The sequence below is a fragment of the uncultured Cytophaga sp. genome (assembly GCF_937863595.1).
Classification (GTDB): Bacteria; Bacteroidota; Bacteroidia; order Cytophagales; family Cytophagaceae; genus Cytophaga.
Genome location: NZ_CALMGQ010000093.1, coordinates 1 through 43,460, shown reverse-complemented (window position 1 = coordinate 43,460; position 43,460 = coordinate 1). Strand labels below are relative to the sequence as shown.

Here is a 43,460-nt window from a genome sequence, read left to right as displayed (position 1 = left end):
TATATCTTTAAAACCGCTGCTTAAGTGGTCCAACTTTTAGACGGAAAGAGCAGAAACATATACCCCTGTTGATGATATTATAAAAAGTAGTAGTAATGAATATAAACCCAACAATCGATGGAGATCAAAATTTAATCGAAAAAAACGAGCATTCCATTTTATGGATAGATTATTTTTTAGTTGACTTATTTTTTTAGGGAGCCATATTACGAACCCAGAAAAAAGTAAGTATATAAAAATTAGTACAGCCGTCCCATTAATTTTTTTTCCAAAATCACCCATTAAAATATTTCGATGCACGTCTAATACAATTTTAAAAAAAGCAATAGACGTCTCATTTTTATTTCCCAAGTTTTTATGTGTCACTGCATCATAATATGCTGAAGTGCCATCTATATTTCGAGTGGCTGAACTAATTAAAACCGATCGGGTACTGTCTTTAAATAGCGTGATGGATGTTGCTTTGCTATATCTATTTTCAAATGCATCCATCATATTATCAAGGTTGCTTTTCGATGTGTTAGTAACGCTAGTATTATAAATGCTTGCATTATTTATTACATTTTCAATTTGCGTTTTAAATGCATATATACTTCCAGAAAAGGATGTTGTAAAAATTACGATTGAAGACAAAAGTCCGAGCCACAAATGTGACACGGACGAAAAATAGCGAAACCAGCTTTCAGAATTTCTTTTTTTACGAATAAATTTTGACATTTTATTAATGTTCAGATTTGCCTATATTATATTCGTTGTATAGTTGTTTATACCTATTAAATTGTTTTTCTGAAAATATTTTTTTGAACATATCTTCTCTGCTCATGTTTAGCTCGTTGTAATATTTTATATATACGTCTGGTTGCCCGTGATAATTATCGTGTTGATTTATGAGTTCTGTATAAAAAGCTTCATTTGTAATGTCAAATTGTACAGCCTGCGTACTATCAAGATCGAGCATATTTTTTATTTGCCTCATATTGTATTTTTCCCTTCCTTCACGTTCTATTTTCATTTCAGTTAAATACAGATCAAATTGTGTATCATCTAAAATGTTTTTAATTTCATTGTCTTGATCAATATATATCTGCTCTAAGTTATTTAATGCTTTCTCCCTATTATTTCTATTTTCTTCAAAATTTGCATGCGCTTTTTGCATATAGGAATCTGTGATTGCATCAAACTTATTAATTTGTTCATCTGTAAGGCTAAGCTTTGATTTTACAAGTGTGTAATTGAAGCGTCCTTCTTTTTTTGTACATGCGAATAATGACAAACTGAAAAATATAATATAAACGGCTTTTTTAATATTCATAGTTGTATCGTTTAAATGAAGCCTTCAGGAATAAAATTCCTGAAGGCTATTAGGTGAAATTTTAAAAAAGCATATTAATAAATACCTTCTAAGGCTAGGTTTGCACCATCCAATTTTAAACCTCTTGTAAAGGCATCTGGACTGCTTGATGTTGGGTCAAATTCATATACATAGGCTTCTCCTCCAATTGGACTGATTGCTATGTAGAATTTTCCGTTGTATACGATACCATTTTCATAACTGAATAATTGTGACATAGGAATATTCAATTTTACAGCTGTTTTGTTGTACACATCAATTCGCAACACAGACCAAGAATTTGCAGTGTAATAATCTCCTGCATCTTCTATATGTATTGGCATATAGCCGATGCCGTTACCTGCGTAAAACCAGCCACCAGTACCAATATTACTACTTAGACCAAGCGCTTCTGATACATTAAAATCATACGAATTGTCGTATGTACCATTTTTTAAACGCGTGATCACGGTTTTGTCTCCAGCAGATAAATCAAAACTATTTGCTGACATAAACCAGTTAGATTGATAAACATCCCCAATTTCATCCACATGCATTGATGGCGCACGGTAGCCACCTGTATGTCCTGAACCTTTATCTGTTAAGGTAATTGATCCATTTGTAAAAGAAGGGTAATCAAATACGAGTGTTTCTAAACCTGTTTGTTTTGGAACGCGCAATGGAGGTATCGTTGTTGGATCAAACATATCCATGTGCATTAAACCGAAATATACTTTATTACCAGAAATAACAGGGGCATCAACTCGCATTGGATGATAGCCGATTGTTGCACCTAATTTAGCATTTTCACTTTGCGGAATATTAAACTGTGTTAGATTTGAAATATTCATACCTGGTATTGATATGGATGCCAAACGTAAGGTACATGTTTGGTCGATTACTGCATTGTTCTCATCTTTAACAGGAACTACCACTACGTTATAAACCAATAAGGTATGATCATCTGCTAATTTAAAACGCGGTTTGTTTGTACCAACAGCTAATCCTGCATTGATTTCTTTCAAAATAGTATAACCACCTGATTGATTTGGTTGTAATTGAGAAATCAATCCCGTACCATAATCAAGAGAATACAGATAATCACCAGCAGCAACGATACGTGCAGCTTGATCTGCTTCTAACTGTGTACCATTATCAATAAAAGATACATTTCCAGTGAGTAATTGTTTTGATTGGGCTAGGTAGTAAGCACCATCGATTGTGCCTAAAAAACTGAATATACCTGTTCTAGAAATTCCTGTAACAGGTGCTGGATCAGGATCTGATTTTTTTTTACATGAACTTGTTAATGCTAATACAAATATGTATGATAGAATTAACAATGGTATCCTTAACTTCGTTTTCATAGTTTATTTATTTATTTATTTACTTATTTATTCTTCTTTTCTAATCTGTAAACACATTTCACATATACAGCTCTACCCGGTTTTTGAACAGCAAAATTATCGAATACTTGTTCGTTCAATATATTGTTCAAATCCATACTTAATGTTAATTTGTCTTTGGGAAATGTGTATCCTACACCACAACTGTGAATCAATTGTACAGGAATTATATCTTTGTTGTATTTTCCAATACTTTCTGAAAATCGAAAAAAGGATCCTACATAATTAAAATTCCAATAGATAAATGTTTTTGCATTTTGTTGAAAAATATTACGAATGGTAGCTTGTACATTTGTATTCATTTGTAAAAATGGTGTGTTTGGTAATCGCTCGTTATAGACAATATTTTCGTTCCCTAGTTGATCTGTATTAGATTTAATAATTGGCTGCAAATAGGATAGTGTTTGTGTAAATGAGAGTGTTTTTTTATGCGCAAATTTTAATCCACCATCAAAACCTTTCATTAATACATTATTAAAGTTTGTGTATACAAAAGAACCTGCATCATATTGCCATTGCTGTATAAGGTCGGTAACATCTCTGTAAAAAAAGTTCCCTGTAATGACAATGTTGTTTGTCTTTTTTTGAAATAAGGATAGTTTATATCCAAGATTAATATTTGTGCTTTTTTCAGGTTTGAGATCTGTTGTGCTTACAATCATTATGCCGTCTCCTAATACTTCATCCGGTTCAGGCAAACGATATGCTTTTTCTAGCGACGCAGATAATAATAGATAGGGTGTTATATTATATGCTGTTGCAATACCATACCCAATGCCCGAAGCATCTGTGTGAACAGTGGAGTAATTTGTAACTCCCATAGTTGTTGCTGACGTTTTAATGCCAGCACTATATGAAAAATATTTAGAAAAAAGTGACGTGGTTAAACGATTGTTAAACCATTTGCTCTCGTAAACAAGTCCTAATGTTTGTTTAGAAAACAATTGTGGAGCCCAATATCCTTCCGTTTTATGTGTAATAAGTGGATCTAAATTAACTCTATTTACGTTTGTGTTTATTATATTTAATCCGAGTTTATGATTGTTATTTATTCTAAACGAAAGATTTACACGATTAAGAAAAACCTTTTCTGTTAATGTATTTAAAGTGAATGATTGTTCTCCTCCCAATGTGCGAACACCTTCTATATTTCCGTCCCAATTATAAATGTAAATAGATGTATCAACACGAGAACGCGTTAAAAATGTATATCCGCTAAATAAGGTAATGTCCAGTCCGTGTACTAGTAGATTTGTTTTTTTGTACGTTAAGTAGGGCATGTATACCTGTTGAGAATACGTTGCTTTTCCATACACAACCTTCATTGTAGTTCCGTGTTGTATATCTTTATTCATGCCAGAAACCAATAGGCCCAAGTATAATTGATCTGCAAACTTAGTATGAGAGAAGCCAACATCCGCTTTGATTGCTTGCGAGCTAAATGCATCATGAAAACGTTTTACTTTTTGTCCTCGATTTACGGTAAATGTATTTGGATCTGTTGTATATATGTCGTTTCCCCAAACGGTATAATTATTTTTTGTATTGTTATAAAACATCGCCAATTTGACGGAGAACCCTGAAGACGAATCTCTGAAATTACCAAATAAAGAAGCCCGATGCGTATTGAAAGAACCATAAGAATAGGATAGATCTAGCCCGTTTTGTGTTTGTTTTTTTGAAATTAAATTAATGGCACCACCCAATGCATCACTTCCAAGTTCAACAGGAACAACACCTTTATAGATATCTATTCTATCAATAAGCGAGATTGGAATTGTGTTGATTGAGTAGGAGCTGCCAAAATAATCCATTGGTATTCCGTCAAGGAAAAAACGTACCGATTTTCCACCCAAACCATTTAATGCATACGTTGAACGCGAACCAAGTCCCCCTTCTTGTCTAACTTTAACACCTGCTGCTTGGTCTAATATTCTATTTAACTCTATAGATTGGCTCTGGAATTTTTTTGTCTCAATGGATATTGCTGCATATCCTTCTTCATCTTTTTTTATTATTTGATTGCTTACAATTTCAACTTCTGTGTCGTTTAGTTCTTTTAATATGAAATCTATACGTATTGAATCTTGATGAATGTTTATTGTAATGTTTTTTTCTAGTGTCGAATAGCCTAATGTATAAGCAATTATTGTAATTGAATCTGCTCTTATTTTTATATTGCTAAGTATATAATTCCCTTCATTATCAGTATATTGATCTGATGTTGGGTTTATTATGTGTACTAATGTCATGGGTATAGGAATACCCGTGTTTGTTTGTACTGTTCCATAAATTGTTAATTTATGATCTTGTGCAAAAATTTGTTGTTGATTGATAATCAGCAGAAAAGCCGATATAAACTGAAATAACCTCATTTTGAATTGCATGATCCAGAAAAGATTTTTATCTTTATTAAGATTAATTCTAAATAGAATGCAAATCTATCTAAACTTTGGGAAAAGAAAAGACGTGAAAGGGTTTAAATATAACGCAAACGGAATTAAATGGAATCTATATTAAGCGGATCTATTTATGGCAATGAAGAGATCATTAAAACATATACAGAAAACTTCAGACTACAAAACTTGTCTGAAGATGTAGAAGTGGTAAATGTTAATGGTATTAGTGGTACATCAACCTCAATACAATTAGATGGTTTATTTATAGAAATTCGAAGTGTCACGACTTCTCATGATTATGAAGTTCATGTTGCGCATGACTTTCCATTTTTTAAGTTGCATTTTGAAATTGAGGGTTCAAACCATTACATTCCTGATAATGATAATAGTATTGAAATTTTAATTCAAGATGGTCAGTATAATTTTTTTTATTTTCCTCAAGTAACAGGGATGTTATATTTTAAAGCTAAGAAACGTAAGACGCTTGAGATTCAGTTTACGGAAGATTATTTTGAACGTGTCATCGGTGATAATTTCAAAGAATTATTTGCGAAGCTAGGAAATGCTATTTCTGCTAAAAAACCATTTATTCTGTGGGAGAAAAGTAGAAGTATTTCATTTGAACTAAAAAGTAGTATTAAAGATATTATTGAATGTTCGTATAAGGGAAATATTAAAAAGGCCTATCTTGAAGCAAAAGTGTTGGAATTACTGATTGTACTATTGGCAACATCAGCTAAAGAAATTGTGGAACCCAAAAGATCTACTATTTCTTTAGCCGAGCACGAACAATTGATTTATGTTGAAAGATATATTCAAGAGAATTATAACCGTACCATTACTATTTCTCAGTTGGCTTTGATTGCTGGATTAAATACATCTAAACTGAAGCAAGATTTCAAAGCGATGTATTCGACCACAATTTTTAAATATATAACAGATCTTCGTATGGAAAAAGCCAAACAAAACTTAATCGATGGAAGAGGAAATATTACGGAGATTTCTTTCGAGGTCGGATATAAGAATCCTCAGCATTTTACAGTAGCATTTAAAAAGAAATTTGGGATTTTGCCTAAAGATATTCAAAATAAGGGAGTCATATAATAATTGATATTTCCTCATGAGTTAGTATGGCATCTTAACTAAATGTTGTTGATGACTTTAATAATCCAATAATTACCAATAATTCCAAACTGTCAACAGAATAAATTGCGTTGATCTACAAATGTCTTTAATTACAGAATTTTCTAAATGTGGTAACATACCACTAAAATAGTCTGGTAGAATTATCTTGTAGCCTATATGAAATATAGCTTATAGAATAACTATACTTAATTTAATCGGACACCAATGGTAAAATATAAAACGAAAAAAAAAAGAAATATGTTATTTTTCATTGTTGTAGCTATTTATAGTAACTACTTGTAAACATTGAATACAAAGCACTATAGGACACATATGAATCAAAATATTAGATGAAGTTGGTATGAAGCATATAAACATATAACAGATTATTACCACACAACTACTCAACTTAATATATAGAAGTATACCACTAAAAAAATATATTAGTTAACACGTGTTAATTAATTAAAATTAATTGCAATTAATTAATTAAATATGAAGATTACTTTTGCTTTACAATATTTAATTGTTTTAATTTATAGCGTAATGTTTTTTAATAATATTCTTTAGAAATTATAGACGTATAATTCAACATTATCAACAAATTGGATTGACGACCATGGTGAAATCCTTGTAACAAATGTCTCACAATTTTTAATGAGTTCAAGGAATTTTAAAAGCACCATGGTAGCCATTCCTACTTGCTAGTAAATCACTCTAATCTTCACAGCCCATAAGGAGTAATCATTCAGTTATACTAAGTAAAAATATCTACTAAATAGATAGGGTATTTTTTAAAACTTCCTTCCCTAAAGTAGCTTATTAATAAATCTAAAGGAAAATATTTTCCCCAATCAATATAGATCTACATGTTGTAACATTCAATTTTGTTAACATAAGATAATAAATTTAATCACATGTTAGAATTAAATATTTTGCAATTATATTGCTTATAGTTAGAATAATTTTTTGAATGAAATTTTAAGGATTAATAACATAATTATAAAGTATAAAATGAATAAGCATCCATTTTTAAATAAGAAATCCCTATCAATATTTTTATTACTGGTAATATTAATTACTGTCATAATAGTATCCATAGGTCAATACAATAAAAAAATCAACAGGCATCACGTATCTTCAAGTGAAGATACTGTGGACGTTGTTGCAACTTACGCAGTAGATTTAAATGAAGAGAGTGGTAATTATGAAGAGGATTATGAAAGAGAAGAAGAAATAAGCACCTATTCACTTGCCTCCTTATGGGATAAGCCAGAAGAAGATAAGAAAAACATAGAAGACGTAATGCTGTACGTAATAGACAATATTTTATATACGACTAGCGAAGGAAATTTCGAGGACACACGATGGAGCCTTTCATATATTACGAGTCTGGGTACTCGAAGGGATGATGAACTGAGTAAATCGGAAATTGATTTAATAAGATATAATGACTCTTTAAAAATAAACAATTATATAAAAATCAGAGAAGTAATAGATACAGATCCTAACAAACTAAAACCAATTTTTAATTCATATAAACAGGTGTTTTATAGTTTGATGCCTAAAAGAATGTATGTAAAAACGGATTTAGAAAACATTGTTAATATATTAGTTTTAAGTTACAAAGATTTAAATGCGAATAACAAAGAAGAAAAATGTAGTAATCTATATGATTTTTTAAATGAACACTACTATTATAATTTAAATGAAGAGATAATGAAAGAATATATTTCAGATACATATAGAAGTGAATATAAAAAAATATATTATGCCGATGGTTCAAGGGTAAAAAATCGAGACTTATATTGTATATATAGTTTTTGGGCTAGACGTTATCATGAAAAAAACATAAAAGATGTGTACGATATACTAATTGAAATTCAAAACCACTATTCAGAATAAAATTAAAAAAATGGTATTCTTAAGGGTACCTTCCTATAAATCGTTAAGCGCAGCATTGTTATTAAAAACCCGCCTTAATATAACTCCAGCCTTCGTGCTGACGAAGAATCAAATGCGCTATGGCAGATGGAACAATACGAGCAAAGGCTAGGACAGAAGAAGTACTAAGATTTCTATGATTTAACGTATTCTTACACACTACAAATTGAATACCCTTATCATGTAAGCCAGCAAGTGTATTCTGATACAAGGTCTCCGACAAGAGCAAATCAATCCCTGCTCCATTCATCACCAATTCAACTTCAATAGCCTCAAAAGCATTCAATATGTTATTCAGCTGACTAATAGTCGCTTTTTGAACTGCTATATCATTATTAGAAAGTTGAATAACTACTTTATACATAATCACTTTTTTTACACGCTAAATATTATACTTTCTTTAGTATCTACACACCGTATATTTATTTATTTATTTATTTATTTATGATTACTTATCACTAATCTCTTTTCATACTTTGTACTAAGTACTCAGTACTTTCTTCTACTTCTTCTTTCTTTTCTCCGTCACCGTTTCCCCACCAATTCCCCAATTATCTGTATTGATTTCATCAATCACTACAACAGTTGTTTGTGGATTCTTATTCAATACTTTCACCAATAAATCGGTAACACCTTGTATCAATTCTGCTTTTTGTGCTGCAGTAACACCTTCATCGGTAATCTTTATATTCACGTAAGGCATACTATTATAATTTAAATGTATTGTTCACTGTATTTCTACCGGATCATTGTTCACTTTCCATTAATTCTATCTCGAATTCTAATTATTCTTTTGTGCTACGTAATCAATACTCTATACGTATTAATTCTTCTGACTACTGTACACGTTATCTATAAAGTTAAAATCGTAAACTCAACCCTTCGATTCAACTTCTTCGTTTCCTCCGTTGTATTACTAGCAACTGGTTTTGACCCTCCAAAACCACTTGCAGTGATGCGATTTTGTTTGATTCCTTTTACAATTAAATAATTTTTAACTGCATTAGCACGATCAATAGATAATTGTTGATTTGCTTCCGGATTACCTACGTTATCTGTATGACCATCAATTTCTATTGTCATCGCCGGATTATCAATTAGGATGGTATACAACTTATCCAACTCAACAAAAGACTCGTCTCGTAATACAGCTTTGCTCATATCAAAGAAAATATTATTCAATTTAATTGTTTGACCAATTTTAATGGGAGCTAAAAACAGATCTTGCGTAATCTCTTTGTATTCGTCAATTGTTGTTAAATCAATATTATTTGAAATAGGAATTAAGTTTGTGCCATGTGCACTAAAACTATATTGTACACCGTAAGGTAAGGTAATTCTATAGGCTCCCGTTAATGGATCCGATACAGCTTGACCAATTTCTTTCCCTGTAAGTAAGGATTGGTAAGTGATACGGGCAGATACGGGTTCATTGGTATTTGCATTAAGCACCTTTCCACGAATCAAAACTACAGGATTGGGTCTATCTACATTCGCTAATTTTATGCGTACAATATCACTTTCACCGTAGCCTCCTTTATCGCTAACCATATACGCATATTCCCCTTTAGCATCCATAGTATAATACGCATCCCAACCATTCGTATTTACATTGCCCCCCAGGTTGATGGGTATAGACCATTTTTTCCAAGTATCATCCAAACGTTTAGTCATCCAAATATCCCGATCACCATAACCACCAGGTCGATTAGAAGAGTAGTATAGGGTTGCATTGTCAGAAGCTAAAAATGGAGTAGATTCTGTATACTTTTTAGAATTGATAGTTTTTAGATACATCGGTGCAGACCAATGATTCGGACCTATCTTGAAGCACACATATAAATCATTCAATTTACTGCGTGGAAGTTTTAGGTTGCCATCTGCATCATAATCTGAATTTTCTTGTTGTGGTTGGTATTTAGAAAATGCTAAGAGAATTGTTTTCCCATCGGCACACATCCAAAAAGAAGAGTAACTACCCAAGCTCATGGCTTCGTATTTATCAATGTTCATTTGCTCTGGCTCACTCCAACCTATTTTTGTTTTCAATACATAGGAAAAGCCACTGCCCGTATATTCCCCATCTACATATGCCCCGCGTATATAGGCAATATTACCATCCGTACTGATACTTTCTATACTGTTATATCGCCGAACATTAAAAGGATCCGACATACGTTTAGATCTCGTCCAATTTCCATTTGAATCCAATTCAGAAAACCAGATATCTTCCGCATCAGAATAATATTTAGACTTTGTATTAGAAGGATGCCCTTCAATAACATAATACAATACCTTACCATCTGGCGATATAATGGGACCTATATCATCAAATTCGGTATTCACATTAGGACCTAAATTAACTCTGCTAGAATCTTGTGCAAAAACATACGAACAAACGATTGTTGAAATAAGTACTAGGAGAGCCTTCTTCATAATTCTGTTAAATATTAATGCAATGAGTTCTCAATTCTCTTTAAGCTACTTAATTTTAAATTATAATCCCCAGTTTTAAGCTTTAAATTTCTTTACCATTAATGCAGCAATATGTCCGCCGAATCCAAACGTATTACTTATAGCAACGTTGATTTCTTTTTTTATTGCCTGATTTAATACAAGATTTAATTTGTCATATCCATCAGCAATCTCTGTCGTGTTGATGGTATGAGGTACAATGTCATGTTGTACAGCTTGAATACAGACGATAGCTTCAATAGCACCTGCAGCACCAAGTAAGTGTCCGGTCATAGATTTAGATGCACTGATTGAAGCATTTGAATGGTCGCCAAACAAACGTTGTATCGCTTTCAATTCACTTTGGTCACCTATTGGAGTAGAGGTTGCATGTGGGTTGATGTAATCCACATCGGATGCTTCAATTCCGGCATCTTCCAACGTTAATTTCATTCCCATATACGCACCATCCCCATCCGGGTGCGAACCCGTTAAATGATAGGCGTCTGCACACATACCACCACCAATTACTTCACATAAAATAGTAGCGCCACGTTTCACAGCATGTTCGTATTCTTCCAGAATAAGAGCACCTGCGCCTTCACCCATTACAAATCCGTCTCTTTTCGGATCAAAAGGACGAGAAGCAGATTCAGGATGTTCGTTTTGGGTAGACAATGCTTTCAACGCGCCAAAACCACCAATCAAACTTTCATTAATAGGAGCGTCTGAACCACCAGTAATAATCATGTCTGCTTTGTTCCATCGAATATAATTAAAAGCATCGATTACAGAAGTAGTAGAAGACGCGCACGCAGATACAGTTGTATAATTAATACCACGCAAACCATGTTTGATGGATATAACGCCAGATGCAATATCTACTAATATTTTAGGTACAAAATAAGGATTGAATCGGGGAGTACCATCACCTTTGGCGTACTCCATAATTTGTTCTTGTGTGGTTAAAATACCACCATTTCCTGAACCCCAAATAACACCAATTCGATCTCTATTTAATGTATTGAAATCTATATTTGCATGTTGTATGGCTTCATTAACAGTGATCAATGCATATTGTGTAAACAAATCATATTTTCGCGCTTCCCCTTTTTCAAAATAATTTAGGGGGTTGTAATTTTTAATTTCACAGGCAAATTTTGTTTTAAATTTTTCTGTATTAAAATAAGTAATCGGTGCAGAACCGCTTTTGCCAGCTATTAAATTATTCCAAAATTCTTCTACTGTATTTCCAATGGGTGTAAGTGCTCCAATACCTGTAACTACGACTCTTCTCATGAATGTTATTGTAAATGAAATAATTGGTAAAAATAATGGAAACTTCGGGAATAGTAATCCACAAAGACATATAATTGAATCCTAAGAACGGTTTTTAATACCATCTAAATAGTGTATTTTAAGGTAAAATTTGAATAAAAATGGAAAAAATACACGCAACTACCGTCGTAGCAATTAGACATAATGGACAAATATCTATTGGTGCAGATGGCCAAGCGACATTAGGCCATACAGTAGTAAAAGACCATGTAAAAAAGGTTCGTAAATTAATGGATGGCAAAGTATTGTGCGGCTTTGCAGGCTCTACTGCAGATGCGTTTACATTGTTGGAACGTTTTGATGAAAAACTAACCATGTATCATGGCAATATGAAACGTGCTGCAATTGAATTGGCCAAAGATTGGAGAACGGATCGCTATTTACGTAAATTAGAAGCAATGATGATTGTGGTAAATAAGGACGATTTACTTCTAATTTCTGGTACGGGAGATGTAATTGAACCAGACAACGACATCTTATCTATTGGTTCAGGAAGTATGTATGCACAATCTGCTGCGGCAGCTTTAAAAAAACATGCTACACATTTATCTGCCCCAGAAATGGTTAAGGAAAGCCTTTCAATTGCAGCGGATATTTGTATTTACACGAATCATAATTTCATTATAGAAACAGTGTCCGAATGATTACGATATACCACAACCCACGTTGCCAAAAAAGCAGAACAGCATTGGCTCATTTAGAAGCCAAAAGCGAAAAGATAAAAGTGGTTGAATATTTAAAAAATACTCCATCAGAAAAAGAATTAAAAGAGCTGTTGAGTTTATTAAAACTTAAACCCATAGATATCGTTAGAAAGAAAGAATCTATATATATTGAAAAGTATAAAAACGGAAACTATACAGATTCAGAGTGGATTAAAATATTGGTTGAAAATCCAGTTTTGATAGAACGTCCAATTGTTGTAAAAGACAATAGTGCATGTATCGCCCGCGATGAAACGACCGTAAATAAATTATAACCTACCTATATTTTTATGATTCGAAGTATTAGTTTAATAATTGTTTTTATAAGCATCACTTATTTTTCCTACGGTCAATCAGACAAACCAGTTCGAAGAAAATTTAATATAGGCACCTTCGTTGGTATTGGCGGAGCATCGTTTGCACCTATACCAACATTTGATATTCGATATAGAGGTACTAGCTTAAGATTAGCGCCTGGCTATAAGTACAACGGTCTAGGTATTACTCAGGAGTTATTCCCATTATCCAAGTCGTTTTATAATGTATTTTGGCTTGCTTCTGTATATTATGTAAAAGGTACAGAAAAGAAATTTGCCTATGCTACAACAGACTATACATCCATTTCAGCATTAATAGGATTGAAGTATTATATGGGTACACGTTTTTTCTCTGAGTTGCAATTGGGTGTAGAAACAAGAAGTAAAACAACTCCAGGATATGCATCCAGTTCTACGGTATCACCGTATTTTGAGTTTGGTTTCGGAATTAATTTATTTAGGAATTACCCTAAAAAGATTGAACAAATTAATATGTACGAATAGATGAATTTTTTAGCACATATTTATTTATCGGGAAGTGACCAACAATCAATGATAGGTAACTTTATTGCTGATTCTGTAAAAGGAAAAGAAATCCTAATCTATAGTTCAGAGATACAAGAAGGAATAAAGTTTCATCGTTTTATTGATACCTATACCGATACCCATCCCACTATTTTAGAAGCAAAAAAAATAATTGCGCCCTATTTTGGCAAATACAATGCAGTTGTAATTGATATTTATATGGATCACTTTTTAGCGAAAGACTGGAATCATTTTTCTAATGTCCCTTTAGAAGCGTTTTCCCAATCAGTATATGCAATTCTTGATACAAATAAATCCATACTTCCAGATCGATTGCAAGAAATCTTACCCTATATGACGAAGCAAGATTGGCTTTCTAATTATGCATATTTCCATGGTATGGAACAGGTATTTAAAGGAATGTCCAGAAGAGCAGCTTTTGTATCGCACATGGAAGATGCAACAGAAGTATTAAAAAAACATTATGCTGAATTTCAAGAATGTTTTAACGACTTCTTCCCATCATTGGTTGAAGCTGCTGGAAACTATAAAAACACACATTAAAAATTAATACAGATACAAAATGAAGAAGCCTCCTGTTAATTGCGGGAGGCTTCTTCATTTTACTTAATAGAATGTGTTAGGCTTCATTTAATGAACGCAAATCCACCGGCACTAGTCTTGATACACCTTGCTCAACCATGGTAATACCGTAGATGATATCCGTACTAGCCATTGTTCTCTTATTGTGTGTTACAATAATGAACTGAGATTCACCTGAAAACTCACGAATGATGTTATTGAATTTATCAATGTTTGCATCATCCAAAGGTGCATCAACCTCATCAAATATACAGAACGGTGCTGGCTTGATCAAGTAGATTGCAAATAGGAGAGAGATTGCTGTCAATGTTTTCTCGCCACCTGATAATTGATTGATGGATAACGGACGTTTACCCTTAGGCTTCGCCATTATCTCAATTGCAGAATCCAATGGATTTTCAGGATCAACCAATTTTAAATCACAGGTATCTTCATCCGTAAACAAGGAACGGAATACACGAATAAAATTATCTCTAATCTTTTCGAACGCATCTAAGAATGTTGCTTTAGCTACAGCATCAATTTCGCCAATCGTTTGCATCAAAGATTCTTTTGATTTAGCTAAATCTTCTTTTTGCGTTGTGATAAACACATGGCGTTCTTTAATCTCTTGATACGCCTCCATAGCCATAGGATTGATAGGTCCTAGTTTATCCAGACTATTTTTTATTTTAATAACTTTTTCTTTTAATTCATTTTCAGATAAGAGTACCTCTTCGAAATCTTGATTTGCAAGAATCGCATCTAAATCTAAATTAAATTCCACATTCAATCGTTCTTTGATAGAACTCAATCCAAGTTTTGTTTCCGTAACACGGTTTTGTAATGCCAATAAAGCTGCATCACAATCTTCACGCATACGACGAACTTCTTTCACTTCTTTTTCAACTTCATCAATACGTACACGAGTACTGTAGTAATCTTTCTCTGCTTCATGTACGCCCAATTCTATGCTTTCTTTTTCTTTATAGAAGTTGATCAATTCATCTTCGCTTACATCGGCACTGTCAACCATCTGACGAATTTCTCCGTTAGCTATTTCTAACTCTTCATGGTTTTTAGTAATGCGTTCTTTGCTTTGATCAAACGTAGTTTGTTTGTAACCAATTTCTTGTTCCAAACTATTTACTCTGTTTTGCTGCTGATGAAAACCAATGTTTTCTTGGTTGTAAACAGCCGATTTATTACTTAACTGTGTAGTATGTAAACTCAACTCATCGTTTAATAAATTTAAACGCTCTTCATAACTTTCAAGTTCTTCTTTACCTGTTTGAGCAAGAGGGGTATTTATTTCAATTTCTTCTTGAATCTTAGCAATTTTATCTAATACATCTTCTTTACGAAGGCTGTTATCAGAAAGCATTGCAGCCAGCTGTTCTTGCTTCGTTTTTAAAGTAATATATTCACTATTGATTAAATTGATTTCTCTACGAACTTCTTCAATTTCAGATTTCTTCGTATTTTCTTTCAATAAATAGAATTGCTTTAACTTCGAATCTAATATCAAACGAATGTCTTCAATTTCGTCTGTAATTTGTTTGATATCTACTTCAAGCTTTTCCATATTCTTAGCTCTACCAATTCGCTTGCCTTCAAACAAACCAACAGAACCACCAGAAATGCTGTATTTACGCTTCGCTAGCTTACCATTTTGTGTAATAAATACAGATTGTGGATCATTCGGAATAATGTCTTGGTTACCTGTGATAATATATACACCATCTAAAATATATTGAATTAAACCTTTGTATTTGGTGTCGTATTCAACAATATCCAATGCCGCAATGCACCCTTCAAATGTATTCTTTGGTGAAGATTGAAAATTATTAAAACGGGCTTGTACAAAGAAATTGGCTTTTCCTTTTGCAGCATCGCTTAATAAATTTACTGCTTGTATTGCTTGTGCTTCGTTCTCTACTACATAGTAGTTCATGAACGATTCCAAGTAATTTTCAATACACAAACGATACGATTCATCGCAGGTTAATATATCTGAAAGGAGAGGAGTGTCTTTTCCCCAAGATGCATTCTTCTTCAAAAATTTAATTGCATCCGGGAAACCTTCCAAGTTCTCAACCATTGATTTTGTTAAATTAAATTCATTTTGTTTTGAATCTAATTTACGGTTCGCCTTAGTTAATTGATCGCGTATTTGTTCTATCTCTTTTTCAAGTAAAACAACTTCTTCTTGTATGCGTAACTCTTCAGCTTGAATGGATTCTAATTCTGCTAATTTAAAATCAAGGTTACGTTTTACTTCAGCAGCTTTAGTTTCGAATTCAGAAATGTTTGCCGAATGAGTAGACGTATCGCTCGCAGTTTTTTCTAATTCTTGTTTTAATGCAGATAATTGTATCGCTAAAATTTCGAGGTGTTTCGTTGCTTGATATACCGCCTCTTGCTTATGTTTGTATGCATTGCTCGCATTCGCAACTTCGTCTTGAACAACTTTATTTTTTTCTTTTTGCTCTTCGTATTCTTGTTTTAATTTCTCAACTTTTAATGAGATTTCTTCAAAAATCTTTTCTGCAGATTCTTTTTCCTGCGTAAGACTTTCTAAACTAAAAGAAGCTCTATCGTTGCTTTGCTTATCTAATTCAATTTGATCTGTTAATGATTTACTTTTATCATTTAAAAAACGAAGACGTTCATTTTTTATTTTCTTATCACTTTCAAATGAACGTATTAAATTCACATGTTCATTCAACGTTTTTTGTCTGTCGGCTAATAATTTTTCTTTATTAACCATCTCTAACTTTATACGCTCAACATCACTTTCCTTTTCGTTTATTTGAGAATTGTAATTTGTACGCAAATCAGTTTGTTCATCCAGCTGTTTGTTTGTGTTTAAAATCTCTTCGTGTTGAGATTGCACACTCACTTTAGCTAAATCAATACTTACTGTTTTATACTCTTCTTTAATTTCGTAATACTTCTCCGTTTGTTTTGCCTGCTTTTCTAGCGACTTTAAATTTTTATTGATTTCAAAAAGTAAATCCTCAACACGCTCTAAATCTTTATCTGTTTCTTCTAATTTCTTCAGCGTTTGTTTTTTGCGCATTTTGAATTTTGAAATACCAGCAGCTTCTTCAAACAATTCTCGACGAGAGCCATCTTTATCATTCAAAATATCATCTACCATTTTCAATTCAATAATGGCATACGAATCGGAACCAATACCTGTATCTAAAAACAAGTCATTGATATCTTTCAAACGACAGGTTACGCCATTTAACAGATATTCACTATCGCCTGTACGGTAATAACGACGGGTAATAGTAACCTGAGAATATTCCGTAGGAAGTAAATTTTTGGTATTGTTAAACGACAACGAAACCTCTGCCATTTGTTGTGGCTTACGGTTTTTAGTACCGTTAAAAATTACGCTTTCCATTTTGTCCGAACGCAAAGCACGCGTACGTTGCTCACCCAATACCCAACGTATTGCATCCACAACGTTTGACTTGCCACAACCGTTTGGCCCAACAATACCCGTAATACCCTCATCAAAATTAATGACTACTTTATCACCAAAACTCTTAAATCCCTTTATTTCTAACTTACTTAATTGCATGGATTTCCCTTCAATTATATATATTTAATCTCTTAAAAATAAGATATTTGTAGGGGAGATACTGCCCCCATTATACCCGTTTATCAACAGTTTTATGCACAAAAATGCGTATCACTTATTTTATTCGTATATTGATGATATATTTATAATCTACTGATATGGAAAATATTAAGATTCTTTTTTGGGTTGTAGCGATTGGTTTTTACATTTATACACAATTGAAAGATTCTTTTAAAAAGAATAAAAACGCCAATCCTGCTCCAGCTCCAGCTTATAATTCAGAAAGTAATAGACCAAAAGCCTATTCAAAGCCAATAACAAAACTTCCTACAATACCGGTAAGTTCGTATACCGCACCGACAAGTTCCTATCAATCGACCACTAAAAAAGCGTCTAAACGTTACCAAAGTAAATACAATAAAGCGGAGGAAATGCGCCAATTATTAGAAGAATTAGATGGAACTAAACCAAAAGAAATTGTTAGAGAAGCGTTTTACAAAAATACGGATAACGATATAGACCCTAGCAAATCGTTATTTAAAGAAAAGAAATCAAAAGAAATTGAAGACGAACATTTAACGCCTTATTCATTAACAAATAAAAAGAAACATCCCTTGCTACAATTCCTTTCAAATAAAAACAATTTAAGAAATGGGTTTATTACAGGAGAGATAATGAAGCGACCATTATAATCCCGATTAAAAGGAATGATGAATGTATAAGATTACCGTGATATGAATAAGTATATCGTAACTTTTTTTTGTGTTCATAAGCAATCTTAGTATCTACTTATTTTTTTCAAATCTAGATTCAGACAATTTAATTACTTCCAGTCCGTTTTTTCAATCAAGTATTCAAAATGCAATACTTTTTTTCCGTAATAGTCAAAGTCTATTTCATTTACTTTTAGGGCTCCAATTTTTGATACCGCAATCTGTGATCGTGTGTTTGTGGATCCTACATGAAAAAACACCTTGTCGACAAATTGAAATGCATAATCAAGTAGCATTTTTTTAACTGATTTATTGTATTGTCTGCCCCAATACTGTTTTGCTAAAAATGTATAGCCAATAGCAATAGTGCAAGTCTCTGCTTTATAATCATAATAGCGTGTTGAACCAATGATTTCACTACTTTCCTTATCAATAATAAGGAAAGCCATATGAGACTCAACAGCCTCGTCAAAGAATAGCTGAAAAACTTCTTTTTTATATCTGTCTTTTGTAGGATGTTGTTCCCAAATGAGTGGATCACTAGCTACTTTATGAAGCACATCAAAATCATATTCAGTTAGAGGTGTTAAACGGATTAGATTATCTTCAAGTATATTTGGTTGCCAGTTGATTGTAATCATTATACAGAATAGTTTTAGCTCCTTATTATTTTGTCTATTATAAGTTGTAAAAGATAAATTTAGATAAAAAAAGATCCCGCTAAATAATTAGCGGGATCTTTTTTTTAATCTCTTAATCTAACTTATGCTTTAGCATCTGGATTCACCAAACGAATAACATGCATATAATGTAATACTTTTATAACAGGATAAGTAGGATCAAATTCGTACCACTTCATAGCGAAGTTAGGTCTGCTACCATACATGTGGTGATTGTTTTGAAATAATTCGCCACCTAATAAAACATCCATTGCTAATGTGTTTCTAGAAGCATCTTTGTTATCAAAATTTTGATAGCCTAATTTATGTCCAAACCAGTTAACAATAGCACCGTGTACAGGTCCCATTAAGAAATGTATTGGTAACAATAAATATAGATACCACATATGTGGTGGAACAAAAGCAATGTAAAAGAATACATATAAAGTACCCCAAACAATTCTTGAGATCCATGAGTCGCCCATGTTATCTATGAAAGACCACTCGGGTAAATTTTTACTAAATTTGTCTTCTAATGCATTCTCCCTTCTTAAAACAGAATTGTAAATATTCTTCGTTTTGTACATCATCACAAATGCATTTCTAGAATACAACGGAGAGTGTGGATCCTTTTCAGTATCGCTATACGCATGGTGCATTCTATGAAGTGCACCATATGCTCTTGGGTTCAAATAAGAAGAACCTTGAGTTATGTACAAGAATATAAAAAAGAATTTTTCCCAGAACTTATTCATTTTAAACATTCCGTGCGCAGAATATCTGTGCAAGAAAAATGTTTGGCTGAACAAAGATAAATACCAATGTGCAACAAAGAAGATGATAATAGGCCAAGCTGTACCAGTCATTTTTAGGATATTTTGGTTTTGTTTAGAACAACAAATTTAGTGAATTAGTTGCGTAAAAACGTGATTTATTTATAAGTGTATTGATTTAAGTTGATTAATACGATGTTAGTGCAAAAGAAATAATATTAGCACCCATTTGTAAGGCTTTTGTACGTATTTCATCCGAGTCGTTATAGATTTGTTTGTCTTCCCATCCATTACCTAAATCGCATTCATAGGTGTAAAATAAGACCAATCTTCCCTTATATAAAACACCATAACCCTTAGGTGTTTTTCCATCATGTTCATGCACTTTAGGTAAGCCGTTATTGAAATTATATTTCTGATGATAGATTTCGTGCGTAAAAGGCAATTCAATAAGTTCTGATTCTGGAAATATTTTTTTTATTTCTGGACGAATAAATTTATCCATTCCATAATTATCATCAATGTGTAAGAAGCCACCACCAATTAAATAATTACGTAAATTTTGAATTTCATTTGATGTAAAAACGACATTGCCATGCCCCGTCATATGCACGAAGGGGTATTGAAAGATGTCTACACTACCAGCTTCTACAATACTTTCTTCAGAAGCAATATTCACTCCAACATTCTTATTGCAAAACTCAATCAGATTGGGTAAGGATGTTTTGTTTGCATACCAATCACCACCTCCTTGATATTTTAATTTTGCAATCTTAAAAGATGGCTGTAAGGTAGAGGAACTAAGTAATAGGAGAGAAGTAAGTACTATTAAAATTGTTTTCATTTCTCTTGAATTAAATTCAGAATATGACAAGAAGCAATTGCTGCTGTTTCTGTTCGCAAGATAGAATTTCCTAAGGATATTTTAACAAATCCTTTATCAACTGCTCTTTTTACTTCCGTTGGGGTAAAATCACCTTCAGGCCCAATTAATACTAGACATGATTGATGCGCTTCTACCAATTTCATAAGTGTTGGTTTCGGATCTTCGTCTAAACAAGCAATTAATTTATATACATAGGACGAAAAATCTTGTTCCAAGAACTGATTATACGTTATCAACTCACTAAAATGTGGTAGAAAAGGTTGTCCGCTTTGTTTGATTGCAGCGAACGATGTTTTTTCTAATTTAGATACCGTTAAGTTTTTTCTTTCTGAATGTTCGGTTAACACAAAACTAAATGCGTCTACGCCAAACTCGGTACATTTTTCAACGAGCCATTCCATGCGTTCCATATTTTTAGTAGGAGCGATTGCAATGTGAATAGCTGCTTCGGATCGTTTATCTAGCTTTTGTTCTTCAATTATTTTATATCCGCATTTGCGATGATCTGCTTTTGTGATTTCAGCAGAAACAATAATGCCATTACCGTTTGTCACAGTAATGGCATCACCTTCTTTTAATCTAAGAACTTTTACAACATGAACAGATTCCTGTTCATCAAGTATGCATGAATAAACGTCTTTGTTTAAAAACAAATGGCTCATTATTATTGCTTACCGTTCGAAATTTCGATGTTGATTGATTTTCCTTTAATTTTATTGTTACGCATACCGTCCATAACTTGGTCAACCAAATCATGAGGAAGTTCAACAAAAGAATATTTATCGAAGATATCAATTTGTCCAATTTGAGAACCTTTGATGTTTGCTTCACCAGCAAATGCACCAACGATATCACCAGGAGAGATACGATCGATACGACCAACGTTTACGAATAAACGTGCCATACTTGCATCACTTGTTCTTGGTCTAGGCGTTCTTTCACGTCTTTCGCCACCATCACGGTCTCTTGAAGCAGCTGGTCTATCGCCGAAACGTTCTGAAGAACGACCATCTCTACGAGGTGCATCTCTTCTGTCTCCACGATCAAAACGGCCACCACGATCATTACGATCGCCACGGTTACGATCACCACGATCTTCATAAACTTTACGTTCTGGCTCAGCCAAATCTTTCATTTCTTTTGAAAGTAACGCAATCGCAATTTGATCCGATGTAATTCCTTTTTCTTTGTATTCTTCTAATAAATCAGACCAAATTTTGATGTTTGGTTTCTCTAATTCAGCAGTAATACGTGTAGCTAATTTATCTTTTTTGTAAGCAATTAATTCCTGACGTGTAGGAGTTTCTGCTTTTTCGATTGTTGCTTTTGTGTAACGTTCGATGTCTCTCAATTTGTATTTCTCATCATTAGTAACTAATGTGAATGATTTACCTAATTGACCAGCTCTACCTGTTCTACCGATACGGTGAACGTAATTTTCGATATCCAAAGGGACATCGTAGTTAATTACTGCATCAACACCTGTAACGTCAATACCACGTGCTGCAACGTCTGTAGCAACAAGAATATTTGCTTGACCTTTACGGAATTTGTTCATTACATCCGTTCTGTCACGTTGTGTTTTATCACCGTGTAAGCTGATAGGATTGTGACCGTACGCTTTTAATTCGTCTGTAACTTCTTCAACTTTACGTTTTGTGTTACAGAAAATCAACATCAATTGTAAGTTATTCAAATCAATAATTTGAGTAACAATTTCTGTTTTTTGAGCATTGCGAACTAAGTAATAGAATTGTTCAACCGTACTGATTGTTAATTCTTTTCTCTCAATTTTAATGATCTCAGGATTGTTCTGGAAACGTTTAGCAAGTGCCAAGATAGGCGGTGCAAGCGTTGCAGAGAATAAAACTGTTTGACGTTGTTCTGGCAAACGTGTCAAAATTAATTCGATGTCTTCTCTGAAACCCATGTTCAACATTTCATCTGCCTCATCTAAAATGATTTGAGAAATGTTAGAAGCATTTAATGTGCGTCTATCTAAGTGATCAATAATACGACCTGGAGTACCTACAACAATGTGTGCACCAAATTTCAAGTCTTTAATTTGTCTTTCGATTGATTCACCACCGTATACAGCAAGTACACGTAAGCCTTTTTTGAATTTAGATATTTTTTTTAATTCAGTTGCAACTTGTAAAGCAAGTTCACGCGTAGGGCAAAGGATTAATGATTGTGTTTGGTTGATAGAAATATCAACATGTTCAATAGCAGGGATACCGAAGGCTGCAGTTTTACCTGTACCTGTTTGTGCTTGACCTGTAAGGTCTTTGCCTGTCATTAAAATTGGAATTGTTTTTTCCTGGATAGGAGTAGCTTCAGAATAGCCAATAGATTCGATAGCCTCCACAACTTCAGGAGACAAACCAAGGTCTTTAAATAACATAGGATGTTTTTTATTTATTAAATGAATTATTTCGTCGTCTTTTCTAGATTACATAATATATCCGAAAGGTGTAATGAAAAAATACCTTGGGACATCAAAATCTATTAATCTTAGAAACAGATTGACAAGTAGCATAGCCTACCTCGAGACTATTGGGTGGTATTTTATCAGCGGTACGTTGCACGTACATTCCTTGTGAATTAAGTCAGCCATTTGCCAACACATTACTCAAAAGACATGCAAAGATAACTAATTTATTGATATAAAGAAATTTCTAGCAAAAATATTATGGAAGGGTAGTTTATGCTTCACCTTGTATGTAGGTTTATGCTTCACCTTGTATGTAGGTTTTTCCTTTATATTTAAGCGCAACACCAATAAATAAAATAGCAGTAACAAACATTAACAAGGCATACATATAGAAATAGGCCTCATGTTTGAATCGATGAAATACAACTTTATAGTGTTCAGGTAATGCTGATCTTTTTATTGTGCTAATATTATTCCATCCATTATCTTGAAGGGTAAATGAGTTGGATGGAGCATCTACTTTACCTACTAAATAGGTACCAGAAAGCGAAATGGTATCTAAAACACCTGTCTTTATGTTCTTTTGAAGTATAAAAAGACCTGATCCCTCTTCAAATTCTATTTTTTCTCCTTTTATCGGTGTATAGTTTTCTAGTGAAATTGAAGTTGTTGAGCCAACTTTAATTGTTGCAACTTCAACATGAAGATTGTTATAATGTGATATTACAGCTACTAAAATATTACCCAATGAAATTGAAAACATAAAGATCCCCATTACTGTTGATTTCATTTGATTGGGAGCCTGGGTATATGAAAACTCTAAAGCCGTTATAGATACCATTACTTCAGCCATGGTTAAAATTAAATAAGCCAAAAACTGCCACCAAACACTTGTCTCGATTCCGTTAGAAATTCTTTTTTCAATATATGCTACGACTAAAAAAGCAAGTACACACATAAACATGCCAATCAATATCTTAATTAAAGGCTTTAATGTAATAATTTTATTAAGTGCTGGATATATGTATAAAGAAAAGATAGGAATCAGAATAAGAACTAAAATTGGATTGGCTGCTTGTATCTGAGAGGGAAGCAGTGTGAATTGTATAAATCCGAATAAATCGATTTCCTTATTTAAGAAAGCACTTTTAGATTGATATACCCAGGTACTTGCACTTTGATCATATAAAGACCAAAAGATTGCAATAAAAGCAAATATAAAAACCAACCGGCCGATTGCAGATAAAGCTTCCTTACTAAAAATTGTTTTAAAATAAGCTTTTCCAAATGGAGGAACATGAACGAATCTATTTCTGCCCGACCAAAATATGACTGTAGCGACAAACATCAATATGCCTGGTAATCCGAATGCATACGCAGGGCCGTAGTGTTCCAATAAATATGGAATCAGTAACGTACTAAATAGCGATCCGAAATTAACGGCGAAATAAAATATTGAAAACACTTTTTCAATTAAGTGTTTATTATTCGTTCCAAATTGATCACCCACGTGTGCAGAAACACAAGGTTTTATGCCACCTGCACCAATGGATATTAATGTTAATCCCCAAAATAAACCTTCCTTCGATTCATTGAGTGCTAAAACCAAATGACCAAAACAATAAAGTACAGAGAGATATAAAATGGTTTTGTATTTGCCAATAAAAATATCAGCTAAAAATGCGCCTAAAATAGGAGTGAAGTACACTGCAGAATTAAATGTATGCGCCCATTCAGTTGAAGTACTTTCAGTCATATGTAAATAACTGGTCATAAAGACGGCAAGTATCGCTCGCATTCCATAGAAGCTAAAACGTTCTGCAGCTTCGTTACCAACAATAAACGGAATACCTGAGGGCATTCCGTTTGTTGTTGATGTTTGTATTCTTTGATTATTCATAGGAAAGATTGATAAAAAATATAGGATCAATTATGAATTTATTTTCCGCCTAATTCAGAATAAATATGTTCTACATCTTTTAATTTACATAACTCCGTTCCAAAATTCATTGTTGCTGCCGTACCGCAAGCTACTCCGTATTTTAAAACATCTTCATATGATTTACCTCTAGATAAACTTAATACCATACCAGCAACCATACTATCTCCAGCACCTACCGTACTTTTCTTTTCAATTTTTGGTGCAACTACATGATGAATCCCTTCTTTAGAAGCAAGCAATGCACCATTTTCCCCCAAAGAAACCACAAGAATCTCAACCTTTCCTGAATGGATAATTTCCATTGCAGCTGCTTCTTGCTGTTCTTTAGTAACCAATTCTTTACCAACAATTTCACTCAATTCATTGATGTTTGGTTTGCATAAAAATATCCCTTCTTTTAAAGAATGTTTTAATGCATCTCCAGAAGTATCTAGAACCAAACGCGCATTTTTCTGCGAAACAATTTTTGATAAACGAGAATAAAACTCGTCAGGCACCCCTTTAGGCGTACTACCACTAACTACAAAATATTCAAAATCATTTTTAGGATCTTGAATCACCGCAAGCATTTGTTCCCACTCTTCTTTATAAATTTCAGAACCAGGCATTCCAAAACGATATTGGTGATTGGTCTCACGTTCAACAACTATAAAGTTTTCTCGTGTCCAATTTTTAATTTGAAATGTGATTTGTTCAATCCCTTCTTCTGTAAGCAGGGATTTGAAATGGTTGCCCGTATCTCCACCAATAGGGTAGAGCGCTACAGATTGACCTTTTAATTTCTTAATAGCTCGAGATACATTTATACCGCCACCACCTGGTTGGTATATAGGATTATCACAGCGTAATTTGTGCTCAGGTTGTACACGATCAACTGAAGTGCTTTTATCAAAAGCGGGACTCAATGTCAGTGTAAAAATAGAACTTTTCATATCTTTTAATTTTCTTCTAATGCTTCTAATATATCAATTAAGGCATCCATATCTTTCCAACCTGGACGTTGTTCATCGCCACCTTTTATAGCAATTCCTTTTAATTCTAATGACTGAATAAAAGAAATATCTTCTTGTTCAATCGGTAATTCCCATAAAATGGGATATTGTTCATTTAATGTTATAATAAGATCAGAATGATCTTTCCAATCCATCCACTCCGAAACATCGAGCAAAATATAAGAAGATTCATCAAATATTTTATAATTGAGTGAAGTTAACTGATGTAATATATTAGTGGAGGAAAGACTAATTTTTTGAATACACTTAATTTCATTCAATTGAGTTTGTGTGATTCCATCAATGGATTCAAATAAAATATAATCTGGTTGATAATATTCTTGAATGGAAGAAAGTGTTTGCGGATTTAATACAGAAATGCTTGCTACTGTTTGAATACCAGATAACCAAGATGTTATTGCTTTAAACAAATTTGGATCGACATATCTGTCAGATTTCTCATCTGCTTCAAAACTCATAAATTCAACACCCATTCCTGCCGCATAACGTGCATCTGAGAGGTTATTAACGGAATTTAATATTACCGGAATCGTTAATCCCATTGTATTTTCTAATTGTAATTAAATCTAAATATGGGATAATTTATTCATAAATTTGTTAAAATGTAAAGAAACTAAGTAAGCTATTTATTGGTTACTTCTGGATAGAATAAGGAATTCACTGAAAATGAGTAAAAAAGGAAGAGTTTTAGTTGCCATGAGTGGCGGTATAGATAGTTCGGTTGCAGCAGTAATGTTACACGAACAGGGGTACGAAGTGATTGGTATGACGATGAAAACGTGGGATTATGCCAATTTGGGGGGGAGTAAAAAGGAAACTGGTTGTTGCAGTCTTGATTCTATTAATGATGCACGTAATATCGCAGTAAGTTTAGGATTTCCCCATTACATTGTTGATATACGTGAAGAATTTGGCGATTATGTAATTAATCATTTCAATAAAGAATATTTAGATGGACGTACTCCCAACCCATGTGTATTATGCAATACACATATTAAATGGGATTCTTTATTGAGGAGAGCAGATAAAATGGATTGTGAGTTTATCGCCACAGGGCATTATGCAAAAGTACGGGAAGAAAACAATCGTTTTGTAATATCTAAAGGTTTGGATGAAAATAAAGACCAATCCTATGCATTATGGGGTATCTCTCAACAAAGTTTAAGTAGAACGACTTTTCCTCTGGGACATCTACATAAAACAGATATTAGAGCGATGGCAACTGAAAGAGGTTTTATGGACTTAGTAAACAAAAGCGAATCCTATGAAATATGTTTTGTTCCTGATAACGACTACAGAGGATTTTTAAAAAGAAGAAATCCTGGTTTAGAAGAAGAAGTTAGAGGAGGCGAATACGTATTAGAAGATGGTACTGTTGTTGGAAAACATGAAGGATATCCTTTTTACACCATTGGTCAACGTAAAGGCTTAGGGATTTCATTGGGTTATCCTGTATTTGTGACAGAAATTCAAAAAGATACGAACAGAGTGATTTTAGGAAAAGAAGAAGGCTTGAACCGCGACGGAATGTGGGTGGATCAACTTACCTTATCCAAATACGAAAACATAAAAGGCAACGTTAAAGAAGCAATAACCAAAGTTCGTTATAATGATGATGGAACACCATCTACAATTGAACAAATTGGCGACGAAATTAGAGTGACGTTTCACGAATCTGTTAAAGCAATTGCACCAGGGCAAGCAGCAGTATTTTATGAAGGAGACGATGTAATTGGAGGTGGTTGGATAAAATCAAGCTTTAAACAAAACGGATGATCAAAAAAATATTTTTTATATGTGTTGTAATTGGTTGCTTTTCTTGTAAACGCAACAATGATTCTGTACCTACATTAACCGGCATAGAATATTTCCCAACGGATATTGGAAGATATTGGATTTATAACGTACATGAAATAAAATACAATAGCCTCATTACGGATACCACATACAATCGAAAAGATGTCATCCACGAAGTATATATTAATAATAATACTTTAATATATGAATTGTATCGATTTTACAAACCAACAACAACAGTAGATTGGCCACTTCAACCTGATTCTGTTTGGGCTTTCACTACAAACCAAAATCAGATTACAATCAAAGAAAATAACATCGATTATATACGATTGGTTTTTCCATTATCAACAGGAAAAATATGGGATGGTAATACCAAAAACATCAGTGGACCGGATTTATATGAAGCAACCAATTTTCAACAACCGTATATGGTTGGTTCAACGAACTATTCTGAAACGGTAAATGTGAATGAAGAGCATACCTTAAATTTTGTATCAAAAGATTATAGAAATAGGGTATATGCAAAAAATGTTGGCATGGTGTATAAAAAATACGAACAAGTACAATACAATTCAGACCCTGCAAACATTGGTTTACAAATAATAGAATTTGGGAAGATCGTGGAAGAAACACTCATAGATTATGGTACTCCGTAGTCGATTAATCTATACTTTTTTATTATTAATAAGCAGTTCATACTTGATATGTGCTCAAACAAATACGTATATAATTTTTTTAAAAGATAAACAAGGCAGCATTGGTAACGTAAACACACCAGAGAATTTTTTATCTGCCCGTTCAATCTTAAAAAAAAAATCATCTGGCATACCCATTGATTCAATGGATTTGCCCGTTTCAGAACCGTATTTGAATATTTTAAAAACTGAAGGTGCAGAAATTCGGTATACGTCAAGATGGATGAATGCGGTGTGTATACAGGCTACATCAGCCTCCTTTAATCAAATAACTTTATTGCCATTTGTACAAAATAGCACTACAACTTTTAATCGTTCTGCAGCAAAAAATACATATACCACTGAATTAAGTTTACAATCGAATAATTATGCATCGAATTATACAGATTTTTTAGGAATAAATTATATGCATGATCTTGGAATAAAAGGAAAAGATGTTTTAATAACCATTACAGATTCTGGATTTCCAGGAGTTGATACACTAACTGCGTTCAAACATTTATGGAATAATCATCAGATAATACATACCTACGATATTGCAGATAATGAAAATAACATTTATAATGACGACAATCATGGAACGTATATGCTGTCTGTACTCGCAGCAGATGCGCTAAATTATAAAGGTATCGTTCCAGAAGCCGATTTTATTTTATTACGAACGGAAGTAGCAGCGACTGAATCAAATTTAGAAGAATACAATTGGCTAAGAGCAGCAGAAATCGCTGACAGTTGTGGTGCTGATATTATATCTGTATCTCTTGGATATACTACTTACGACAATACAATAGATAGTTATACTTACAATCAAATGGATGGAGAGACCAGTGTTATTGCTAGGGCTGCTGATATTGCTTATAAAAAAGGGATGCTGGTTGTATGTAGTGCAGGAAACGACGGGACGAATTATTGGAAATACATAGGTACACCTGCAGATGCAAAACATGTTCTTGCCGTAGGATCGGTAGATGCGAATAATATGAAGTCCAGCTTTAGTTCATTTGGCCCAACTGCAGATGGTAGAATTAAACCCGATCTGTGCGCACTAGGTAATTCTATCACGTGTATTAAGCCTAATGGGGATATGTTTGTAACAGGAGGAACATCTTTAGCAACACCAATGATTGCTGGAATGTTAGCAGGAATGAAACAAACTTTCCCGACACTTTCTAATGAACTTCTCAAAAGTTTATTACTTCAATCTTGTGATCATTATTCAAATCCAAATAATTCAATTGGTCATGGTACCCCTTATTTCCCTAGGATATTTTCCTTTGCTTCCATTTACACGAAAGAATCTACTTTTTTAATTGCACCAAATCCATATCAAAACGGACAATTAATCTTGAAGGTCCCTAATAGTAACGAACAATACACCATAAAGATCTTTGATAATCAAGGTCGATTAGTCTTAAACAATACCATTATAGCTCAATCTAATTTTATTGAACTGAAAGAGTGGGTTGTAGGATTCTGTGAAGGGATGTATTTTGTTTCCATTGATTCTCCAAATGATAGAGAAACCATTAAATGGGTTAAATTATAGCCTTAACATTTCGTATATTTGCATTATGACAAACGTATTAATAGCACCAAGTGTATTATCTGCAGATTTTGGAAATCTTGAACGCGATGTTAAAATGATTAACTCTAGCAAAGCAGATTGGTTTCATATTGACATTATGGATGGCGTATTTGTTCCAAATATGTCTTTCGGATTCCCTGTTATGCAAGCGATTAAAAAACATGCGACCAAACCACTGGATGTTCATTTGATGATAGTAAATCCAGAAAAATATATTGAAGCATTTAGAGATGCGGGTGCAGCAAATATTTCTGTACATTATGAAGCATGCACACATTTGCATAGAACGATATACCAAATAAAAGATGCTGGCTGCAAAGCTGGTATAGCAATTAATCCGCATACACCGATACATCTATTAAAAGATGTAATAAAAGATATTGACTTAGTATGTATGATGTCTGTAAATCCTGGTTTTGGTGGACAAAAATTTATAGAACATACGTATCAAAAAGTACGTGAATTAAAGGCATTGATTCAAGAAAATAATGCCAGCGTATTGATTGAAATTGATGGTGGGGTAAATGATGTTACAGGGCCTAAATTAGTTCAAGCAGGTGCTGATGTATTGGTTGCAGGCAATTATGTTTTTTCTTCCAAAGACCCAATTGCTACAATTGAAGAAATGAAAAAAATCTAACCATTGATTATAGAAACTTGTCAGAATGTATATTGGTAAAATATTATATACGTTATTTTTCACATTCATTCTGACGAGTTTTTGCTATTCACAAAATGCTACGTTAAAAGGATTCGTTATATCACAGGCTGGAGATACCATACCTGGAGCTTATATTTTTCAAGACGATTCTATTTTTCTAACAACTAGTGATGATAACGGATATTACAAAACGATTATTCCTTGCTGCAAACCAGTTTTCATTAGTATAAAAAGTATAGGAATAAAAAGCAATCCAACACTCATAACGGCCAAATCCAATGAGACTATTTTATTCAATATTACTGCAGAAGAAGATGAAAGTAATGGGAAAGTCATTGAAATAATTGATTATGCAGCTAAGGATAGTATGGTGTATAATGCTATTGAAATAAATACTATTTCGGCAAAATATGTACCATCAGCTTTTGGAGATTTTTCAAAAGTATTGCCTTCCATGGCATTGGGGGTCTCAACAAATAATGAATTGTCTACACAATATTCTGTTCGAGGGGGAAATTACGATGAGAATCTTGTTTACATAAATGACATTCAAATATATTCTCCGCAACTTGCTAAAGCTGGACAACAACAAGGTTTGAGTGCTGTTAATCCCGATTTGATTAAACGAGTAAGTTTTAGTTCTGGAGGGTGGGAAGCCAAGTATGGGGATAAATTATCTTCTGTTTTAAATGCAGATTATAAAACTCCTAAAAAATATGCAGGATCAATCACAGCTGGTTTTTTAGGTGGCTCTGCCCATATTGAAGGAACAAATTTTAATAACCGATTATCATTTGTATCTGGTGCACGATTAAAGTCTGCGTCCTATTTGTTAAATACATTAGATACGAAAGGAGAGTACAAGCCTCGGTTTTGGGATTGGCAAACCGTAGTAACAATGGACATTACTTCCAAATCAAAATATGCCTACAACCCAGGTAAATCAACCTTAGATATATTATGTATTATTTCTAAAAATAAATATCAAGTTACACCAACTACACGACAAACTTCTTTTGGCACCTTAGATGATCCTCTACAGTTTGATGTAGCTTTCGACGGAAGAGATATTTTAACATACCAAACAACTCAAGGAGGCATTCGGTATAGTCATAAATTTTCAAATCGTTTTAAAACAAAGATTGGATTGAATGGGTATCAAACTTCTGAAAGAGAAACCTACGATATTGAATCTGGTTACAGAATTAGTTCAGTAGAAATAGATCCAACAACACCTGCATACAATAAGAATGTTGTAACAAAAGGAACGGGATCGTACTTTGAACATGGAAGAAATTTTCTCCATGCCAGTTCTATTATATTAAACAATAATAATACTTTTCATGCAAACAAATTCAATGCAATTGAGTTTGGTGCATCCTATACAAAAGAACACATTAACGATTATTACGATGAATATAATTTTACAGATTCAGCATCGTATGTAAATTTAACACGCTCTGTATATCAAAAAAAAATCTTGAATTCTTCTAGATTACAAGCGTATATACAACATGTTTTCAATATTGACTCAACCCATACTTTTGTAACAGGTGTTCGAATGAATTATTGGTCGTTAAATAAGCAATTGATTTTTTCACCACGTCTTCAATATTCCTACCAACCTCGGAAAAATAAATCGATCAAATTACGTATTGGTACTGGGGTATATCAACAACCTGCATTTTATAGAGAAATGCGCGCACTCGATGGAACTATAAATACTGATTTAAAAGCCCAACGCTCATATCATTTCATAACAGCTATTGATAAAAAATTTATGCGATGGGGTAGGCAGTTTACCTTCATCACAGAAGCCTATGTAAAATATATGGATCGAATTGTACCGTATGATTTATACGATGTACGCATACGATATTATGGAATAAATGACGGTACTGCTTATGCAACAGGTTTGGATATGCGTTTGAATGGTGAGTTTGTAAAAGGAGTAGAGAGTTGGTTTAATTTAGGTATACTAACAACAAAAGAGAACATCAATAACGATAATAGAGGATACATACGCAGACCAACAGATCAACGAGTAACGGCATCCATATTTTTCCAAGACTATATACCAAATAATCCAAGCATAAAAGTATATCTAAGTTTAATGTATGCATCTGGTCTACCATTTGGACCTCCAGGTAAACCGGAGTATCGTTCTTCATTGACTGCACCTTCCTACAAAAGAGTAGATATTGGTTTTTCTAAATTAATAACATTTAATGATAAGAACATAATTCAAAAAAGCACCTTTGAGTCTATTTGGATTAGTCTAGAAGTTCTCAATCTCTTAGGTATATCAAATACCATATCTTATTTATGGATACCAGATTATGCAGGTAATACCTATGCAATACCGAATACATTAACAGCAAGGGTTGTGAATTTGAAAACGATTGTTCGGTTTTAAATTTTTAGTTTCTAGGTGCTAGGTTCTAGTTACTAGACAAAATTAGATTTATTTCTAAGTTACAATGAATATAAAAAGAAGAATGTTAATTTTTAGTTCTCAGAAAAGTACAACGTACATTTTTAATATACAGTGCGTATGATTCAAATCATACGTTTCATCATAATTTATAATTCTGCATTCATAATTCATAATTAATTACTACCTTTGTAATGTTATTGGTTTATCTCATTCTTTGAGATGATTAAAAGGGAATTCGGTGTAAATCCGAAACAGTTCCCGCTGCTGTAAGCTCATACCAATCTTGTATTTTATTTAGCCACTGTCCCGATTGCGATCGAGATGGGAAGGTAAATGCAAGAGAGTAAGTCAGAAGACCTGCCAAAAAACACACTATTCGAAGCTTTCGGTGAAAAGGCTCGCGGATAAGTTCACTCATTAGTATGTCCCCATACTATTTTGTTGCATTTATCTTCCTATTGATTCACACAAGTTTTCGAATGATAAATAAATCATTTGATGCAGTTCTGTATTATTTACAACCGGTATGTATGGATTGTTCTATTGCTTTGTGCAATACGTTCAGAATCACTATTCGCGCAAACGAATAGTGACTCATCCTATCAATCAAAAGATGTAGAAATTATTGGCTATCGATACCAAGACTTTTCTGCTGGTAGCAAAACAATACAAATTGATTCTACCTATTTAAAAAATAACCCAGGTTCATTATCAGATGTGCTATCAAATCAATCTTCTGTATATATAAAATCATATGGCGTAAGTTCTTTATCGAGCATATCCTTAAGAGGAGGTTCGGCATCGCAGACCCAAACAACGATGAATGGCATGCTGCTTAATAGCCCTACAACTGGCCAAGTAGATTACAGCATTGTACCTTCATTTTTATTTAATTCCATGAACATTCAGTATGGATCACAAGTATCTTTAATGGGTAGCGGAGCAATTGGTGGAAGCATACATTTATCAAATGAAACCAATTTTGTTAAACGCAAGCAACTAAACATAAGCTACCAGCAAGCAAGTTTCGGCTCTTTGCTACCCATTATTAGCACTCGTTTGGGAGATTCCACACAACAATTTTATGCGGCTTTATATTACAAACAAGCGACAAATATCATCCCTTATTACGATCAAAATGAAAAGAAAAAATTAGATCATGCATTTCAAAAACAAGGAGGTATGTATTTAGATTATTCAAAACGTATAAAAAATAGTACGTTTAAATATTGGATGTGGTATCAACAATTTGACAAAGATATACCAGGAACTATTTCTGCCCCCTTCTCCGATGCAACACAATATGATCGTAATTGGAAACAAGGCTTACAATGGAATTGGGTAAAAAAAAGATCCGTGATTCAAACCAAGATAGGCTATCAATCTGATAAAATGAACTATCAATCCGATACATCAAACATACATTCCATTATTTACAGTAAACTGTTACAAGCAGAATTTGAATATAGATATACCCTTACATCAAACATTGTAGTATTAGCAGGTTCGCAAGTATTATTGCAACAAGCAAATTCAAATAATTTTTCTGACTCAAGTGTTAATCAAAATAAAGTGGGCTTCTTTCTTTCATCGAATATAAAATTATTTCATAAAAAAATAATCCTTGTTCCTTCTATCCGCAAAGAATGGGTCAAAAATTGGATTCCTTTTACGCCATCATTAGGCTTAGATTATCATTTGATTACATCACTTAAATTTCATGGCTTAGCTTCATATAATTATAGAGTCCCTTCTTTAAACGATTTATATTGGAATCCAGGTGGCAACGTAAACTTAAAACCAGAAAATGGTTGGAGCTATGAAGCAGGTATTGGTTTTGAAAAAATAATAAACAAAATTTCAGTCTATCAGGATGTTACAGTATATACCAGAACAATTAAAGATTGGATTTTATGGACACCCAGTTATGGTATATGGACACCCGAAAATATTCAACAAGTTTGGTCAAGAGGCTTGGAGTCTGAAACTCGAATAAGCATTCCTATTTCAAAAGTAACACTGCAAATAAAAAATTCATTTGCATTTACGAAATCTACCAATGAATCAAATTTGGCAAGTACAGACGAACGTATTCATAAACAATTAATTTATGTTCCGCTTTATAAAAATTCGTTTACAACATCCATTCAATTAAAAAGAATAAGTGTTGGGTGTATCTATAATTATACATCATGGAGCTTTATCACATCTGATAATTCAGACTATATAAACCCATATCATATTTTTGATACTTATGTTACTTACAGTACTCGTTTAGTAAAATCGAAATCAAGTATATCAATCAATGCGCGTATTAATAACATCAGCAATAAATCATACCAAGTTGTAGCAAGCAGGCCCATGCCTTTAAGAAATTATCAAGTTACCCTAACATATACGTTTAATTAATATCATGAAAAAACTATACACATGTCTATTACTCGTTGCACATTCGCTTTATGGAGTTGCACAAAATACATCAACATTTGACAATCTTCCATTAGATGCAAATGGATATTGGATCGGAGCAGATGGTTCAAAAGGTTTTACAGATGGCGATGCTTATTTTAAAATAAAAAATTCTGGTTATTGGTCAACTGGTTTCGGTTATTCAAATCATACTGACGTAACAACTGAAGGATATACAAATCAATACAGTGTATATACAGGAGGTGGAGTAGGAGGTTCATCCCAATTTGCTATTGGAAGAAACAAATCAATAATACAATTAAAAAATTCTGCTAAAACAAAAGAAGTGACTGGGTTTTATGTAGCCAATACAACCTATGCTGCACTATCCATGTTGAATGGAGATGCATTTGCTAAAAAATTTGGTGGCGCAATGGGTTCCGATCCGGATTATTTTCAATTAGCTATAACAGGATATAGAAATAATGCTGTTATAAGTGACACGGTGAAAGTAAAGTTAGCTGATTTTACATTTGATGATAATTCGAAAGATTATGTATTAAGTACTTGGAGATGGATTGATCTTAGATCGTTAGGCGTTATTGATAGTTTGATTTTCTTATTAAAATCAACAGATAATGGAGATTATGGCATGAATACACCAAGCTATTTTGCGATGGATCATTTTAATGAACCATTATATGACGAGGCAGTTGTAAATGGCAGCAAGCAGGCAATTTATAAAGACAGTTCGATATTTAAATCTTGGGCATCGACTTGTACAGTAACTAGAGGATTTCAAGATTTCGCACACCCTAATGGAGGTTACGCAAGTGCTGGTGAAGAAATTAATGGTACACTTAAAGCTGGTGCAAACGGTATTGTTTCTTTGGGAGATAATGGTATTGCAATTTTAGAATTCCCAGTTCCAATAAAAAATGGAGTAGGCCCCGATTTTGCAGTTTTTGAAAACGGATTTAATGTTGGTACAATTCAATTTCTAGAATTGGCTTTCGTAGAAGTAAGTTCAGATGGTATTAATTATGTACGTTTCCCATCTGTTTCTAAAACCAATGCAACATCCCAATTAGGCGGTTTTGAACCAATGGATGCTTCTTTAATTTATAATTTAGCAGGTAAATATGTAGCTAGCTACGGCACACCATTTGACTTAGAAGAATTGAAAAACAATGCATTATTAGACATTAATAATATTACGCATGTAAAAATTATTGATGTAATAGGAACAATTGATTTAGCTGTGTCCTCAAAAGATTCATTGGGCAATCCAATCAATGATCCATATGCAACACCTTTTGCATCTAGTGGGTTTGATTTGGATGCTATCGGCGTTATCAATCAAAATGATATGGCTACTTCAATCGTTAAAGCAAACAAGCAAATTATTCAAGTTTACCCAAATCCATCTGCTAGCCAATTTAATATTTCAGTGCTAGATCAATCCATTATTGGAGAAGAACTTTATATTTATGATGTGACTGGCTCAATCGTTACAAGTAAAACAATATCGGAAACAATGAACATTGACGCATCAAACTGGGATAATGGAATTTACTATATACGTATAGGCACAACAGCACAAAAAATAATTAAAATAAACTAATGCAAACAATATCCATTCGACTACTTGTTATTGTTTTTATTTGTATCTCTTGTAAACCACCGGCAAAGGAATCTGATCCTTTGCCGGATTTACAAAAGAAAGGTATCTATGTCGTTAATGAGGGTAATTTTCAATCAGGCAATGGCAGTGTGAGTTTTTATGATTCTGCTCAAAAAACTGTTACACAAGATATTTATTTCGCTAAAAATAATAAAACAGCAGGCGATGTATGTCAATCGCTCTATTTTTATGAGAATAATTTTTTCTTAGTTGTTAACAATTCTTCAAAAATTGAAATTTTGAATTCCGATTTTTTAAATACGAATACCATCACTGGATTAATATCACCAAGATACATTGCATTTTCCAAAACATACAAAGCATATGTGACAGATTTATACGGCAAAGGTGTTTCAATATTAAATACCCAATCACTGGACATAGAAAAGAAAATTACGATCAATTATTGGACAGAAGAAATTCTTCAATATAAGGATACCATGTACGTAACAAGTCCAAAAAGTAAATATCTATATTTGATCGATGTTGCAGCAGAAGTATTAAAAGATAGTATTGATATAGGCTTTGGAAGCTCTTCAATTGCTATTGATGATAATAATTTTATCTGGTTATTATGTGATGGAAATCAAAGCAAATCGATTTATCCATCATTAAAATGCATCAATCCTGTAGATAGGAGTATAGTCAGAAATATTACTGCTACAACATTTAATAGTTTGGCTTCTAAAATTCATTATAGCATACTAGATAAACATATATATTGGATTGAAAATGATGTCTATAAATTAAACACACAAAATATAAATTCCACAAAAGATATTTGTATTTCAGCTTTAGGAAAAACTTTTTATGGACTCACCATCAATCAAACCAATGGTGATATTGTGGTAAGCGATGCAGGCGATTATTCTCAACGTTCGACAATACATATATATAATAAAAAAGGCCTCGAAAGAGAATCTTTCAAGGCCGGCATTATTAGTGGATATATGTTGATTAAATAATTCCTAGAAAACGAATCCAATTCTAAAACCAACTTTAGGTCTAATCCCCGTATAGTCTTGTGATTCTAAAATTGAAAAACTACGATCGCTTTTCTGGTAGAAAAGTGGTGAAGAATTATTAGAAACTTTTAGTCCACCGCCTAGATACATGTCTAATACAAATGCGTTACCAGCTATCAACTGATAACCGAATACAGCTCCACCTTCATAAGATTCAATGGTGTATTTAAATGCTGGATATTGTATTGGAGTCGGGTACGGGTTATTATAATAATTGTTATTGTAAGGTGTAATCGATCTATTTATTTCAAAACTATTTTGGCCATAACGTCCATAAGGAGCAAAGTATAATCCACTCATTACTGATTTTCCTTTCAAAAAATAAACCTTAACCATTAACTCTGCAAAACCACCAGATGCTTTATCTTTTGAAGCTGTAGGTGTAGATGTATTGTTATTATTAGTCCCAAACAGATTTAAACCATTATTATTAGATTTATCTGAACTTTTAGATGCAGACATATATCCACCACTAATTTGTACTGAAACACTGGTTGAAATATACCGTTCATACGAAAGTGCAAAGGTAGATACTGCAAAAGCGGTTGGACTAATTTTAATACTATTTTTCTTAGCTTTTAAAGGTACCTCTTCTACTTGTGCAGATGTCATGAATTGAATACCCAATGTTAATACACTAAGAGTTATTGACTTGAAAAATAAAGAGCTTTTAAACATAGTTGCTGATTATTAATTTGATTTGGGTTTATTTAATTAAATTTACTTAATTAAAATTACTAAAGTTTAACGAATCAAACTATGCTTTTAGCTTATATTTGGATTGGATTTTTCACAATTGCTTTTTTATTAGGCCTCATTCGCACATTTGCCCTACCAGAAACAAGTTCTCTGTATAATTTAAATGCCATTCCTGAAATGGTTGTTGCCTTATTTGATTCTTCAAAAGGTGCTTTTGAATTAGCAATTGGGTTGACAGGTATATTAACCCTTTGGCTTGGCTTGTTAAAAATTGCTGAAAAAGCAGGTTTAATCGAAAAATTATCAAACTTTATTGCTCCCTTTTTCTCAAAACTATTTCCTGATATTCCTAAAGGTCACCCTGTATTAGGAAATATTTTAATGAACTTTTCTGCGAATATGTTGGGGCTCGACAATGCAGCTACGCCTTTAGGATTAAAAGCCATGCAAGGTTTACAAGAATTAAATCCCATTAAAGATACTGCCTCTAATTCTCAAATTATGTTTCTGGTATTAAATACATCTGGTTTAACCATCATTCCAATCAATATATTTATGTACAGAGCCCAGTTGGGCTCTAGTAGTCCGAGTGATGTATTTATACCTATACTCATTACTACATTCGTTGCTACCTTGGTTGGTATGATATTAGTTGGTATCAAACAAAAAATAAATTTTTTAGATAAAACATTATTACTATCATTAATAGGAATAACCTTTTTTATCTCCATTTTAATTGCGTTTTTTTTACAATTAACACCAAATTTGATTAAGCTCTATTCTGAACTTTCGGGTAACATTATTTTATTTTCAGTCATAATATTTTTTCTTTGGTATGGTCTCTATAAAAAATTAAATGTATTTGAGGTTTTCATTGAAGGTGCCAAAGAAGGCTTCGATGTTGCCATTCGAATCATTCCCTATTTAGTAGGTTTATTGTCTGCAATAACCTTATTCAAAGCAAGCGGTGCGTTTGACATAATCATTGTGGGTGTTAAACACCTATCAAGTAACAATCAACGCGTAATAGAAATTGCTCAAGCAATACCAACGGCCTTAATGAAACCATTAAGTGGGAGTGGATCTAGAGCCCTAATGATTGACACCATGACACAGTATGGAGCAGATTCTTTTACAGGTCGCTTATCGTGTATATTTCAAGGAGCTGTTGATACAACGTTCTACATTGTTGCAGTGTACTTCGGTTCTGTAGGAGTAAAGAATACACGTTATGCCATTAGCTATGGTCTGTTTGCTGATTTTGCAAGTATGATAGCTGCAATTGTTGTATCAATTTTATTCTTTGGATAATATCGTGAACAAAAAACTTGATACGTCTTTTTATTTGCGTGAAGACGTACTTCAAATAAGTAAAGATTTATTAGGGAAAGTATTGGTGACAAATATAGATGGAGAAATAACTTCAGGGATCATTACAGAAACAGAAGCCTATATGGCACCAGAAGATAAAGCTTCTCACGCCTATGGAAATAAAAAAACTGCGCGAACAGAAGTGTTTTATATGGAAGGTGCTATAGCTTACGTATATGTGTGTTATGGTATACACAATTTATTCAATGTAATCACAAATCAGAAAGACAAGCCACATGCAATCTTAATACGTTCTATTGAACCACTGGAAGGTATTGAAATAATGATGAAACGCAGAAATAAACATACTCTTAATAAAACAATTACATCAGGTCCTGGATCCGTATCAAAAGCACTAGGCATAAATAAATTACACAATAAACTATCATTAACCGGTAACACGGTTTGGATTGAAGATCGAAATATTATTGTAGAGTTCATTCATGCCACTAAACGCGTAGGAATAGACTATGCGGAAGAATACAAAGATAAACCTTGGCGATTTTATATAGATGGAACCAAATGGGTGAGTAAAGTGTAAATTAATTTATTATAAATACGTGTAACCAAATTATATAAATAGCATTATTAAATTATACCAATACAGAATATATGAAATTGATTCAAAAAATAATTTGTTTTTGCCTACTTGGATTAAGCCTTCAAGTTGCGGCTCAACAAGGTAATAGTTGTCCTGAAGACCTTTTTCCATATTACGATAAAGAGAAAAAGGCTTGGGGGTATGCGGATTTAATGGGCATGATGGTTGTGGAACCTATATTTACAAAAGTTTCCCCATTCAGTAGTAATAAAGCAATTGTTCAAAGAGGAAACTTATGCGGTGTTTTAGATTGCAATGGAAACTTAATAGTTCCTGTTCAATATGAAAAAATATTAAACTTTAGATACAATAAGGCTTGGGCTTTAAAAGATGGACTGTGGGGACTAATAGACGATAAAGGTAGAAATGTTTTGGCTCATCAATTTACAGATATGTATGCCATACACGGAACAGAATTGACTTGGATAAAAAAAGAAAATGTATGGGGTTTATTTGATGAAGACAAAACAAAATATATTATAACACCTCAATATACGGTTGCACAAGTGCTCTCGCCAAATTGTTCTTTAATTCAAAAAGATGGCAAATTAGGCGTAGTGAATCACGTGAATGGTGGCTTTTTATTAGAACCAAATATTGAACACGTAAAAAAGATTTCGCCAAGAGATATTATTTTTGATCAAGATGGCAAATGGGGAATATTCAATAACATCGGAAAGGTAACATTAAATCCAACCTACGATTCAATAGATGTCTTTAAAACGAATATTTTAATTGCAAAAAATGGTTCTAAATATGGCTTGTTAGATTTGTCGGGTGGAATTTTATTACCTGTAGAATATCAATCCATCGCGCCATACAGTAATGGGTATTTTAGAATTAAAAAAGACAATCTATTTGGATACGCTTCCATAAAAGGGAAAGTATATATAAAGCCTAAATACATTTATGCTAGTGACTTTAACAATGGCGTTGCAGTAGTTGCAAAAGACCAAACATTTGGCATAATCGATTTAAAAGATTCTTTTATTGTAAAACCAACATTTAAACAATTATCTATTTCTGAAACTAAAGAATATTATATAGGATCTATTAATGGAAACGATCAGCAATTATTAGTACCAATAACATCCAACATTTTCAAATCTAGCACATTTGAAAAAATCAATGCATCCGATTCTATTGAATTTATTCGCGTACAAGAAGGTAATCTAGGGTATTATTATAATGGTAAAACCAACAAAAATAAATTTGATACCGGTTTTGATGAAACTGAAAAGTTCGCAAACGGATTTGCAACTGTAAAAAAAGATGGAAAATTAGGACTCATTAATGAGAATGGAACGTATATACTTGAACCAAAATTCTCAAGCATAGAATCAGGTCAATTAGGAAAAAAACATTTTTATATTGTTTCTGAAAATGATAAAAAAGGATTATTCGATATCTCTGGTAAACGAATACTGGCATCGGAATATAATGCAATCCTGCTTACAGATCCAAATCACATTAAAGTTAATAAAGATAATTTTTGGTCTTTACTTCGAACAGATGGAACAATTGTTTCTACCTACATATATAACTATATGGACACAACGAATGTAATGCCTATACCTGTGATGCGTTCTAAAAAATGGTGTTTGATAAATCAAGATGGAATTGAAACGAAATTAATTAAAGCTGTTTCGATTAAAGCAGATTCATCCAATGCCAAGCTTTACATTGTAGAAACAGGTAAAACAAGTTATAAAATAAATAAAGTAGGAGAGAAGCAATAAATCAATATTGGCATATTTCATAATTCGTTACCAAAACTCCTATTTAATTTAGTACTTTTACACACGATATAATTCCAAAATAATATATATACATTATGACAACAGGCGAAATTCACACAAGTAAAGGTGTAATGAAAGTAGAATTCTTTGATCAAGATACTCCTATTGCAGTAGCAAACTTTGTTAAATTGGCAAAAAGCGGTTATTACGATGGCTTAAATTTCCACCGTGTAATTGAAGATTTTATGGTTCAAGGTGGTTGCCCAGACGGTACTGGTGCTGGTGGCCCAGGGTATTCTATTAAATGTGAAACAAAAAACCCTAGCCAACATCACGATCGTGGCGTTTTATCTATGGCCCATAGAGGCAAGGACACAGGCGGATCTCAATTCTTTATCTGTCATAGCCGCAAAAATACAGGCCACCTAGATGGTGTACATACATGTTTTGGTAAAGTTACAGAAGGTATAGAAATTGTTGATTTAATTATATTATACAATTGTGTTTTTAATGTATAGCCAGTTCCTGTAGCCGTATTATAATAAGTTGCAGGATAATAAGGTGTTTGAGCAAAACCAATTGTAACGCTCAAAAACAAAATAAATGTGTAGATTT

General features: G+C 33.0%; 37 protein-coding genes and 1 riboswitch. Of the genes, 19 read left to right on the top strand and 18 right to left on the bottom strand.

Annotation, left to right across the window (positions count from 1 at the left end; translation table 11 throughout):
• Positions 1-36: 36 nt before the first annotated feature.
• The 4 genes from Q0543_RS09065 to Q0543_RS09050 form a co-directional block, all read right to left on the bottom strand.
• On the bottom strand, positions 37-717 hold the full coding sequence (locus tag Q0543_RS09065; protein ID WP_299251602.1) for a PepSY-associated TM helix domain-containing protein: 681 nt from the start codon (positions 715-717) through the stop codon (positions 37-39).
• Positions 718-721: 4 nt separating this feature from the next.
• Positions 722-1,312, bottom strand: a complete 591-nt coding sequence (locus Q0543_RS09060; protein WP_299251599.1) for a hypothetical protein — start codon at positions 1,310-1,312, stop codon at positions 722-724.
• 74 nt (positions 1,313-1,386) lie between these two features.
• Entirely contained in the window at positions 1,387-2,697 is a 1,311-nt protein-coding gene (locus Q0543_RS09055) for a hypothetical protein (protein WP_299251596.1), read from the bottom strand.
• A 23-nt stretch (positions 2,698-2,720) separates the two neighbouring features.
• Positions 2,721-5,111 (bottom strand): TonB-dependent receptor plug domain-containing protein, encoded by a 2,391-nt coding sequence (locus Q0543_RS09050; protein WP_299251593.1) that lies wholly within the window; start codon positions 5,109-5,111, stop codon positions 2,721-2,723.
• Between the two features lie 129 nt (positions 5,112-5,240).
• Here Q0543_RS09050 and Q0543_RS09045 point away from each other — a divergent pair, with 129 nt between their 5' ends.
• Positions 5,241-6,239, top strand: a complete 999-nt coding sequence (locus Q0543_RS09045; RefSeq protein WP_299251590.1) for an AraC family transcriptional regulator — start codon at positions 5,241-5,243, stop codon at positions 6,237-6,239.
• 1,035 nt (positions 6,240-7,274) lie between these two features.
• A complete protein-coding gene (locus Q0543_RS09040; RefSeq protein ID WP_299251587.1) occupies positions 7,275-8,165 on the top strand; it encodes a hypothetical protein in 891 nt (296 codons plus the stop codon).
• Positions 8,166-8,226: 61 nt separating this feature from the next.
• On the opposite strand, the gene Q0543_RS09035 is transcribed toward Q0543_RS09040, so the two are convergent.
• The 4 genes from Q0543_RS09035 to fabF all read right to left on the bottom strand — a co-directional run bounded on the left by Q0543_RS09035 (position 8,227) and on the right by fabF (position 11,957).
• The gene (locus tag Q0543_RS09035; protein WP_299251585.1) at positions 8,227-8,568 is read right to left on the bottom strand and encodes a DsrE family protein; all 342 of its coding nucleotides are present in this window, start codon (positions 8,566-8,568) and stop codon (positions 8,227-8,229) included.
• A 138-nt stretch (positions 8,569-8,706) separates the two neighbouring features.
• Entirely contained in the window at positions 8,707-8,907 is a 201-nt protein-coding gene (locus tag Q0543_RS09030; protein WP_299251582.1) for a 4-oxalocrotonate tautomerase family protein, read from the bottom strand.
• 149 nt (positions 8,908-9,056) lie between these two features.
• Positions 9,057-10,640: an OmpA family protein gene (locus Q0543_RS09025; protein WP_299251580.1), complete on the bottom strand. Its 1,584-nt coding sequence runs from the start codon at positions 10,638-10,640 to the stop codon at positions 9,057-9,059.
• 75 nt (positions 10,641-10,715) lie between these two features.
• The gene (gene fabF, locus Q0543_RS09020) at positions 10,716-11,957 is read right to left on the bottom strand and encodes a beta-ketoacyl-ACP synthase II (protein WP_299251577.1); all 1,242 of its coding nucleotides are present in this window, start codon (positions 11,955-11,957) and stop codon (positions 10,716-10,718) included.
• 140 nt (positions 11,958-12,097) lie between these two features.
• Between fabF and hslV the strand changes: the two genes are divergently transcribed.
• From hslV to Q0543_RS09000, 4 genes are read left to right on the top strand one after another with little or no spacing between them, the layout of a single operon-like run.
• On the top strand, positions 12,098-12,640 hold the full coding sequence (hslV, locus tag Q0543_RS09015; protein ID WP_299251575.1) for an ATP-dependent protease subunit HslV: 543 nt from the start codon (positions 12,098-12,100) through the stop codon (positions 12,638-12,640).
• The gene (gene arsC, locus Q0543_RS09010) at positions 12,637-12,975 is read left to right on the top strand and encodes an arsenate reductase (glutaredoxin) (protein WP_299251573.1); all 339 of its coding nucleotides are present in this window, start codon (positions 12,637-12,639) and stop codon (positions 12,973-12,975) included. Before hslV ends, arsC begins: the two co-directional genes overlap by 4 nt.
• A 15-nt stretch (positions 12,976-12,990) precedes the next feature.
• Positions 12,991-13,521, top strand: coding sequence for a hypothetical protein (locus tag Q0543_RS09005; protein WP_299251570.1), 531 nt, complete (start codon positions 12,991-12,993; stop codon positions 13,519-13,521).
• Complete coding sequence (locus Q0543_RS09000) at positions 13,522-14,106, top strand: acyl carrier protein phosphodiesterase (protein WP_299251567.1); 585 nt, start codon at positions 13,522-13,524, stop codon at positions 14,104-14,106.
• Between the two features lie 76 nt (positions 14,107-14,182).
• On the opposite strand, the gene smc is transcribed toward Q0543_RS09000, so the two are convergent.
• Positions 14,183-17,719 (bottom strand): chromosome segregation protein SMC, encoded by a 3,537-nt coding sequence (gene smc / locus Q0543_RS08995; protein WP_299251564.1) that lies wholly within the window; start codon positions 17,717-17,719, stop codon positions 14,183-14,185.
• A 158-nt stretch (positions 17,720-17,877) separates the two neighbouring features.
• Between smc and Q0543_RS08990 the strand changes: the two genes are divergently transcribed.
• On the top strand, positions 17,878-18,411 hold the full coding sequence (locus tag Q0543_RS08990) for a hypothetical protein (RefSeq protein WP_299251561.1): 534 nt from the start codon (positions 17,878-17,880) through the stop codon (positions 18,409-18,411).
• A gap of 131 nt (positions 18,412-18,542) precedes the next feature.
• Here Q0543_RS08990 and Q0543_RS08985 read toward each other — a convergent pair whose 3' ends face one another.
• The 8 genes from Q0543_RS08985 to Q0543_RS08950 form a co-directional block, all read right to left on the bottom strand.
• Positions 18,543-19,073 (bottom strand): GNAT family N-acetyltransferase, encoded by a 531-nt coding sequence (locus Q0543_RS08985; RefSeq protein WP_299251558.1) that lies wholly within the window; start codon positions 19,071-19,073, stop codon positions 18,543-18,545.
• 122 nt (positions 19,074-19,195) lie between these two features.
• Positions 19,196-19,957, bottom strand: a complete 762-nt coding sequence (locus tag Q0543_RS08980) for an acyl-CoA desaturase (protein ID WP_299251555.1) — start codon at positions 19,955-19,957, stop codon at positions 19,196-19,198.
• A 94-nt stretch (positions 19,958-20,051) separates the two neighbouring features.
• Positions 20,052-20,708 carry a DUF4159 domain-containing protein gene (locus Q0543_RS08975; RefSeq protein ID WP_299251552.1) on the bottom strand — a complete coding sequence of 219 codons (657 nt, stop codon included), beginning with the start codon at positions 20,706-20,708 and terminating at the stop codon, positions 20,052-20,054.
• Entirely contained in the window at positions 20,705-21,412 is a 708-nt protein-coding gene (locus Q0543_RS08970; RefSeq protein WP_299251549.1) for a 16S rRNA (uracil(1498)-N(3))-methyltransferase, read from the bottom strand. The genes Q0543_RS08975 and Q0543_RS08970 overlap by 4 nt, the downstream gene beginning before the upstream one ends.
• A 2-nt stretch (positions 21,413-21,414) precedes the next feature.
• On the bottom strand, positions 21,415-23,154 hold the full coding sequence (locus Q0543_RS08965) for a DEAD/DEAH box helicase (protein ID WP_299251546.1): 1,740 nt from the start codon (positions 23,152-23,154) through the stop codon (positions 21,415-21,417).
• Positions 23,155-23,479: 325 nt separating this feature from the next.
• Positions 23,480-25,084, bottom strand: coding sequence for a POT family MFS transporter (locus Q0543_RS08960; RefSeq protein WP_299251543.1), 1,605 nt, complete (start codon positions 25,082-25,084; stop codon positions 23,480-23,482).
• Between the two features lie 38 nt (positions 25,085-25,122).
• Entirely contained in the window at positions 25,123-26,058 is a 936-nt protein-coding gene (locus tag Q0543_RS08955) for a 1-phosphofructokinase family hexose kinase (RefSeq protein ID WP_299251541.1), read from the bottom strand.
• Between the two features lie 5 nt (positions 26,059-26,063).
• On the bottom strand, positions 26,064-26,681 hold the full coding sequence (locus Q0543_RS08950; RefSeq protein WP_299251540.1) for a hypothetical protein: 618 nt from the start codon (positions 26,679-26,681) through the stop codon (positions 26,064-26,066).
• 124 nt (positions 26,682-26,805) lie between these two features.
• On the opposite strand from Q0543_RS08950, the gene mnmA reads away from it, so the two are divergent.
• From mnmA to Q0543_RS08910, 8 genes are all read left to right on the top strand, one after another.
• Positions 26,806-27,915 carry a tRNA 2-thiouridine(34) synthase MnmA gene (gene mnmA, locus Q0543_RS08945; protein WP_299251537.1) on the top strand — a complete coding sequence of 370 codons (1,110 nt, stop codon included), beginning with the start codon at positions 26,806-26,808 and terminating at the stop codon, positions 27,913-27,915.
• Positions 27,912-28,595 (top strand): hypothetical protein, encoded by a 684-nt coding sequence (locus Q0543_RS08940; protein WP_299251535.1) that lies wholly within the window; start codon positions 27,912-27,914, stop codon positions 28,593-28,595. Before mnmA ends, Q0543_RS08940 begins: the two co-directional genes overlap by 4 nt.
• Positions 28,582-30,180, top strand: coding sequence for a S8 family serine peptidase (locus Q0543_RS08935; protein WP_299251532.1), 1,599 nt, complete (start codon positions 28,582-28,584; stop codon positions 30,178-30,180). Before Q0543_RS08940 ends, Q0543_RS08935 begins: the two co-directional genes overlap by 14 nt.
• 25 nt (positions 30,181-30,205) lie before the next feature.
• Complete coding sequence (rpe, locus tag Q0543_RS08930) at positions 30,206-30,859, top strand: ribulose-phosphate 3-epimerase (protein ID WP_299251530.1); 654 nt, start codon at positions 30,206-30,208, stop codon at positions 30,857-30,859.
• Between the two features lie 25 nt (positions 30,860-30,884).
• On the top strand, positions 30,885-33,296 hold the full coding sequence (locus Q0543_RS08925) for a TonB-dependent receptor plug domain-containing protein (protein WP_299251527.1): 2,412 nt from the start codon (positions 30,885-30,887) through the stop codon (positions 33,294-33,296).
• Positions 33,297-33,498: 202 nt separating this feature from the next.
• Positions 33,499-33,697, top strand: a riboswitch (cobalamin riboswitch).
• Positions 33,698-33,815: 118 nt separating this feature from the next.
• Entirely contained in the window at positions 33,816-35,726 is a 1,911-nt protein-coding gene (locus Q0543_RS08920) for a TonB-dependent receptor (protein WP_299251524.1), read from the top strand.
• Positions 35,727-35,730: 4 nt separating this feature from the next.
• Complete coding sequence (locus Q0543_RS08915; protein ID WP_299251521.1) at positions 35,731-37,350, top strand: DUF4465 domain-containing protein; 1,620 nt, start codon at positions 35,731-35,733, stop codon at positions 37,348-37,350.
• Positions 37,350-38,375: a DUF5074 domain-containing protein gene (locus Q0543_RS08910; RefSeq protein WP_299251518.1), complete on the top strand. Its 1,026-nt coding sequence runs from the start codon at positions 37,350-37,352 to the stop codon at positions 38,373-38,375. The genes Q0543_RS08915 and Q0543_RS08910 overlap by 1 nt, the downstream gene beginning before the upstream one ends.
• A 3-nt stretch (positions 38,376-38,378) precedes the next feature.
• On the opposite strand, the gene Q0543_RS08905 is transcribed toward Q0543_RS08910, so the two are convergent.
• Entirely contained in the window at positions 38,379-39,113 is a 735-nt protein-coding gene (locus Q0543_RS08905; protein WP_299251515.1) for a hypothetical protein, read from the bottom strand.
• 81 nt (positions 39,114-39,194) lie between these two features.
• Between Q0543_RS08905 and Q0543_RS08900 the strand changes: the two genes are divergently transcribed.
• From Q0543_RS08900 to Q0543_RS08885, 4 genes are all read left to right on the top strand, one after another.
• Entirely contained in the window at positions 39,195-40,445 is a 1,251-nt protein-coding gene (locus Q0543_RS08900) for a nucleoside recognition domain-containing protein (protein WP_299251512.1), read from the top strand.
• Between the two features lie 4 nt (positions 40,446-40,449).
• Entirely contained in the window at positions 40,450-41,046 is a 597-nt protein-coding gene (locus Q0543_RS08895) for a DNA-3-methyladenine glycosylase (protein ID WP_299251509.1), read from the top strand.
• 71 nt (positions 41,047-41,117) lie between these two features.
• Positions 41,118-42,845 (top strand): WG repeat-containing protein, encoded by a 1,728-nt coding sequence (locus Q0543_RS08890; protein ID WP_299251506.1) that lies wholly within the window; start codon positions 41,118-41,120, stop codon positions 42,843-42,845.
• 95 nt (positions 42,846-42,940) lie between these two features.
• A complete protein-coding gene (locus Q0543_RS08885) occupies positions 42,941-43,363 on the top strand; it encodes a peptidylprolyl isomerase (RefSeq protein WP_299251503.1) in 423 nt (140 codons plus the stop codon).
• Positions 43,364-43,460 lie beyond the last annotated feature (97 nt).

Excerpts from the sequence above, each read along its gene's own strand:
- Q0543_RS09065 (WP_299251602.1), bottom strand. The coding sequence starts at position 717 with ATGTCAAAATTTATTCGTAAAAAAAGAAATTCTGAAAGCTGGTTTCGC.
- Q0543_RS09060 (WP_299251599.1), bottom strand. The coding sequence starts at position 1,312 with ATGAATATTAAAAAAGCCGTTTATATTATATTTTTCAGTTTGTCATTA.
- Q0543_RS09055 (WP_299251596.1), bottom strand. The coding sequence starts at position 2,697 with ATGAAAACGAAGTTAAGGATACCATTGTTAATTCTATCATACATATTT.
- Q0543_RS09050 (WP_299251593.1), bottom strand. The coding sequence starts at position 5,111 with ATGAGGTTATTTCAGTTTATATCGGCTTTTCTGCTGATTATCAATCAA.
- Q0543_RS09045 (WP_299251590.1), top strand. The coding sequence starts at position 5,241 with ATGGAATCTATATTAAGCGGATCTATTTATGGCAATGAAGAGATCATT.
- Q0543_RS09040 (WP_299251587.1), top strand. The coding sequence starts at position 7,275 with ATGAATAAGCATCCATTTTTAAATAAGAAATCCCTATCAATATTTTTA.
- Q0543_RS09035 (WP_299251585.1), bottom strand. The coding sequence starts at position 8,568 with ATGTATAAAGTAGTTATTCAACTTTCTAATAATGATATAGCAGTTCAA.
- Q0543_RS09030 (WP_299251582.1), bottom strand. The coding sequence starts at position 8,907 with ATGCCTTACGTGAATATAAAGATTACCGATGAAGGTGTTACTGCAGCA.
- Q0543_RS09025 (WP_299251580.1), bottom strand. The coding sequence starts at position 10,640 with ATGAAGAAGGCTCTCCTAGTACTTATTTCAACAATCGTTTGTTCGTAT.
- fabF (WP_299251577.1), bottom strand. The coding sequence starts at position 11,957 with ATGAGAAGAGTCGTAGTTACAGGTATTGGAGCACTTACACCCATTGGA.
- hslV (WP_299251575.1), top strand. The coding sequence starts at position 12,098 with ATGGAAAAAATACACGCAACTACCGTCGTAGCAATTAGACATAATGGA.
- arsC (WP_299251573.1), top strand. The coding sequence starts at position 12,637 with ATGATTACGATATACCACAACCCACGTTGCCAAAAAAGCAGAACAGCA.
- Q0543_RS09005 (WP_299251570.1), top strand. The coding sequence starts at position 12,991 with ATGATTCGAAGTATTAGTTTAATAATTGTTTTTATAAGCATCACTTAT.
- Q0543_RS09000 (WP_299251567.1), top strand. The coding sequence starts at position 13,522 with ATGAATTTTTTAGCACATATTTATTTATCGGGAAGTGACCAACAATCA.
- smc (WP_299251564.1), bottom strand. The coding sequence starts at position 17,719 with ATGCAATTAAGTAAGTTAGAAATAAAGGGATTTAAGAGTTTTGGTGAT.
- Q0543_RS08990 (WP_299251561.1), top strand. The coding sequence starts at position 17,878 with ATGGAAAATATTAAGATTCTTTTTTGGGTTGTAGCGATTGGTTTTTAC.
- Q0543_RS08985 (WP_299251558.1), bottom strand. The coding sequence starts at position 19,073 with ATGATTACAATCAACTGGCAACCAAATATACTTGAAGATAATCTAATC.
- Q0543_RS08980 (WP_299251555.1), bottom strand. The coding sequence starts at position 19,957 with ATGACTGGTACAGCTTGGCCTATTATCATCTTCTTTGTTGCACATTGG.
- Q0543_RS08975 (WP_299251552.1), bottom strand. The coding sequence starts at position 20,708 with ATGAAAACAATTTTAATAGTACTTACTTCTCTCCTATTACTTAGTTCC.
- Q0543_RS08970 (WP_299251549.1), bottom strand. The coding sequence starts at position 21,412 with ATGAGCCATTTGTTTTTAAACAAAGACGTTTATTCATGCATACTTGAT.
- Q0543_RS08965 (WP_299251546.1), bottom strand. The coding sequence starts at position 23,154 with ATGTTATTTAAAGACCTTGGTTTGTCTCCTGAAGTTGTGGAGGCTATC.
- Q0543_RS08960 (WP_299251543.1), bottom strand. The coding sequence starts at position 25,084 with ATGAATAATCAAAGAATACAAACATCAACAACAAACGGAATGCCCTCA.
- Q0543_RS08955 (WP_299251541.1), bottom strand. The coding sequence starts at position 26,058 with ATGAAAAGTTCTATTTTTACACTGACATTGAGTCCCGCTTTTGATAAA.
- Q0543_RS08950 (WP_299251540.1), bottom strand. The coding sequence starts at position 26,681 with ATGGGATTAACGATTCCGGTAATATTAAATTCCGTTAATAACCTCTCA.
- mnmA (WP_299251537.1), top strand. The coding sequence starts at position 26,806 with ATGAGTAAAAAAGGAAGAGTTTTAGTTGCCATGAGTGGCGGTATAGAT.
- Q0543_RS08940 (WP_299251535.1), top strand. The coding sequence starts at position 27,912 with ATGATCAAAAAAATATTTTTTATATGTGTTGTAATTGGTTGCTTTTCT.
- Q0543_RS08935 (WP_299251532.1), top strand. The coding sequence starts at position 28,582 with ATGGTACTCCGTAGTCGATTAATCTATACTTTTTTATTATTAATAAGC.
- rpe (WP_299251530.1), top strand. The coding sequence starts at position 30,206 with ATGACAAACGTATTAATAGCACCAAGTGTATTATCTGCAGATTTTGGA.
- Q0543_RS08925 (WP_299251527.1), top strand. The coding sequence starts at position 30,885 with ATGTATATTGGTAAAATATTATATACGTTATTTTTCACATTCATTCTG.
- Q0543_RS08920 (WP_299251524.1), top strand. The coding sequence starts at position 33,816 with ATGCAGTTCTGTATTATTTACAACCGGTATGTATGGATTGTTCTATTG.
- Q0543_RS08915 (WP_299251521.1), top strand. The coding sequence starts at position 35,731 with ATGAAAAAACTATACACATGTCTATTACTCGTTGCACATTCGCTTTAT.
- Q0543_RS08910 (WP_299251518.1), top strand. The coding sequence starts at position 37,350 with ATGCAAACAATATCCATTCGACTACTTGTTATTGTTTTTATTTGTATC.
- Q0543_RS08905 (WP_299251515.1), bottom strand. The coding sequence starts at position 39,113 with ATGTTTAAAAGCTCTTTATTTTTCAAGTCAATAACTCTTAGTGTATTA.
- Q0543_RS08900 (WP_299251512.1), top strand. The coding sequence starts at position 39,195 with ATGCTTTTAGCTTATATTTGGATTGGATTTTTCACAATTGCTTTTTTA.
- Q0543_RS08890 (WP_299251506.1), top strand. The coding sequence starts at position 41,118 with ATGAAATTGATTCAAAAAATAATTTGTTTTTGCCTACTTGGATTAAGC.
- Q0543_RS08885 (WP_299251503.1), top strand. The coding sequence starts at position 42,941 with ATGACAACAGGCGAAATTCACACAAGTAAAGGTGTAATGAAAGTAGAA.